This is a genomic window from Paenibacillus sp. FSL R7-0652 (genome assembly GCF_038595045.1).
GTDB lineage: Bacteria > Bacillota > Bacilli > Paenibacillales > Paenibacillaceae > Paenibacillus.
In genome coordinates this window covers 2,893,160-2,950,830 of record NZ_CP152001.1, presented here as the reverse complement: position 1 = coordinate 2,950,830, position 57,671 = coordinate 2,893,160, and the positions used below count along the sequence as shown (strand labels likewise).

At 47.8% G+C, this 57,671-nt stretch carries 43 protein-coding genes (1 of these 43 cut by a window edge); 10 read left to right on the top strand and 33 right to left on the bottom strand.

Annotated features, from left to right (window positions below; genetic code table 11):
- Positions 1-145: 145 nt before the first annotated feature.
- The 13 genes from MKY97_RS13430 to MKY97_RS13370 all read right to left on the bottom strand — a co-directional run bounded on the left by MKY97_RS13430 (position 146) and on the right by MKY97_RS13370 (position 20,355).
- Positions 146-2,245: a S9 family peptidase gene (locus tag MKY97_RS13430; protein ID WP_342555901.1), complete on the bottom strand. Its 2,100-nt coding sequence runs from the start codon at positions 2,243-2,245 to the stop codon at positions 146-148.
- Positions 2,246-2,265: 20 nt separating this feature from the next.
- Positions 2,266-3,195, bottom strand: a complete 930-nt coding sequence (locus tag MKY97_RS13425) for an ABC transporter permease (protein WP_342555900.1) — start codon at positions 3,193-3,195, stop codon at positions 2,266-2,268.
- 15 nt (positions 3,196-3,210) lie between these two features.
- The gene (locus MKY97_RS13420) at positions 3,211-4,128 is read right to left on the bottom strand and encodes an ABC transporter permease (RefSeq protein WP_342555899.1); all 918 of its coding nucleotides are present in this window, start codon (positions 4,126-4,128) and stop codon (positions 3,211-3,213) included.
- A gap of 104 nt (positions 4,129-4,232) precedes the next feature.
- Positions 4,233-5,804 carry an ABC transporter substrate-binding protein gene (locus tag MKY97_RS13415; RefSeq protein ID WP_342555898.1) on the bottom strand — a complete coding sequence of 524 codons (1,572 nt, stop codon included), beginning with the start codon at positions 5,802-5,804 and terminating at the stop codon, positions 4,233-4,235.
- Positions 5,801-7,012 (bottom strand): M20 family metallopeptidase, encoded by a 1,212-nt coding sequence (locus MKY97_RS13410; RefSeq protein ID WP_342555897.1) that lies wholly within the window; start codon positions 7,010-7,012, stop codon positions 5,801-5,803. The genes MKY97_RS13415 and MKY97_RS13410 overlap by 4 nt, the downstream gene beginning before the upstream one ends.
- Positions 7,012-7,761 (bottom strand): FadR/GntR family transcriptional regulator, encoded by a 750-nt coding sequence (locus MKY97_RS13405; RefSeq protein ID WP_342555896.1) that lies wholly within the window; start codon positions 7,759-7,761, stop codon positions 7,012-7,014. The genes MKY97_RS13410 and MKY97_RS13405 overlap by 1 nt, the downstream gene beginning before the upstream one ends.
- A gap of 236 nt (positions 7,762-7,997) precedes the next feature.
- Positions 7,998-8,708 carry a glycosyltransferase gene (locus MKY97_RS13400; RefSeq protein ID WP_342555895.1) on the bottom strand — a complete coding sequence of 237 codons (711 nt, stop codon included), beginning with the start codon at positions 8,706-8,708 and terminating at the stop codon, positions 7,998-8,000.
- A 151-nt stretch (positions 8,709-8,859) separates the two neighbouring features.
- Complete coding sequence (locus tag MKY97_RS13395; RefSeq protein ID WP_342555894.1) at positions 8,860-9,957, bottom strand: Gfo/Idh/MocA family oxidoreductase; 1,098 nt, start codon at positions 9,955-9,957, stop codon at positions 8,860-8,862.
- A gap of 15 nt (positions 9,958-9,972) precedes the next feature.
- Positions 9,973-10,896, bottom strand: coding sequence for an AraC family transcriptional regulator (locus MKY97_RS13390; protein ID WP_342555893.1), 924 nt, complete (start codon positions 10,894-10,896; stop codon positions 9,973-9,975).
- A gap of 13 nt (positions 10,897-10,909) precedes the next feature.
- Complete coding sequence (locus MKY97_RS13385) at positions 10,910-11,917, bottom strand: Gfo/Idh/MocA family oxidoreductase (protein WP_342555892.1); 1,008 nt, start codon at positions 11,915-11,917, stop codon at positions 10,910-10,912.
- Positions 11,918-12,115: 198 nt separating this feature from the next.
- The gene (locus MKY97_RS13380; RefSeq protein WP_342555891.1) at positions 12,116-17,434 is read right to left on the bottom strand and encodes a S8 family serine peptidase; all 5,319 of its coding nucleotides are present in this window, start codon (positions 17,432-17,434) and stop codon (positions 12,116-12,118) included.
- Between the two features lie 800 nt (positions 17,435-18,234).
- Positions 18,235-18,708, bottom strand: coding sequence for an IS200/IS605 family transposase (gene tnpA / locus MKY97_RS13375; protein WP_138227108.1), 474 nt, complete (start codon positions 18,706-18,708; stop codon positions 18,235-18,237).
- A 189-nt stretch (positions 18,709-18,897) separates the two neighbouring features.
- A complete protein-coding gene (locus tag MKY97_RS13370) occupies positions 18,898-20,355 on the bottom strand; it encodes an alpha-L-fucosidase (RefSeq protein ID WP_342555890.1) in 1,458 nt (485 codons plus the stop codon).
- A 122-nt stretch (positions 20,356-20,477) separates the two neighbouring features.
- Here MKY97_RS13370 and MKY97_RS13365 point away from each other — a divergent pair, with 122 nt between their 5' ends.
- Complete coding sequence (locus tag MKY97_RS13365) at positions 20,478-21,308, top strand: AraC family transcriptional regulator (RefSeq protein ID WP_342555889.1); 831 nt, start codon at positions 20,478-20,480, stop codon at positions 21,306-21,308.
- Positions 21,309-21,407: 99 nt separating this feature from the next.
- A complete protein-coding gene (locus MKY97_RS13360; RefSeq protein ID WP_342555888.1) occupies positions 21,408-21,545 on the top strand; it encodes a hypothetical protein in 138 nt (45 codons plus the stop codon).
- A gap of 154 nt (positions 21,546-21,699) precedes the next feature.
- On the opposite strand, the gene MKY97_RS13355 is transcribed toward MKY97_RS13360, so the two are convergent.
- Complete coding sequence (locus MKY97_RS13355; RefSeq protein WP_342555887.1) at positions 21,700-21,993, bottom strand: DUF3817 domain-containing protein; 294 nt, start codon at positions 21,991-21,993, stop codon at positions 21,700-21,702.
- A 227-nt stretch (positions 21,994-22,220) separates the two neighbouring features.
- Complete coding sequence (locus MKY97_RS13350) at positions 22,221-23,189, bottom strand: LacI family DNA-binding transcriptional regulator (protein ID WP_342555886.1); 969 nt, start codon at positions 23,187-23,189, stop codon at positions 22,221-22,223.
- Between the two features lie 162 nt (positions 23,190-23,351).
- Here MKY97_RS13350 and MKY97_RS13345 point away from each other — a divergent pair, with 162 nt between their 5' ends.
- The gene (locus MKY97_RS13345; protein WP_342555885.1) at positions 23,352-24,785 is read left to right on the top strand and encodes a glycoside hydrolase family 1 protein; all 1,434 of its coding nucleotides are present in this window, start codon (positions 23,352-23,354) and stop codon (positions 24,783-24,785) included.
- A 116-nt stretch (positions 24,786-24,901) separates the two neighbouring features.
- On the opposite strand, the gene MKY97_RS13340 is transcribed toward MKY97_RS13345, so the two are convergent.
- The 3 genes from MKY97_RS13340 to MKY97_RS13330 form a co-directional block, all read right to left on the bottom strand.
- Complete coding sequence (locus MKY97_RS13340) at positions 24,902-25,462, bottom strand: sugar O-acetyltransferase (protein WP_342555884.1); 561 nt, start codon at positions 25,460-25,462, stop codon at positions 24,902-24,904.
- 198 nt (positions 25,463-25,660) lie between these two features.
- A complete protein-coding gene (locus tag MKY97_RS13335; RefSeq protein ID WP_342555883.1) occupies positions 25,661-26,824 on the bottom strand; it encodes an MFS transporter in 1,164 nt (387 codons plus the stop codon).
- Positions 26,825-26,964: 140 nt separating this feature from the next.
- Positions 26,965-27,717, bottom strand: coding sequence for a helix-turn-helix domain-containing protein (locus MKY97_RS13330; RefSeq protein WP_342555882.1), 753 nt, complete (start codon positions 27,715-27,717; stop codon positions 26,965-26,967).
- A gap of 194 nt (positions 27,718-27,911) precedes the next feature.
- Here MKY97_RS13330 and MKY97_RS13325 point away from each other — a divergent pair, with 194 nt between their 5' ends.
- From MKY97_RS13325 to MKY97_RS13315, 3 genes are all read left to right on the top strand, one after another.
- Positions 27,912-28,040 (top strand): DUF4023 family protein, encoded by a 129-nt coding sequence (locus MKY97_RS13325; RefSeq protein WP_342555881.1) that lies wholly within the window; start codon positions 27,912-27,914, stop codon positions 28,038-28,040.
- Positions 28,041-28,300: 260 nt separating this feature from the next.
- Positions 28,301-28,966, top strand: a complete 666-nt coding sequence (locus tag MKY97_RS13320) for a TrkA family potassium uptake protein (RefSeq protein ID WP_342555880.1) — start codon at positions 28,301-28,303, stop codon at positions 28,964-28,966.
- Positions 28,950-30,347 carry a TrkH family potassium uptake protein gene (locus MKY97_RS13315; protein WP_342555879.1) on the top strand — a complete coding sequence of 466 codons (1,398 nt, stop codon included), beginning with the start codon at positions 28,950-28,952 and terminating at the stop codon, positions 30,345-30,347. Before MKY97_RS13320 ends, MKY97_RS13315 begins: the two co-directional genes overlap by 17 nt.
- An 89-nt stretch (positions 30,348-30,436) precedes the next feature.
- Here the strand turns inward: MKY97_RS13315 and MKY97_RS13310 are convergent, their stop codons facing one another.
- Entirely contained in the window at positions 30,437-30,994 is a 558-nt protein-coding gene (locus MKY97_RS13310; protein ID WP_342555878.1) for an XRE family transcriptional regulator, read from the bottom strand.
- A 132-nt stretch (positions 30,995-31,126) separates the two neighbouring features.
- Between MKY97_RS13310 and MKY97_RS13305 the strand changes: the two genes are divergently transcribed.
- Positions 31,127-31,714, top strand: coding sequence for a LysE family transporter (locus MKY97_RS13305; protein WP_342555877.1), 588 nt, complete (start codon positions 31,127-31,129; stop codon positions 31,712-31,714).
- Positions 31,715-31,780: 66 nt separating this feature from the next.
- On the opposite strand, the gene MKY97_RS13300 is transcribed toward MKY97_RS13305, so the two are convergent.
- The gene (locus tag MKY97_RS13300) at positions 31,781-32,758 is read right to left on the bottom strand and encodes an MBL fold metallo-hydrolase (protein WP_342555876.1); all 978 of its coding nucleotides are present in this window, start codon (positions 32,756-32,758) and stop codon (positions 31,781-31,783) included.
- A 210-nt stretch (positions 32,759-32,968) separates the two neighbouring features.
- Between MKY97_RS13300 and MKY97_RS13295 the strand changes: the two genes are divergently transcribed.
- Positions 32,969-33,949, top strand: a complete 981-nt coding sequence (locus MKY97_RS13295) for an alpha/beta hydrolase (protein ID WP_342555875.1) — start codon at positions 32,969-32,971, stop codon at positions 33,947-33,949.
- A 111-nt stretch (positions 33,950-34,060) separates the two neighbouring features.
- Here the strand turns inward: MKY97_RS13295 and MKY97_RS13290 are convergent, their stop codons facing one another.
- From MKY97_RS13290 to MKY97_RS13280, 3 genes are all read right to left on the bottom strand, one after another.
- The gene (locus tag MKY97_RS13290) at positions 34,061-35,542 is read right to left on the bottom strand and encodes a DHA2 family efflux MFS transporter permease subunit (RefSeq protein ID WP_342556322.1); all 1,482 of its coding nucleotides are present in this window, start codon (positions 35,540-35,542) and stop codon (positions 34,061-34,063) included.
- Between the two features lie 71 nt (positions 35,543-35,613).
- Positions 35,614-36,201, bottom strand: a complete 588-nt coding sequence (locus tag MKY97_RS13285; protein ID WP_342555874.1) for a TetR/AcrR family transcriptional regulator — start codon at positions 36,199-36,201, stop codon at positions 35,614-35,616.
- Positions 36,202-36,406: 205 nt separating this feature from the next.
- Positions 36,407-37,333 (bottom strand): NAD(P)/FAD-dependent oxidoreductase, encoded by a 927-nt coding sequence (locus MKY97_RS13280; protein ID WP_342555873.1) that lies wholly within the window; start codon positions 37,331-37,333, stop codon positions 36,407-36,409.
- A 428-nt stretch (positions 37,334-37,761) separates the two neighbouring features.
- On the opposite strand from MKY97_RS13280, the gene cyoE reads away from it, so the two are divergent.
- Positions 37,762-38,691 (top strand): heme o synthase, encoded by a 930-nt coding sequence (cyoE, locus tag MKY97_RS13275; RefSeq protein WP_342555872.1) that lies wholly within the window; start codon positions 37,762-37,764, stop codon positions 38,689-38,691.
- A 121-nt stretch (positions 38,692-38,812) separates the two neighbouring features.
- On the opposite strand, the gene MKY97_RS13270 is transcribed toward cyoE, so the two are convergent.
- From MKY97_RS13270 to MKY97_RS13260, 3 genes are all read right to left on the bottom strand, one after another.
- The gene (locus tag MKY97_RS13270) at positions 38,813-40,582 is read right to left on the bottom strand and encodes an ABC transporter ATP-binding protein (RefSeq protein WP_342555871.1); all 1,770 of its coding nucleotides are present in this window, start codon (positions 40,580-40,582) and stop codon (positions 38,813-38,815) included.
- Positions 40,579-42,324: an ABC transporter ATP-binding protein gene (locus tag MKY97_RS13265; protein WP_342555870.1), complete on the bottom strand. Its 1,746-nt coding sequence runs from the start codon at positions 42,322-42,324 to the stop codon at positions 40,579-40,581. The genes MKY97_RS13270 and MKY97_RS13265 overlap by 4 nt, the downstream gene beginning before the upstream one ends.
- A 613-nt stretch (positions 42,325-42,937) precedes the next feature.
- Positions 42,938-44,176, bottom strand: a complete 1,239-nt coding sequence (locus tag MKY97_RS13260; protein ID WP_342555869.1) for an MFS transporter — start codon at positions 44,174-44,176, stop codon at positions 42,938-42,940.
- A 160-nt stretch (positions 44,177-44,336) separates the two neighbouring features.
- Between MKY97_RS13260 and MKY97_RS13255 the strand changes: the two genes are divergently transcribed.
- A complete protein-coding gene (locus MKY97_RS13255; RefSeq protein WP_342555868.1) occupies positions 44,337-46,112 on the top strand; it encodes an ABC transporter substrate-binding protein in 1,776 nt (591 codons plus the stop codon).
- 130 nt (positions 46,113-46,242) lie between these two features.
- Here the strand turns inward: MKY97_RS13255 and MKY97_RS13250 are convergent, their stop codons facing one another.
- The 7 genes from MKY97_RS13250 to MKY97_RS13220 form a co-directional block, all read right to left on the bottom strand.
- Positions 46,243-48,639: a polyprenyl synthetase family protein gene (locus MKY97_RS13250; RefSeq protein WP_342555867.1), complete on the bottom strand. Its 2,397-nt coding sequence runs from the start codon at positions 48,637-48,639 to the stop codon at positions 46,243-46,245.
- A 130-nt stretch (positions 48,640-48,769) separates the two neighbouring features.
- Complete coding sequence (locus MKY97_RS13245) at positions 48,770-49,567, bottom strand: sulfite exporter TauE/SafE family protein (protein ID WP_342555866.1); 798 nt, start codon at positions 49,565-49,567, stop codon at positions 48,770-48,772.
- 874 nt (positions 49,568-50,441) lie between these two features.
- Positions 50,442-50,765, bottom strand: coding sequence for a cupin domain-containing protein (locus tag MKY97_RS13240; protein ID WP_342555865.1), 324 nt, complete (start codon positions 50,763-50,765; stop codon positions 50,442-50,444).
- Positions 50,766-50,852: 87 nt separating this feature from the next.
- Positions 50,853-54,080: a polysaccharide lyase family 8 super-sandwich domain-containing protein gene (locus MKY97_RS13235; protein ID WP_342555864.1), complete on the bottom strand. Its 3,228-nt coding sequence runs from the start codon at positions 54,078-54,080 to the stop codon at positions 50,853-50,855.
- Between the two features lie 79 nt (positions 54,081-54,159).
- Positions 54,160-55,356 (bottom strand): glycoside hydrolase family 88 protein, encoded by a 1,197-nt coding sequence (locus tag MKY97_RS13230; RefSeq protein ID WP_342555863.1) that lies wholly within the window; start codon positions 55,354-55,356, stop codon positions 54,160-54,162.
- A gap of 67 nt (positions 55,357-55,423) precedes the next feature.
- The gene (locus MKY97_RS13225; protein ID WP_342555862.1) at positions 55,424-57,556 is read right to left on the bottom strand and encodes a heparinase II/III family protein; all 2,133 of its coding nucleotides are present in this window, start codon (positions 57,554-57,556) and stop codon (positions 55,424-55,426) included.
- A gap of 18 nt (positions 57,557-57,574) precedes the next feature.
- Positions 57,575-57,671, bottom strand: the 3' end of a protein-coding gene (locus tag MKY97_RS13220) for a carbohydrate ABC transporter permease (protein WP_342555861.1). Its footprint extends 686 nt past the window's final position; only the last 97 of its 783 coding nucleotides appear in the window; its start codon lies beyond the right edge, outside the window; the stop codon is at positions 57,575-57,577.

The window sequence follows — 57,671 nt, the reverse complement described above, 5'->3', positions numbered from 1 at the left end:
TATCACCTTGAAATGAAATTCAACTTTTTCAGTATAAAACAAAAAAACCGCAAATTTTTGCGGTTTCCGGCTTTCATTTATGTGTGAAGAAGGATGTTTCATGATAAGTACCGTGTCCACTACAACGTCTTCATCTCAATGTAGTCTACAGATAATGATTAAACCAAGCAATCACCTGTTCAAAACAGTCAACGCGAAGCGAAGGTTTGCCGCTTTTTAACAAAGAATGATTTGAACCCGGATAACGAATCAGCTTGGTGGTTTTGCCGTAACGCTTCAAGGTTGTATACAGCTCCTCTGCCTGAGCAATAGGCGTACGGTAATCCTCTTCCCCATGCATAATCAGCAGTGGCGTTTCGATGTTATGAGCATGAGCGAGCGGGGAACGGGACCACAGATAAGCAGCATGCTCCGCAGGATTGCCTCCAATTACGCCTTCTACATAGGAAATTCCAATATCGCTTGTGCCATACATGGACAGCCAATTAGAGATGCATCGCTGTGTCACAGCGGCTTTAAAACGGTTGGAATGAGCAGCGATCCAGTTGGTCATAACACCTCCGTAACTCCCACCTGCAGCGCCCAAACGGAATTCATCCAATATTTCGTAAGATGACAAGACATGATCCACAGCTTCCATCAAATCCCGATAATCACCACCGGCGAAATCACCCCTACAGGCTCTGGCGAACTCCTGTCCATAGCCCATACTGCCGCGAGGATTAACCCATAAGACAGCATATCCTTCGGCGAGAAGGGTCTGCATTTCATGACTGAACGCTCCCGTATACATCGCGTGAGGGCCGCCATGAATCTGCAAAATCAAAGGAAGCTTCTTCTTGAGTCCGATTTCTCCTCTTCGGTTTACGGATGCTGCTTCATCTGAATTCACAGCTGCAGTCGATTCCATTTCTGCCAAGTCAGGCACTGCCAGCCACCCTTGGATTAACCAGCCGTCTGATGATGGGAATTCGATCCGCACGGGAGGATTTACGATCCGTTTAGCCATAAACTCATCATTGCGGCGGGTGAGTCTGGTCATGGTACCGCTCCCCATCTCTACAGTGTACAGCTCTCCGGGATGTGTATCCGTTAAGACTGCAGCCACCAGCGTTTTCTCATCAGCAGCAATTGTATATTGATATACATCCTTCTCTCCCGGAGGCGTGATCGTTTCGCAGCTGCCATCTGGCTGAATCCGGTATACATCCACACTGCCTTGACAGGTGCCCAGTACATAAAACCCCTGCTTTGGAAACGAGCGGCTGATGATCGGCGAAGGGGAAGCAGCTGCCGACTTCATATCTCCCAGTGCAGCATTACCGATCTGCATGTCTAAATCGGGTGCGACCAGCCTGGGTACACCTCGCTGCACCGGAATGGTAAACAGTTGATGATGACTTCCACTCCCATATTTGCGATCACTGGCGATCAAAATAAGCTGTTTACCATCCGGTGTGAAGGAGAACTGGGTAATCTGCAGACTGGAATCTGTTATTTTATAAGGCGCTGCTTCCTCCCCCGCTTCTACAGTAATCATGAAGACGTCCGTATGGTGAAGCAGGTCCGGGTCAGCTTCCTCTTCTTGTACTTGTTTCGAGATAAATGCAAGCTTCTGGCTGTCCGGTGACCAGACCGGTGTAGTGATGTTCCACAATCCCGATGTCAACTGTGTGATGTGTCCGCTTATCATCTCGTACACAAACAAGTGACTGTATTGACCATCCCACCACCCTGCGCCTTCGGCCTTTGGCGTGGTTCGCTCATAAACGCTTCCGCGCAATGCAGATGAGAGCTGGACAGCCGGTTCAGCGTTTTCGTCTTTCGGGTTCTCGTCGTCTCTGGGTTGAACTTGAACCAAATGAACTTTACTGGTAAAAGCGATATATTTCCCATCTGGTGACCAGATGTAACTCGATATTTTACGTTCAGGAGATATAAGCATAACCGGTTCTGATCCCTCCGGATCAAGAGACCACAATCCTTTCCCCCCCTGAGTCGAGCGGAGAAAAGTCAGCCTGCTGCCATCAGGTGACCATGCAGGCGATGAATCATGCATTCCGTGAGTCAATGCTACATCTTCTGTTCCATCCAGTGAAATCCCCCGAATCTGTGTGCTGTATTCGTTCTTCGCCTGATCAATGGTTTGTTCGACGTATGCAACCTGCCCGCTTGCGCTAATTACAGGCTGACTGATCCAGCGGTAGTGATACAGATCCTCCGGTGTAATCGGGCTTTTATTCATAGCCATATCTCCCTTCTGTTTTATTTATGAGTTGACTCTGTACGCGGATCAAGGACATCCCGCAACCAATCACCGAGGAAAATGACACCCAGCACGGTAAACGTAATCGCAAGACCCGGGAATGCTGCAACCCACCAGCTTGTTGCCACGTACTGCCGACCATCACTTAACATGCCGCCCCACGATACATCCGGCGGTTTAATCCCCAGCCCGAGGAAGCTGAGCGAAGCTTCCATGATGATCGTTGTACCCACATTCATGCCGCAGATGACAATAAACGAGGAGAGAATATTAGGCAAAATATGCTTTATAATCAAACGTCCGTTCTTGGCCCCAATGGATCGGGCTGCAAATACGAAATCACGCTCTTTAATGCTGAGCACTTCACTTCTCACGACTCGTGTGAATGGAACCCAGTTCGTTACACCGATAACCAAGATCAGTGTTGTCATCCCCGGACCAACAATTGCCATCACAACAAGCATAAACAGAATTGTCGGGATGGCCATGAAGGCATCACCCACACGCATAATCAGAGCATCCAGCCATTTTCCATAGAATCCGGATATCAAACCCAAGATCGCTCCGAGGATTCCGGAGACAATCACAGCGCCCATACCCACAATCAAAGATACGCGAGCGCCATACACGATTCGGCTCCACATATCTCTGCCCAGGTTGTCGGTTCCCAGCCAGTATTCGGCTGTTCCGCCTTCAAGCCATACAGGTGGTTTGAGACGGTTCAGCGGACTAACTGCTGCCGGGTCATGACTGGTAAGCAGAGGTGCGGCTATGGCAATCAGGACAACAACCAATACAAGCACCGCACCGAATGATCCGGTCCTGCTGATGATGAGCTGATGCCAGATGGAGCGAATTCCGTTGGATATAGGCTGGTTATGATTGTTCTGTGCTGTACCCGGAACTGAAACTTCATTATTGTCTCTCATCAATCGCACCTCCCTCTAGTCATATTTGATACGCGGGTCCAGCAGCCTGTACGACACATCGGTCATAATATTGACAATCACGACGATAAAAGCGATGACAAACACGGCAGCTTGTACAATAGCCATGTCATGGGTATTTACTGCCACAACAAGCAGCTGTCCCAAACCAGGCCAGGAGAATACCGTTTCCGTAATCAGAGTGCCCCCGATCAAACTGGTAAACTGCAGGCTCATAATGGTCACAACCGGAATTAAGCCGTTGCGGAACGCATGTTTTGCAATCACCGTCATTCGTCCGAGTCCTTTGCTGCGTGCAGTCCGAATGTAGTCCTGATTCAAAATTTCCAGCATGCTGGATCGAATCAGCCTTGTCATCTGAGCCGCCAATCCAACTCCCAGCGTAAAAGCGGGCAGAATCAGATGAGACAAGCCGCCGCGACCCGAAACCGGCAAAACTCCCAGCATGACAGAAAACAGCAGAATCAGCATAATACCCATCCAGAAGTTGGGCATCGCTTTCCCGATGACCGAAATGCCCGAAATCAGAAGATCGGTGAACGTGTTTCTTTTTACGGCCGAGATTACCCCCAAAGGCACAGCCATTAATACGGCAAAAAACATGGCGGCGGCAGCCAATTCAAAGCTGGCTGGCAATCGCTCCAGCACAAGTTCGAGCGCAGGCTGCCCATAACGGAAGGATTGGCCGAAATCCCCTTGGACTGCACTGCCAAGAAACTTCACATACTGCGTATATAAAGGCTGATCCAGCCCCAATGCCTGGGTTAACACAGCCCGATCTTCCGCCGTTGCGGTTTCAGGCAGCATTAACGCAACCGGATCACCGGTTACCCGGACCAGTATAAATACGATTAAAGACACGATAAACAACACCGGAATAACCTGAAGTAACGATTTGACTATGTATTTGCCCACTTCCGGCTCACCTCCCCTTTTCAAAAAAGAACGGCAGGAACTTGTTCATCCAGTCCCTGCCGTTCACGGCTTACTCATGCAATGACAGGTGTTATAGCCTGATCTTACTTTGCAGCAGGTGTAATCTCGTCAGCATAGAACATCTCATCACTGCGCGGTGCAAAGTTCACTTTGTCATTGGTTCCATACACGCCTTCCATTTGATACAAATATACAGCGGGACGCTCTTCTGCGAAAATCTGCTGTACTTGCTGATATTCCTTCTCACGAGATTCCGGGTTCATGTTCACAAGAGCAGATTGAAGCAGCTTTTCCACTTCCGGATTGTTGTAATCGGATTCGCCTTTGGCTTCTTCCACCATGTAACGGTTGTAGTTATTGGAAGCGTCAAACAGCGAGTTCCCGATGCCAATCATGAACATTTCCTTGAATGATTTGGAACTATAGCGCTCACTGAAGGCACTTGGCTCAAGTACATCCAGATTGATTTTGAATCCGGCCTGTTCCAGCATGGCAGCAGTAACTTCAGCTTGCTCCTTGTACTGGGAAGAAACGGAGATTGTCATCTCGGCTTTTCCTTCCTCGTAGCCTGCTTCTTTCAGAAGCTGTTTGGCTTTGTCCAAATCATACAGCGATGTTTTGTACAGTGAGGGTTCAGCACCGAAGTTGCCTGGTGTTACGGATGTACGTGTAACAATGCCTGCTCCGCCAGCAATGCTGTCGACAATACCTTGTTTGTCAATGGCGAGATCAATCGCCTCACGTACCTTGGGATCAGCTGTGATACTGCCTTCGGTTTGACGGAAAATCAGTTGAAGAACACGCTGAATCGGCGCTTTCACAATTTTTTTATCCGCTTCCCCTTCGATTCGTGCAATGTCTGTCGACGGAATCGATGCAGCCACATCAACGCCGCCAGCAAGCAGCTCAGATACACGTGTGGAGGCTTCAGGGATCACTCGGAACACCACTTCATTCCACTTCGGCTCACCGCCGAAATAATTTTCATTTTTCACAAGCACGACACGGTCGTCTTTGGTCCATTTGCTGAACTTGTACGCTCCTGTACCTACAGGCTCTTTCAGGAACGTGTCCATTCCTTTGTCCTCAATATATTTTGCAGGCAGCATGCCGGCGCCCATTTTGGACAGGCGGTTAAGCAGCAGCGGGTCCGGTCCATCGGTAACGATGTCTACCGTATGCTCATCCACCGCTTTAACTTCAACGATGTTTTTGAAATAACTGTTTTGTTTCAGCGTATTATCCTTGGCGACACGCTCCAGCGTGTATTTCACATCAGCGGATGTGAATGGATCACCATTGTGGAATGTTACGCCTTCACGCAGTTTGAATCTCCATGTTGTATCATTGACCTGTTCCCAGGATTCGGCAAGTGCAGGTACTTTTTTCTGCTGACTATCGTTTTTCACCAAATAATCAAACACGTTTACAAGCACAGCTTCACTGGCTGTATTGTTATTGTTGTGCGGATCAAAGCTTTCGATATCGGTTGCCGCAGCAATCGTTAATGTGCTGCTGGCAGATGACCCTTCGGTCCCGCTTCCCTCAGCTGTCGTATTGTTCGCCGTATCCTTGCCGCCTCCGCCGCATGCACTCAATACCATAACGATTGCCAGCAATGTAATCCACAAACCTGTCCATTGTCTCTTTTTCATTGTGCTTCTTCCCCCTTGGAAGTTGTATTCCTTGCCAAAAATTCAAGTGCTATTGCGGACAGCAGGCCTACACCATAAGGCATAACCGTCTCGTCAAGATCAAACTTCGGATGATGAAGCGGGTAACGTGTGCGCTCCTCTTCACTGCCGGACCCTAACCGGAAAAACACTCCTGGAACATGTTCGCAGTAAAACGCAAAGTCTTCACCGCCAGTTGACGGTTTGATGTAACTCCACCCCTTCTGCGCATTAACCTCTTCACAGACTTCGGTCAGCAGATCAACCATGCCAAGATCATTCACAACAACTGGATAACCGTCGCCATAGATCACTTCACATTCGGCTCCAAACGAACTGCATATGCCGCCTACCACTTGTTGAATCATAGCCGGCATGCGTTCACGCACTGCTGGAGATAACGTACGAACCGTTCCGATCATCTCCACTTCTGGCGCAATGGCAGTCCCCATGTAACCTCCGGTAATTTTGCCAATGGTGACGACGACAGGTTCGAGCGGGTCAACCATACGGCTGGCTACGTTCTGCAGTGCGGTGATGACTTGGGCTGATACGGCAATGGCATCGATGCCTTCATGCGGACGGGCCGCGTGACCTCCCTGACCAACAATCTTGATAACAAGCGGATCAGCTGATGCAAAGGCAACCCCCTGGCTCACCCCCACTGTTCCCGTATCCTGACTTGGTGTCATGTGGAGGCCAGCAATCGCATCCACCTTAGGATTCTCAAGCACCCCATCCTGAATCATGGATCTTGCACCGGCAAGTCCCTCTTCCGCAGGCTGAAAAATAAATTTGATATTTCCTGATTTGGGCCTTCCAAGACTCGTGAGCAGCTCGGCTGCCCCCATCAGAATCGAGGTATGTGCATCATGACCACAGAGATGAGCCTTGCCGCTTACTGTCGAACGATACTCAACTGTCTTTTGATCTTCAATAGGCAGAGCATCCATATCAGCTCGAAGGGCGAAGGTCGGGCCATCTGTCTCTCCGCGAAGCAGACCCGTTACTCCGGTTTTTCCAACATGACGTGTGACCTCCAGTCCAAGCTGCTCCAGGTGCTCAGCAACAATCGCAGAGGTGCGATGTTCTTCGTAACCAATCTCGGGATGGCGGTGTAAATCTCTGCGCCAGGCACTTAATTTGGTCTGCAGCGGCTGTGCCAGCCGGATGAATTCGGATTGTTTCATTAGGTGTCATTCCTTTCCTGTTCCTTCGATTCAGACACAAGCCGGGCATAGATCGCATCAGCCGAAAACTCGATATGCCTTTTCATCGTATCCCGGGATCTGATGCTGTCACGTGACTTCAGTGCTTCAAGAATCTCCATATGTACCTCATAGTTTACCGAGCGGATTCGCTCGTCGTATGGCATTAAATCCAGTGCCGGATTAATCTTGGTTCGAATCTGTCTGACCGCTGTTTCGCAGTATGGATTACCAGATGCTTTAGCAATGGTCAGATGAAATTTTACATCCAGTGCCCTGAACCATTCCCTTGTGCAATCGGGTTCGACGCTTTGCTCCACATAGTTCTGCAGCTGTTCCAGTTCGCCTGCGGTGATCCGCTCAGCAGCCAGAAAAGCTGCCTCTGGCTCAATAATCGTTCGGTATTCAAACACCTTGAGCATCTGAGCCCAGCCCTTTTTGATCTCTTCCCGCGTACGTTTATGAGAATTGACCGTTAGCGGCAGCACAAATGTTCCGCCTTTTGCGCCTACTCTTTTCTCGATCAGTCCCTTGTCTTCCAGCGCGGAGAGCGCCTCGCGAACCGTAATGCGGCTCACATCAAACATCTCGGCCAAATCCCGTTCAGCGGGTAACTGCTCCTCACTCATCAGCTCTTTTAAAATAATAGCTTCCTCCAGCTGCTCCCGAATAAATTCGCTAACCTTTTTAGTCGATACTTTTTCGAAACGAAAGGAGAATGGATTAGACATCTGAACACTCCGATCTGTTTATGGTCTAGACCTTATACCATTAATATAATTCCGACTAAACTTATATGCAATACTTTTTTTTGATAAAATTCAACATTTATTTTTAATGATGAACTCAGCGTACACCTTCCCATATCAAGGAACATTGGAAAATAAAGAAAAAGACGCTCTGTCTCTGGCCAGAACCTCTTTTGATCAGAATAGCTTTTTTATCTTCTATCGTTCTTTAGCCGCAATCATTTTTTATCTGCAAAAGGTCTGAAATGACCAGTCACAGCGAGACGCTCGCTTCCTTCGAGATAGAACTGATCCTCTGCTCTCCAGGTATGGCTCGCTTTATTCTGTCTGCGTAGATATACATAGTTGTAAGGTGAGGTCGCATACGTCTTGTATCCTCTCTTCCTGCACTGTCTGAGAAACGTTACATCCTCTCCGACAGATCGATCGGTGAAGCGGACTCGTTTTAAAACCTTTTTTCTAAATAACAGCGTACCTCCCTGCACAAATTCTACTGGTTTGTTGTTCTCGCCAGGCGATCTCATTAATAAACTTCGAGAAGCTTCCAGATAGACCAGACAAGAGTGTTTGCCCACAATATCACTTTCGGTTCGGCGGAGTGCACCTACTTGTTCTTGCAGATAGTAAGGAGAGTAATAATCGTCATCATCCATCTTCGCAATGAGTGAACAGCGAGCCCGCGTGATCCCGGCATTCAGACACTGCCCAAGCGATATGCGCTCCGGCACCCGGTATACGTGGACATGCTTGTATTTCTGTATCTTTTTCTGTACCAAACGCATGTTCATGCGGTCCAAATTCAGAATAAGGATGAGTTCTTTACTTTTGTAGCGTTGACGCCGGTAATTCTGCAGAATGTTATTAAGAAATTGCGGCCGATTGGTGCAAACAATAATGGATACTCCCGGATACGTATGGACTCTGGCCATAACCCCCCCCCTTTCAGCTCATTTTCTGTCATCCTATGTGCCTGATTCATATCAGGTATAGACTGCTCCCTCTGGTTACTGAAAAATAACGCAAAAAACCTCTGTCCTCAAGAAGGACAAAGGTCTACTCTAAACCACATAGAAAAATACGTTAATCTTTCCCGTTATTATCGAAGTAAACGGCCTTGCCCGTACGCGCAGACTCATAGATCGCCTCTAAAATCTGCGATACTACCAGCGCCTGCTTTGGTGTTACCACTGGCTCCACATCGTTATCGATCGCTTCGATCCACTTGCGCATCTCGACATCCGGGGCTTGTTCCGACTGTCCTTCGTAGAAGTCCACGCCGCCTGAACTGAGTTCTATTTCATTGGTATACAGACGGCTGAATTTCTCGCCATTGATTCGAAGCCCGTTTTTCATATCCGCGCCTGCCTCGGTGCCGCTCAGACTGCACTTGGCCTCATCCACATCAAGCGAGTTCAGTGCCCAGCTGGATTCAAGCATGATGGTTGCCCCGTTTTCCATTACAATCATACCAAAAGCCGAATCTTCAACCGTGAATTTCTGAGGGTCCCACGGCCCCCACGCATTTGCAGCATTTTCTCTCTGTGAAAGTTCGTGATGCGTGGTGCCAAGAACAACTTTGGGCTGGTAATTATTCATCATCCACAATGTCAGATCGAGTGCATGTGTTCCGATATCAATCAGCGGTCCGCCGCCTTGTTTCTCTTCATCCAGAAATACACCCCAAGTCGGCACGGCTCTTCTGCGAATGGCATGGGCTTTGGCAAAATAAATCGAACCAAGCTCTCCTGCTTCGCACAGCTGCTTCAGAACCATGCTGTCCTGACGGAAGCGGTTATTGTAGCCAATGGTCAATTTCTTACCCGTACGTTCTGCAGTCTCCAGCATAAGCTGGGCTTCAGCCGCCGTCTTCGCCATCGGTTTCTCACACATAACATGTTTTCCTGCCTCAAGTGCCGCAATCGAAATCTCCGCATGGGAGATGTTCGGTGTCAGCACATGCACGATATCCAGTGATTCGTCCTTCAGCAGCTCCAGGTAATCCGTGTATACCTCTGCATCAGCTGATCCATACTGCTTCTTCGCCTCTGCAGCGCGCTCTTCTTCAATATCACAGAAAGCAGCCAGTTCAACATTCACCAGTTTACTCAGACTTGGCAGATGTTTGCCGTTTGCGATCCCGCCGCAGCCAATAATGCCAATACGATACACTTTGCTCATATATGTCACTCGCTCTCACTTTAGTATAGGTTGTTTCATTTTGCGAAAGGCCGACGGAGTCATCCCGAGGCGCTTGCGAAACACGGCATGTAAATAGTTAGCATTGTTAAAACCGGAGGCCAGCGCGATCTGTTCGATCGACACCGAACTCTCCTGCAGATTACGGCACACTGCACGCAGGCGAATGTCCTCCAGCACACGGCTGAACGGCATATCCGGCTTCACCTGATAGAAAATACGCTGCAGCTGACGGCTGCTGATATGCAGTTTCTCGGCCACATGCTCCAGCGTTACAGCAGAAGCGTGGTTGGCCTCCATATACTGGACGGCATAATCATACCTGTACAGCGTCATATCCCGTACCGGTACTTCTGCACGGATACCGCCGGTATCATAAGCTCGAACCGTTTTAAGCAGAATGCTGACGACCAGCTGTTTAATTGAAGTATAATATCCGACCATTTTGTGGTCACAAGCCTCATACGCTTCGAGAAAACAAAGCATGGCCCGGTGGTAATCCTGAACCGGGATGTGTGGTAGAGTGCGCAGCTTTTCCATCGTCTCCTCCGATTCCGCCGCCTCCCATGGATCGACATGTTCTCGTGGTCTATGAACAATGTCGACATGAAGACATAGTTCATCCATGGCTTGATCGGCAGCTGCCTCCTGATAATGAACAACACCAGGTCCTGTCAGATAGAGCATGCCTTCAGAGAGTGCATGAGACTGATCATCGATAATCACCCTGCCTCTGCCTCTGGGAATCAGATGGAACTCATACTCCGCATGGTTATGGAAATCCACAATCCTCCCTGCGGGGAACGTCGTCAGATGAAAACGCAGCACCCGAATTTCGTAGTGTCCCCATACCACAGTGATATCAAGCCGCTCCAGAAGATCCTGCCTATCGAGCATTTTCTCATACGGATACAGACTCAAGATGTCTTCCTCCTTACGCCTTTTGCAGTTCGGTCAGCGCAATCCGCCGTCCTTCCTTGGCTGATCGGTTCGCTGCTTCCATCAGACGGGTCAATTCCGCAGCCATGTCCAAGTTGGCCTGGTCTTCCGTATTATTTTGGATATGTGATACCCATTGATTGAATGCGCTTACTACATTTTCAGCAGGCGCAAGCTCTGTCCAATCGGTATACTGTCCCTCCGCTGCTTTCGTGCGGATCAACAATGTGGATTCTGGCGTGCCGTACAGCAGCGTTCCCTCTGTTCCATGCACTTCTATTGTAAAAGGCGAGTGACTGTTCACAAATCCAGCCTCCACCACCCCGATCGCTCCTGATGCGGTGGAGAGAGCTGCCACTGCGTTATCCTCAACTTCCCTGCCCGTGACATAACCGAAGCTGGCGCTCACATCGGTAATTTCCTCGTTCAGGAACAATCGGGTCAAATACATCGGGTGGCATCCCAGATCAATTAACGCCCCGCCCTGACAGTCATGGAGACTATAGAAATGCTGCGGCAGCCAGTCTGCAATCGCTCCATCATGGGATAATCGCGCTCTGACGTATGTAATTTGCCCGAGTAATCCTTGCTGAAGCACATCTTGAATTGCGGCCGTGTATCCAGCATAGAGACGTGGAAGAGAAACGGTCATTTTGACCCCGCTCGCCTGAACTTCTTTCAGAATCGCATTGGATGCTGCTTGGGTGGCAGCGATGACTTTTTCGGTAAAAATATGCTTGCCTGCTCTGGCCGCAGCCGTAATGACCTCCTGATGAAGACGTGTAGGTGCATCTACAATGACAGCATCGATGTCGTCTTGAGCAAGCATTTCTTCAAGCGAAGCATAGAAAGGAACGTTCAAACGGTCCGCAGCTTCCTGCCCGCGCTCCGTATTTTCATCCCATACGGCAGCAATCTCCGTATCGTCATGTTCCTGTGCCTCAGTGATGTAATCCCATGCGTGAACATGCCACAAGCTGATTTTGCCAATTCGAATAGTCACGGATGTCTTCCCTCCATAGTATATAATATTCTGACATTTATCTATAAGGTATCACATGATCTATCTATTTATAATCGAAACTCACGACAATTGATGTATAAAATGACGACACAATAAGAAAACCGGCAGGCCTTTTCAGGCGTGCCGGCAAACCAATTTGCTGATACATACTGCAGCCTTGATCCATTGCTGGACCGATTAAGATTCCAAACCTTCAGAAGGGCTGGCATCCCCTGCTGTTTCATCCGGTTTTGCGCCCGTGTCTGCCTCTCCATCCTTGTCTGATGCAGGCTGTCCTTCAACTTGTTCCTGTTCGTTTTCTTGTCCGGCACTTACAAACAATCGTCCGGCAGCTTGAGCCTCGGCTTTGTTCCCTGCAGCATCCTGTGCTCGGATTACAATAACTCCGCCTTCAAGCACAAGTGAAGCAGGCGTGGTGTACGTGCCTGTATAAAGACCCGGCTCCGTTTCCACCAGAGGGATCTCACCTTCACTGCCGCTGTTCAGATTCAGAGGCAGCTGAATGCGGAAAGAGGCTTGCAATCCAGGTTTGCTCTTAACTGAAACCGTGACACTCTCGCCTGATGTAATGTGTACATCTTCCGCAGGAGTAATATCGGTCAATTCCGGTGCTCCCGTTTCCACGTAAACTTTACGTGTAACTGTTGTTTGGTTTCCGGCAAGATCACCTGCTGTTATTGTAATGATGTTCTCACCCTCGTTAACCAGCACACGATGACTGAACTTTCTGTCCCGGTCCACTTGAACGGTCACGCCGTTCACAGTGACCTTATCAAGGAACTGTTCGACCACATTACCCGTTACATGTACCACTTCCGTGTTAATCCGGCTTCCTTCCGCCGGGCTGACAATGTTCAACTGCGGTTTGGTCTGATCAAGAATAATGATCACCGGAAGCGAACGATCTGTCGTTTTGCCATCAATAATCGCTTCTGCCGTAATCACATTAACACCTGCGCGCAGCTTCACGTCGTGCGAGAATGTTCCATTGTTTACGGTTGTTGTCCCGGCAGCGTCCTTGCCATTGTAAAACTTGATCTGTGCTCCGGAAGCAGGAGAAGTACCGGATATCGCATAGGTTGACTGATTGGTATACGTATTTGCCGGCGTTGTAAGCACCGGAGCATTCACCGGATATTTAACGACTGCTCGAATCATGTAATTCCCTTCTTCAGCAGGTGATGCGCTCCACGCCCCACTTACACGCTGCCAACTTCGCGCTGCATAAGTACCGTTCTCATCCGTCGCCAGACCAGGAGCACTCGTTCCCGCCGCGGTCTGGATATACACGATGTAGAAATCACCTGTGACGATAACCGGTTCAGGGAACTCGACTGAAGTCCACTGATCGTTCCGCAGGGCGGTACCCTCGAACGGCCCAGCGAGCATTTTGCCTGGTGCGCCCCCAGCGCCTGATGCATCATAAACTGCGTATTTGAATGCCGTTCCTCCAGGAACAGGCCATTCCGTATTCCAGAATCGGAAAGAGGCACCTGTTACTTGCGCTGTTTCCAGCTCCGGAGTCATTCGAACGGCCCATGCGTTGTCCGCAGCATTAAATGATCTTGCGTTCTCGGCTGAGCCGTCATCATAAGCAATTTCACCCGGGAAACCGATGAAGGGTTTCAAAGCGATGCTGCTCTCCACCGTACCATTACCAGGCACAGTCACCGTAACTTTTGTGCTGTAATAGTCCGCTGCACGAACGGACAATGTGTAGGTGCCTTCAAGCACCTGCAGCGTAAAGCTTCCATCGCTTCCTGTCCGAACCTCTGCAACTTTGGCATCTTCGACAACGAGCACCGAAGCATCGGCCAGAGGCTGGCCTGTGCGTTCATCTTTCACAACCCCTTTAATCTGCCCATAAGGGATTGTTTCGAGATTGAAGTTTGCTTTTGCCCCGCTTCCATCCGAGATCGTTACCGATTTCGTCTGCGGATAATAGCCATAAGCCTCCGCTTTTAACGTGTACTCTCCTGCAATATGCGTGAAACTGTACTTGCCTGTGGACGAATCTGTTTTCACAGAACGCCCGGTTTCAAGCACCGTAACGGTTGCACTTGCTGGCAGACTCTGCGGCTGCACCGAACTTGTTCCCGGCTTTTCAGCTGCAGGCTCTTGTGGTTTGATTTTGTTAAACTCTGCCTTGTCAGTACGTGTAATTTTGTACCAAGGATTATCATAAGACGGTTTAGGTTTGTCACCCGTCAGCACTACAGCGTTATCCTCCGTCTCGGTCTCGGCCGTTACGCCAAGCACACGGAAATCATCAATGAACCAGCCTGTTCTCACCACACTGTTATCCGAGGTTAACCGGAAGCGGAACTGAACTTCATTCCCCGTCAGCGCGTTCAGCCCATAGAAGACCGGGGTCCACTGTTTCCCGTTTGTGTTGTGCGAGAACTTGCCAAGCTCCGTCCAGGTGGTTCCTCCGTCTTTGGTTGCTTCAACATAGCCGAAGTCGTATCCGCCCTCAATCTCGTACCAATGATTAAACGTAAGGGTTGCTTCGGATACATCCGTCAAATCAATTACTGGAGATATCAAAGAATAATTGGAACCATTTTCATATGTGTTGTCAAGATCGGTTGCCCACACATTAGGCGGTGACACTGCACTCATCGGACCGGTTTTCGGAATGCCCCGCTCCCACTCGTCCTTGGTCCCGGCATGTGTCCAGCCGTTATCATCATTTCCATCAAATTGATCGATATAGATGTCTTCCGGCACCTCAACCTTAATGGAAACTTCATTGGATTTCTCACTTTCATTACCGCTGTAATCAAGAGCTGCGACCGTGTAATAATACGTCGTGTTCGTTTCAGTAGTTGTGTCCGTAAACGATGTGCTTCTTACTGTACCGATGGGCTCATCATATGAATCTGCAGTTTCAGAACGATATACGGCATATGACTCCAGGTCTTCATCATCGGACCCCGTCCAGTTCAGCGTTACGTTACCCAGAATATCTGCCGCTGCCGTCAGCGCGGAAGGAGCTTCCGGAGCGATATCGTCCAGTTCCAGCACTGCAAAATCATCAATGTACCAGCCCGCTTTTTGCACAGTGGCATCACTGTTCAGATTAAACTGGATGAACACCTGCTGCCCGGCATAATCACGCAGGTCCACGTACTGTGTCTTCCATTCACCGCTTGCGCCTGTGTAGCTGAGCAGTTCCTCAAATACATAGTCGCTATCTTCAGAAGCAATGTATACCTTGCCAAAATCGAGATTATTCTCAAGATCGTACCAGTGTTTGAATGTTAACAGCGCCCCTTCGGGACTTTCAGTCAGATCGATTGGCGGAGCAAGCAAGTAGGCATTGCTGTTAGGCAGATACGTGCCCTGCAGATTGGTCGCAATTACTTTTTCACCGGAGTAAGCAGCCTTCGGTCCGCTTACAGGTGCCCCCCAAACCCAGGTGCTTCCGGTGCCGCCAGTCGTAAATCCGAGCTGATCTGCTTCAAAATCCTGCAAATATCCAGGTTTGACACCGTTTGAAACGGCAACGCTGTAGACCTTGCTATCAAATCCGTTATTGCCGTAATCATTCACACGAATGTAATACTCCACGCCTTCTGGCTCAATCAAGAAAGCCGGAATCGTCGCAGTATAAGTCCCTGCTTTAGTATCTCCTTCAATCCGATTCATTGGCAGATAGACGTACTGCTTTGTGCCTTTGGTTCTGGCAAAAGCTTCAACGGAAACCACCGCCACATTATCCGTCACATGTGCCGTCAAAGGAATATCCAGACCCGTAAAAGCTGTATTTACTGGCGTGTGCTCCAGCACCGGCTCTTCCAGATCATCTCCGGCCGTGACAACTCTTCCGGAGACTGTGCCAATGCCTTCGAGAACAGACCCCACCGCATCCAGCGCGTTAATGATCCCGTGACCGTAACCGTTGTTCGGGGAAACCGGATAACTGCTATCGGTTCGCGGTGTCGCCGTATCCATGATGATCTGTTCCAGCTGATCCACGTTAAGAGAGTGGTTCGCTTGAAGCAGCAGGGCAGCGAGCGCCGTCGTATGCGGACCTGCCATGGATGTGCCGTTCCATCCACCTTCATATGTACCTCCAGGCACGGCTGATCGAATGTTCACACCAGGGGCGGATACTTCCGGTTTGATCTCATTATACGGAGAAGGTCCCAACAATGAGAATGAACCCAAATTACCGTTAATATCGGTTGCTCCTGTAGCAAAGCTCTCAGGATAGTTGGCCGGGTTCGCAACGGAACCGGGACCGCCCGGATTCCCCAAGCGTACATTCCCTGCAGAGAATTCAGGGAAAATCTGAGCATCACGCCAAGCCTGAACCATCGGTCTAAACCATTCGTCGAGCCCTGCTCCTCCGCCCCATGAATTGTTTACAACGTCCGGTGCGAGCTCAGGATGCAGATTTCCCTCGGCATCCACGGGAGCAAGGAGCCATTGTCCTCCATCGAGAATAATCGCATCCGTTGTTTCCGGATTAAAGATACGCACTCCGATCCATTTCGCACCTGGTGCGACACCAATACGATTCGTTCCGTCCGCTTCGGAACCCACCATCGTTCCCATCGTGTGGGTGCCGTGTCCGTCTGCATCCGCAGGAAGAGCTGCTCCGCTGTGCGGATCGTACCAACTCAGCTCAGGATCAACAACACTGCCTGAAGCGTCCAGACCACGCCATTTACTGCGAAGTGCAGGATGCGTGTAGTCCACGCCGCTGTCCAGATTGGCAACCACGATGCCTGTGCCATCAATGCCTCGCTCCCAGACTGCGGGTGCATTGATATAGTCTATATTCCATTCCACATTTTCAGTCTGTTTCTTCACCTTGGAATCTGCTTCTTTGGCTGCAGCTCCTTGTGACGCTGAATCGTTCACTGCTGGTTGCTCTTTGACTGCTGGCTCTTTGGCAGATGACTGGACGGCTTCCTTCGCTGGCGAGACACCCGCTGCCTGCTTGCTTACTTCCGCCTTATCCAGATATCGCGTTTCATTCGGCAGAATTTTCTCTACCTCTGGCAGCAGCGCAATCTGCTCCATCACTTCTTTGGTACTGGTTACTGCAAGGGAGTTCACGATAAAATAACTTTTATATTCTTTGACCTTACCCAAGTCAATTTCCTTTTCAAGATAATTTTCAATCGAATACTGCGTTCTTGATGCTGTTTCTCGTAGTGAACTCACCACAGAGTTCCGTACAGACAGTTTCGATGCCGAAGGCGTTTCCTTAGCAATCGATGCCTTCTGCATCGCTTGTTTGGAGACCGCTGCGGTGTCTACCTGTTCCTTCATTTTGACCAGATAGGTGACATATTCGCTGCCTTCAAACGCTTTGGTCAGTTTGGTACTCACTTTGGACGTTGAAACCTCAGCCAAGCTGGACTTCATATCGATTTTTGATGAGGATGAGTTCTGCGCAGAAACCGGATGAACGATTGAAAATGCAAGGAGAAGCGATAGTCCCATGGAGACGGGCTTGCGTAACTGCTTTAATTTAATCAAACTTTTCCACTCCTTTTACCCTGCTTTATAGTTTGGTTTGGTACACATGCCCTTCTCAGTGAATAAAACCATTCGCTATTGCTGCCCTGATGAAATTAGAATGAGGTGTTTCGCTCCCTTTTCATTTCACATCGGCCTCACCTCCTTTACAGGTTTGGTTAGAGAATACAGATACAGCACCATCAGGAATTGTCCAATGGTCAAAATGGGTGCGCAAAATGATATAAAATCGAAATTACTTGGCTGATGTCGTCATGGATTGGAGTGGGGGTCAATAAAAGAGCAGCTGGAATGTCTGTAAGCATTCATGTGGAGGATATTCAGGAGCGTTAGCAGAACGCTTGCCATAAAGTGGTCAGTAAATCCGGATCGTCCTTACGGGTTGAATCGCAGAGTAGATGTTAAATTACATATAAAAGTTAAATATAGGGTTTAATTGGATTTTATTGGTATAGTATAGATTCAAAGCAGGATACGCACAAGAGTTTTATTTCAAAAAAATAGAAAATAAGTCTATATCATGCTTTTATATGCCTATCGTCTCTAACCTCCAGGTGTGAAATTTTCGCATTCGCGCATTTCGCGCGTAACACAAGCCAAAATATAAGGTCCTTATACCCCCTTCCATCAGATGTCATCCTTATTTAATAAAATGTAGAATCAGGACCACCCGTCCAACGGGTGGTTTGCTCTTGGGGTATAACCCCCTGTTGCCAAACTGCGCCTAAAGACGCTAGCCTGACAGCAGGGCTGTTCAGGCTCAGTGTAATTTGTCTCTTTCACTTACCAGTAAACTGGTTTTACTTCTTTTTGCTTCGATTACTGCTGAATGGATCTTCGTATTCTTTTACACTCAGCTTATCTACCGCCTGATCATGTGCTTCTTGCTCACGAATATACTTTCTTACGGTTGCTTCATTTAGACCCACTGTGCTCACATAGTACCCTTCGGCCCAAAATTTTCGATTTCCGTATTTATACTTAAGCTGGGCATGTTTTTCGAAGATCATGAGCGAACTTTTTCCCTTTAGATATCCCATAAACGTGGAGACCGCAATTTTTGGAGGGATGGCTACTAACATATGGACATGATCGGGCATCATGTGACCTTCTATGATTTCGACTCCTTTGTACTTGCACAAACGTTTAAAGATTTCGATTAAATCTCTTCTCACTTGATTATAGATTTCTTTCCGTCTATACTTCGGGGTGAACACAATGTGGTACTTACACATCCACTTTGTGTGAGCTAGGCTGTAGCTCTTGGTTGCCATGAATGACCATTCCTTTCTTTTTGAGCCTGAACATCTCAATTGTATTGGAATGGTCATAATGGTCAAACCCTTCATCCCTCCACCCGCATAGCGGGTGGTTTTTTGTTTCGCGCGTTTCACGCACTCAACTGGCTAAAGCCATAACAAAAAGAACCAGCGAAAAATCGCTGGTCCTCATCAAGCTAACACTCAATCCAGTTCGAGTTTAAATACAACAGGTGTGCTGCTTTTCATCCCCGCTGCAGTAATCGTCAAAGCCTCTTCGCTTCTCTCCCAGTGCGGCTGGTCCTCATATCCCAGAATCCGGACGTTCTTAATGATACCGTGAAAATGTGGAGATCCTTCTCTCAACGCCTTGATATGAACGCTCCCATTGTCAGGGAAAACCATGACCGCGGCGTACAAACTGCTGTCTTTTACCGTAAACCGGATGTCCTCACTTGTAAAAACCTTCGCTTCTCCATCTGTGAACTGCCCTTCTTTTACCTCCGTAGGTCCTTCACCAAATATGCGCCAGAACGAGGTATCGTAGATTGCCTCTCCGTTGACCTGCAGCCACTCGCCGATGCGCAGCAGAATATCCCGATCCTCGTCTGGAACCGTTCCGTCGGCTCTCGGCCCGATATTCAGCAGCAGGCTGCCATTCTTACTGACGATATCCACAAGATCCCGGATAATCTCTTCCGCTGTTTTATAATCGTTATTTTCCGTATAACACCAGGAATTTTTCGCAACGGCTGTATCTGTCTGCCAAAAATAAGGCTTCAGCTCCGCGAATTGTCCACGCTCTACATCGGGAACCGCTGCACCGAACATAAATGCATCATGCTTGTAATTGATGGCAACCGGGAAGCCCCATTCCACCCCTTTGTTGTAATAGTAGGCTGCGAACTTTTTGAGATACGGTTTGAATGCAGCGTTATGAATCCACCAGTCGAAATAGAAGACGCTTGGCTGATACTCATCCACCAGCTCACAGCATCGGATGAGCCAGTCTTCCAGGTATTCGGCAGTCGGCGGCGAACCGTACAGGTCTTGATGGTCCGGCTCCGGCATGGCAGGCCAGTAGAAATCCCCGCACTGCATCGGCTCTTGAATATCCGACTCGAACTCTTTCCCGTGAGACATGAAGAACCAATGCTCGGCACGATGAGACGATACGCAGAAGGTTAATCCCCGCTTCTCATATGCGGCTTTCATCTCTCCGAGCAGATCACGTTTGGGTCCCATTTCATATGTGTTATAGTGGGAGATAGAGCTCTTGTACATCTGGAAACCATCATGATGCTCAGCAACAGGCATAACGTATCTCGCACCTGCCTGTTTGAATAGATCCGCCCATTCATCTGCATCAAAGTTCTCTGCCGTAAACATGGGGATGAAGTCCTTGTAACCAAATTCATTCTGATTTCCATATACTTTCAGGTGATGTTCATACGCCTTGGAGCCTTGAATGTACATATTACGTGAGTACCACTCACTATCATAAGCCGGAACGGAATAAACGCCCCAATGGATGAAAATGCCGAATTTCGCCTTTTGATACCATTCGGGAACATTGAATTCACGAAGGGAAGCCCAGTTATCTTTGAATTTCCCGGCGGCAATATTGGCATCGATCTGCTGTAAATATTCACTCTTGTTCATATGCTGTTCCATCCTCCCCTTATTGGCTGCATCTGCATCTGATTGTAGTGCAGTACTGCAGCTGTGCACATGCAGAACATTAACTATTAGATGGACGATAATAACCTTCAGGAGGATATGCTATGGATCATCAAACGCTGCTTACCAACTATTTGTCCAACCTGCAGGTGGATCTGTACATGGTCAACTTCAACCGCTGCGGTTCGGATTGGCGGGATCTGGACTACACCCCGGATTACAGCAAATTGTACTGGATCTGCGAGGGAGAAGGCTGGCTAAAAATCGGTGACCAGGAATACTACCCGAAGCCGGGGCAGCTTTTTTTGATGCCGGAGGGGGTGCAGCAGTCCTATTCCTCCATCAGTGACACGCCTTTTCTGAAGTACTGGTGTCACTTTTCCGCCAAAGTCGGGGGCGTTAATTTATTTCAGATCCTCCGGTTTCCCCATTTTATTAACGCGGCGCAGCCAGAACTCATCGAGGAAATCTTCAAAAGTGTGCTTGCCTATGCCAACTCCGGTGAAGTTTATGCCCATATGATGGCAAAGAGTAAACTGACAGAGCTGCTGTCTTGTTACATTATGAATCTGGAATTGAACCAAATTACATACTTGAATGTACCCGTTGTCGAAAAACTGTCTACCCTGCTGACTTATATCGATGTACATATCGAAGAGAACATGTCCGTCCAGGATCTGGCTCAGATGCTGCATATGCATCCCAATTATTTTATTCGTTTTTTCAAACAGCAGATGGGGATGCCGCCCATTCATTACATTACCAGCAGAAAAATTGATAAGGCCAAAGAAATGCTCAGCTGCACCTCACTCACAATGACCCAAATTGCTGACAATCTCGGATTCAGCGATTCGTATTATTTTTCAAGACAGTTCAAGAAACATACCGGGCTGAATCCGACCGAATATCGTAAGCAAACGACGGTAACCACCTAAATTTCAAAATATAGTTCAAATCCAAAAAAATATTCCCACAAGTTTAATTTTTGAAAAAAAATGGATGTGCGGCTCATTTCCGAAAAAGGAGGTTCGTATATGACGAAGAAGACAATCCTGCTCCCTGCCGCCCTGTTTGTTGTCTACTCATTCGCTGCTTTCGCCTTGGCAGCACCATCAGACAATGGGTACAGCGTGTTATCTGATCCACAAACAGGAACCGTTAAACCAAAATAACGATTCATCGTTCCATGCTGGACATCTGGTTATACATAACTGATGCAATTCAAAATATGCAAACGCCTATACAAAAACAACCTCCTGATTTCTGTTCAGGAGGTTGTTCGTTCGCGTTACCTTGCAATATGCGCCATGCATTATGAGCGCTATGTTACTGCCAATCTCTTTTTCTAAGATAAGACTCAAACACAAATGTTCCAAAAGGAAGCAGCCCTGCCAGCAGACCCATAACCCAAAGCGATATCTTCCACTTTTTGACCAATCCCAGATGCACCATTGCAATGAGATATAGAGGAAATAAAATGCCATGAATCATGCCTAGTATAGCTACAGCTAAAGAGATATCCGCAAAATATTTGAGCGGCATTGCAATAAATACGAGCAGCAGAAGTGATATCCCCTCCCAAATACCTGCAATTCTGAAGCGACCTGTGACCGTGTTCATTCCGTATACTCTCACCTTTCCCCAAAATCATTTGTGAAATATGTAACTTATAGCATGACGCTTTACAACGCTGTTTTCGATTCTCACACAACGTACGTAAGCTCCTTTTCAGTATTATAAAACATCAATCCGATCCGGATTTACTTTAAATTTGAATAATTATTGAATAGAATAGATTTGATTCACTCCTTGCGAACACGAACTCCATTCAGCAGCTCTCGCTCCGCTCAAGTCGTTGCTCGTTCCATCAAACGGTATGCTAATGATGCGGCCTTATGTTCCTCGTGTCCGAGTACTCTCCACAAATGATAAAAAGCCTGTTTCGCCTGCTCCGCAATTGGATTATGGATGGTTGTTAAATCGAGCACACGCGACAACTCAATGTCATCAAATCCCACAATGGCAAGCTGATCTGGAACCTGTATGTTCCGTCTGCGCGCCTCACTCAAAATGCCTATTGCGGCATAGTCGTTGGAACAAAGCACCGCCTGCGGCAGCTCGCCCTCTTCGACCATTCGGCACAGGGCTGCTTCCCCGTCCGATGAAGTGAATACGGAATATTGATATGCTTCACGCCACACAGGAAGTCCTTTCGAAATCATAAATGTCTCATAAGCTTCACGGCGGCTTTGTGTATTGAGGCTGCTGCTGCGGCCAAAAACGTTAGCAATGCGTGTGTAACCTTTCGATACCAGATGTTCCAGTGCCAGCCTGTATCCCTGGGCCTGATCCATCGCAACTGAAGGAATTTCATCGTTCCCCATGCGCTGCCAGGACACCATAGGTCCGTACTGCATATATGCTTTTAATTCGCCTGGATCATTAACGCACGTAACGATCAGCAGACCATCCACTCGTTTACTCCGCAAATCCTCAAACGCGTGCAGCTCAATTTGTTTATCACCGCGTGACATATAGACAATGGTCTGAAATCCGTAGTCCATCGCGGTATCCATAAATTGGTTGATAAAGGTCAAACTAAGCTCATCAATCATCGCGGTGACGATGCCGATCTGTTTGGTCTGCCCCGTGGACAACGAAACTGCGTTGCGATTCGGAATATAGTCCAGCTCGTTCATGATTTCGGTAATAATCCGTCTTGCTTCATCACTAACATGCGGCGAACGGTTGATCACCCGGGATACAGTGGCCCGTGAATAACCGGAACGTTTCATAATTTCATCAAATTTGGACATCCCGATGCTCCTTTCCTGCGAACAAACGCCACATTTATTATGCCTTATCTTCTCTGCAAAAGTAAAACTTGACGTGTAACCCGTTACAACGTTTAAGCTTTTGGGGAGACAATAAAGTGAACGCTGACGTTCACAATGAATTGACTGAATGGAGCGATATATATGAACCAATCTTTGAACTATATGTACTCATTCCCTGAAAACTTTCTGTGGGGCGGCGCTATTGCGGCGAACCAGGCTGAAGGTGCATACAATCAAGGCGGCAAAGGGTTGTCCACCCAAGACATCGCACCCAAAGGTGTGCTGGGGCCTATTACAGAAGAACCTACCGCTGACAACATGAAACTGATCGGTATCGATCTGTATCATCGCTACAAGGAAGATGTGAAGCTGTTTGCGGAGATGGGCTTCAAAGTATTCCGTACATCTATTGCATGGTCACGCATCTTCCCCAAAGGGGACGAACTTGAGCCGAATGAAGAAGGCCTGCAATTTTACGATGATCTATTTGATGAATGCCGCAAATACGGTATTGAGCCGCTGGTCACGTTATCCCATTATGAAACACCGCTGCATCTTGCCAAAGAATACGACGGCTGGGTGAACCGGAAAATGATCGGCTTCTATGAACGCTATGCGACAACCGTCTTTAATCGGTACAAAAACAAAGTTAAATACTGGCTCACATTCAACGAGATCAACTCGATTCTTGAATTCCCGTTCATGAGCGGAGGTATCTTCACTCCTAAAGAGAAACTGAGCAAACAGGATCTGTACCAAGCCATCCATCATGAACTGGTGGCAAGTGCATCAGCCGTGAAATTGTGTCATGAGATCATGCCTGATGCTCAGATCGGATGTATGATTTTAAGCATGCCGACGTACCCGTTAACTCCGAACCCGGATGATGTCATCAAAGTGATGGAGTATGAACACAGCAACTACTTCTTCGGTGATATGCATGTACGCGGTCGTTACCCTGGATATATGAAACGTTACTTCCGCGAGAACGGAATTGAGATTCATATGGAAGACGGCGATCAGGAAATGCTGCTTAATACCGTAGATTTCATCTCCTTCAGTTATTACATGAGCACATGTCAGACGGCTGATCCAGCCAAACAAGTCGCTGGTGAAGGAAATCTGATCGGGGGTGTGCCTAACCCGTATTTGGCCGCAAGTGAGTGGGGCTGGCAGATTGACCCGCAAGGACTGCGTTATGTGCTGAATATGTTCTACGACCGCTACCAAAAACCGCTCTTTATCGTTGAGAATGGACTTGGGGCAGTAGACGAGTTAATTACAGGTCCTGACGGCGAGAAAACCGTTGAAGATGACTATCGCATCCAGTATTTGAATGACCATCTGGTTCAGGTTGGTGAAGCGTTGGAAGATGGAGTAGACATTATGGGATACACGTCTTGGGGCTGTATCGATGTCGTAAGTGCCTCCTCTGCGCAGCTGAAAAAACGGTACGGATTCATCTATGTAGACCGTCATGACGATGGTTCAGGAACGTTAGAGCGTTACCGCAAAAAATCGTTCCACTGGTACAAGGAGATTATTAGTACCAACGGCAGAAGCCTGAAACGCTAAGTTTCAACGCATGAAATTGAGATCTTCCTTACGGCAGAAGCGTCAAAAAAGCTGCGACAGTGCAGCTTTTTTGACGCTTCTGCCGAGGAAGGTCTTTTTTCAGTCCATACACGACTTTAATCTTCTATCTTCCTGATTATTTTTGCGGGATTCCCGCCTACGATCATGTTATCCGGCACATCCTTCGTCACCACCGCCCCGGATGCAATCACAACATTATCCCCAATCGTAACGCCCGGATTGATGACTGCCCTGCCGCCGATCCAAACATTGTTACCGATCGTTACAGCTTTGCCGTATTCCGCCCCGGTATTGCGTTCATGTGGTTTGAGTGGATGCGATGCTGTATAGATATGTACATCAGGTCCTAACAAGCAGTTTTCACCGATTCGAACTTCGCATACGTCGAGGATTGTACAGTTGAAATTAGCATAAAAATGATTGCCTACGTGGATGTTATACCCATAATCGACATGGATATTCGGTTCCATGCTCAGATGTTCTCCTGTCGTTCCAAATAATTCCTTAAGCAGTGTGACGCGTGTTTCATGTTCAGTCTCCGTTGTTTGATTATACAACCGTGTCATCTTCCTAGCATGTTCCCTGTCCTGAGACAGTTCCCCATCATTAGCCATATAGAGTTCGCCAAGCAGCATCTTCTGTTTCTCTGATTTCATTGTTATGCAATTCTCCTTTGTGCTGTAAAGAACATATTATTATACTTTTTAAAACTATTTTAATTATATAGACTGACTTCGAAAAATCAATACTCCAAGCGGGAATGCTCACCGATGCTGCTTATCAAAATGCAAAAATGCATCAAAAAACCTCTGCATTTCCCCAATAGCGGGAGCTGCAGAGGTTTATTCAGAATCTCATGCTGCCGCATGAACATGCTTTTCTTTGAGATTAACGGCAAGAACCGCGAAACCAAGTCCCCCAAACACTAGAATCGAGCCAACCCAGCCCGTATTCATAATCGATGAATGGTCAATGACAACCCCGCCGATATAAGTTCCCAGTGCGATACCCGCGTGGGTCACACCTGAGTTGGTACTAATCAGAATCTCGGATGTCTCAGGTGAGGTCCTGATAATCAGACTGTTCTGCACCGGTGTAACGGTCCAGCTAAGTGCTCCCCATAAACTGAGCAGCAGGAGAAACGCGATTAAAGGCAGTCCCGTGCTGAAAGGAATAACAGCCATACTGATCATGAACGGAACCAGCACGATCATAATGGCTTTGGCAGGATGAAGACGATCAGATAACATTCCGCCAATGCCCCCGCCGGCAACTGCCGCAAGCCCGAACATCATATATATCAAAGTGACTGCTGCCGCACTAGCCCCAATCGTCTCCTGCAGAAAAGGCGTAAAATAGGCATACAAGGTTAAATGCCCTGCAAGGACAAGCAGTGTTGTTGTATGAATCGCCAGCATCTTCGGATTCCAAAGTGCCTTCAACTGGTTTTTCAGACTCACGGCTGGAGAAGGCTGTACACGATCCATCGCCAAACCGATAGCCACCATTACCAGTACCGTCAGGATCGCGATCAGCATAAACACCTCACGCCATCCCAGCGCATTACCTATAAAGATACCGATGGGCACTCCGAGAATAAGTGAAGCACTTCCTCCCATCGTAATGATACCCACAGCACGCCCTTTGTACTCCGAAGATACGATGCGGGATGCCAGTGTCAGAGACAGCACAAAAATAAGTGAACCTGCTGCAGCTCCCAGCATGCGTCCTGCCATTAACATGTAAAAGTTCACACTAAAAGCAGAGATCAGATTACTGATAAAAAATACAAACAGCGTAACCATATATACTTTTTTACGCTCGAATCGGGCCGTTACATTTAACAGTATCGGCGCAGACACCGCATATACCAGCGAAAAGATGGAGATGAGATACCCGGCTTTCGCCAAAGACAAATGAAGATCGGCTGCTATAAGGTCCAGAATGCCGCCCAGAATCAGTTCAACGGTTCCCACAACAAAGGCCGCAATCGCCAAAACATATACTTTTTTATTCATGATTTCAAATCCCCCTTACAAGTTACAACTACGATAGTAACCCATAAGTGATAAAAGTTCAATGCATAGTTTAACTCTTATTTCCGTCCTATTTTCAAATTTTATAAAAACAAAAAAACTATTCTCTGAAAGAATAGTTTTTAATAAATCAACCGAGTGAGCAGTCGTGCGACTTCTTCATCCTGCAGCAGCTGCTCTCCATATTTTTTGGTAATCTGGGTCAAAGCTACATCATGATAAAAATAGTCTGTCATCGCTTTCACAACCGGTTTGGACATCGTCTTGATCGCTTTCCACGATTCATTCTCCACGCCAGCGAACAGCAAATAGGCATGGTCTACAATCAGCAGCTGCGAAGGTTCGGGAGCATCCAGCAGTGGAATAAGTGAATATTTGCGAGTCAGCGAACTTTCCAGACCCCCAACTGCCAGCACTTCAACATACACACCCTGCTTCTCCTTCTGCTCCAGCAGCTCACGGTATCTTTCCATCCTTTCGTTCCAGGCGAGAAAAAGAATCGACGAATCCGCCTCCTCAATCAGCTGTTCAATATTAGAAGCGATTGAAGACTCATCCTTTAGGGTCCAGATGTGCTCATCGGTAAAGGTGCGTTTCATTTTGTATTGTTTCAAAGCCTCAAGATCGTTCTCGAAATCAAGCTTGATTTTGTGAATCACGGTCTGGAGATCAACGGCCATATACAGTTTTTTCTTGCCCTCCATCGTGGTTAGCACGATTCCTTTATCAATTAATCGATTGAGCACTTCATAAATTTTGGCCTTGGGTACATTGGAGGCACCTACAATCGTCGTCGCATCCAGCGGCTCATCCTGCGCAAGTACAGCCTCGTAAACCTGACTTTCATATTGGGTAAAACCGAATTTTTGCAGCATGTTTCGTCCAAAACACCCTTCTCTCTTATTGTATTGAACTTTAGGTGCAAAAATAGTTCAACTTGTATCCAGTTTAAATATATGTGCTGTGCCTGTCCAGCGAGCCTGTGATTCTAATAAAAACGCATGCTGGCGGGTATATTAAGCTTGATTTACAATAACCTATTCCCCGTTTGGAAAGGAGCATGGCCCAAGTGGAAAGCACAAAGGATTTTGTGAAAAAAGTTAACGAAAATGCCGAAAAGACACGTCATAACAAGAACAACGGTAAAGGTACGCCCGGTGACAAGCTTCCGAATAAGCAGCATTCCACAAACAAGTGAATTGAGGAGAACTTGTAAAAATGGTGCCTTCTCTTGAAGAGCACCGTTTTTACAATATCGTTTTATTTTGCTTTGAAACAGTCCTTGTTATGGAGGGCTTTCCATTTTAATTATTTTTTAGATAGATTTTTATGATCAAACCTATTTACTTCCCAGTTCTGCTGTTCTTCATCTGAAACTTATTATACAATGAAACGTAATATTTACCTGGTCATTTATGTAAATAATTCTATTAATCCTGATAACAAATGAGGGAAATCATGAAAAAACAGTTTATGGTTCTTGGACTCGGACGTTTCGGTTCAAGTTTAACACGCACACTAATCGAAAACGGACACGAGGTGCTTGCGGTAGACAAGAATGAGACTCTTGTGCAAGAAATATCATCGATTGCTACCCATGTGGTACAGGCGGATTGTACTGATAAATCAGTCCTCCAAGAACTTGGAGCCAGCAATTTTTCACATGCCATAGTAGCCATTGGTGAAGACCTTCAAGCCAGTATATTAGCAACACTCTTACTTAAGGAACTTAACGTTCCCAAAGTTACAGCAAAAGCTAAAAACGAAAACCACGGCAGTGTACTCGCCAAGATCGGGGCAGATCAGGTTGTGTACCCGGAACGGGATATGGCAACCAGATTGGGGAATCAGCTCAGTTCTGACAATATGATCGATTCCATTGAATTATCACCTGATTACAATTTAGTAGAGTTTAAATCCCCGTTGAGTATGCACCAGCAAACGCTGCTCGAACTCAACATTAGAGCAAACTTCGGTTGTACAATCATTGCAATCAAAACGGGAAACGCGATCAATATCTCACCGCTGGCTGAGGATCGAGTGCACTCAGGAGACACACTTTTGTTGATTGGCAGTAACGAAAACATTCGAAATCTGGAGAGTGATTATGAACGGAATACATAAAAGAAACGCACAATCTACACTTTTATCCAAACTTGAATGGGTTGTAAATATTCTGAAAAATAAGACAAGTCCTCCTCAGCTTATTATGATGATTTTTTTCGCTTTAATCTGGGTGGGTGCTGTACTGCTTGCTTTACCGATCTCCTCGAAGAGCGGACACTCCATTGGAATGCTAGATGCCTTATTCACTGCAACTTCGGCGATATGTGTTAATGGATTGGTTGTGCTTGATACAGGAAGTGTATTTTCTACGTTTGGGCAGGTCATTATTATGATTTTAATACAAGTGGGCGGGTTGGGCTTTATGACTTTCGGTGTTATGGTCGCCATCATACTCGGTAAACGAATTGGCTTAAAGCAGCGGCTCCTTATACAACAAGCAGCGAACGCTTCATCTGCTCAAGGTTTGGTCAAACTCTCATTGTATATCGTTCTGATTGCCTTTGCTTTTGAAGCTCTTGCCACCATAATATTAACACTGCGCTGGCATAGTGAACTGGGATTCGGGCAGGGTCTTTATTATGCCCTGTTTCATTCAGTATCTGCATTCAACAATGCAGGGTTCTCCTTGTGGTCAGATAGTCTTTCACCGTTTGTAGGTGATCCGGTCGTCAATCTAACGGTTATCCTCCTCTTCATTATTGGAGGATTGGGTTACATGGTGGTTGTGGACATCTTCCGAAAACGATCATGGCGTAAGCTGTCCCTACACTCCAAAATTGTGTTGGTTGGCAGCTCCTTGTTATATATTATCGGGTTCATCATTATTTTTTTGCTGGAGAACTGGAATCCCGCTACGTTTGCGGACTTGTCGTGGGGTGAACGCGTCTGGGCTGCGTTGTTTCAAGGCACCGCACCACGCAGCTCCGGATTTAATACCATAGAGATCGGAAGCATGCTTGCAACTTCGCAGTTCTTTATCATTATCCTGATGTTTATCGGCGCTTCCTCTGGCGGAACAGGTGGCGGAATTAAAATCAACACCTTCGTCGTGCTTGTTCTGGCAACGATCCAAACCTTTCGGGGTGGTGGGCAAGTCCATGCATTTGAGCGGAAAATCGCAGAAGAAACCGTTATGCGGGCTCTCGCAGTTGTTATGAGTTCATTGGCGTTTGTATTAGGCATATCGATCATACTATCGATAACGGAAGGCATATTAGAGAATCATTTTCTTGATGTTCTGTTTGAAGCCACCTCAGCGTTTAGTACAACTGGACTTTCAATGGGCTTAACAAGCGAACTGAGTGCGCCAGGCAAATTGATTGTTATTTTCACAATGTTTGCTGGCCGATTAGGACCGTTAACGCTGGCATTCGCGTTAGCACAGAAAAAACATAAGTCCAAAATTGGTTATGCTGAAGATCATGTACTTATTGGTTAAAACTTCAAAAAAATCAGCTGCCGCCAGCATGGACTGCTATTTATGCAGACCAATGCTGGCGTTTGAATAATATACACATGTGAGTCAAGCTACACGTGTGAATAATATATCACCAAGCTGAATTTGTTACTGCCTGCTCCCGAATGATAATAAGCATGCGGTTGATCCGCCTTAAAACGAATTGAATCTCCCTGCCTCAACGTATATGAGGCTCCCCCTGCCTTAATGGCAAGTTCACCTTCAACAACCGTTATAAATTCCTCAGACCCTTCAATATGGGGTTCAGCATGCAGGGATGACTGCTCATCCATCTCCATCATGTACATCTCGAAGTGACGCCCCTCTTCAAAAGAAAAATGTGGATAAATACGAATGCGTCCCCCATCCTCCAGCAGCACTTTGGTGTTCTCCCTCAGATGAATAGTCGTGTCTGACTTCGGTTCATGAATCAATGCGGTGAACGATATTTTTAAACCGTTCGCAATTTTCCATACGGTTGCAATAGACGGATTGGATTCTCCGCGTTCAATCTGGCCCAGCATCGTTTTACTAATCCCCGACATGTCCGCAACCTTGTCCAAACTAAGTTTTTTTTGTTCCCTTAACTGCTTCAGGTTCCGGGCCAGAATCAAATTAATATTTTCCATCCAAAATACACCTCGCTCCTTTACATCCCTCTTGTGCGTTATACAGTACATGTTGTACAATCATAACAACCATACGTTATAGCGATCATTTTGTTCATTATAACACACATCATGCACATATATGGAGGACACATGAACATTCTTTCTTTAGTGGCTTATGCAGTGATTGCTTCTTTCACACCTGGACCCAACAATATTATCTCCATGACGCATGCAGGCAAGCAGGGATTCAGAAGCACGTTCCCTTTTATCAGCGGTGTTGCGGCCGGCTGTCTTCTAATCATGATGATGTCCGGTTACTTCAATCTTGTTCTCTACGAGTACATTCCGGTCATCACTCCAGCCTTAAACGTATTGGGATGTATTTATATGCTGTACCTGGCTTTTAAAATCATGAGAAGCACGTCTCACGCGAGCGAGGCTGAGGAAAATCCGAAGCATACCTATTCCTTTTGGTTCGGATTCACGCTGCAGCTGATTAATCCCAAGGTCATCCTGTATGGTCTTACTGCCATGTCGGTGTTCGTCCTGCCTCACACGCAGTCCCATCAACTGCTTCTGCTGTACTCGCTGCTGCTCACCTTGATCGGGATCAGTGCGAATCTGACCTGGGCATTTGGCGGAAGTCTATTTCAACCGTTCCTGCTGAAGTACGAACGCCCGTTTAATATCATCATGGGTATTTTGTTAATCTGCACCGCTATTTCTATGATCAAATAAAACAAAAGCGTCCACACTCCGCCGAGTCGAACGCTTGGATCTCAGCAGCATTACGGTTTTCACAAGTTATTCCTTCTCGCTTCTCCACCATGGCCGGAATGTATATTCCTCGTCTTTCAGCTTAACTGTCTCGCCTATCATGGGAGTAATGACCGGGACGTTCATAGTACGCGCGGCCCGGGTTACTCGCTCTGCCGGTTCGTTCCAGGCATGATAAGCGAGCGTAAATGCCCCCCAATGAATGGGGATTAATGCATATCCACCTACATCCAGATGGGCCTGTACTGTCTCCTCAGGCATCATATGAATGTTGGACCAACGTTCGTCATATTGGCCGCATTCCATCAAAGTCAGATCAAAGGGACCATACCTGCTTCCTATCTCCTTGAAATGCGGACCATATCCGCTGTCACCGCTAAAAAACACTTTCGTTTCCCGGCCTGCAATAACCCATGAGCACCATAACGTGGAATTTCGATCCAATAGACCTCTGCCTGAAAAATGACGTGCAGGCGTACAGGCGAGTGTTAATCCCGCGAAAGAAAATTCATCGCCCCACCGATGCTCCGTGATCTGAGCGGCAGGTATCCCCCATTGGATTAATCGTTTACGTACACCTAGGGGCACGATGAAACGATTGGTTTTATGTTTTAATTTACGAATGGATGAAACATCAAGGTGATCATAATGGTCATGGGATATCACGATGGCATGCAGATCAGGGAGTTCTTCGGGCTGTACAGGCAGCTCTTTGCTGAACCGTTTCGTTCCAGCCCAGGATACAGGTGAAGGTCGATCGCCAAACATCGGATCAAAGAGCAGCCTGTGACCTTCAATTTCAAGCAAAAAAGCGGAGTGCCCGAACCACGTCACCTGTGGTTGATCAGACGCCTCCAACACTGAAGCCGTCTGATATCGCTTCATTGGTATGTTCTCTGACGGTCTTCGCTCCGCATGTCTGCGCATGGAATCCCTCAATATACTTGTCAAAGACTTTATGTCCATTCCGGCGGACGTTGGAATCTGATTTTCGTATTTCGTCATCGTTCACCCTTCTATTCTTCGCGTGCTATCTTTCTCAAGGCGAAGTTAATCTTTCTATTTTCATATTAATTCATCGTTTATCGATATTCAATTTTGCTGTAAATCAGAGGGCCTGCCGAGTCGTTAAGCTGGAATTAAGATCTCGTTTACACTCATATAAGACTGGGCATTTATGATATAGAAAAACAAATAGAGAGTGTGTGAGCATCCATGAGCAAAAAATGGCGCAAAAGACTTGTTAAATTTCTGATATTCGATCTGTCACTGATTATTATTCTGTTAAGTTCCGGTCTGATCTATCAGCAGATCAGTTCTTCACAAGATGAAAAAACATTTACACCTCCGGGCAAACTGTATGAAGTACATGGAGATAAAATGCACCTGTATACAGGGGGAGAAGGCGATGTGACAGTCGTTCTTGCCTCAGGCTGGGGAACAGCTGATCCTTATGTAGACTATTATCCTTTATATGAAAAGCTTGCCCCTTATACGAAATTCGCTGTATACGACCGCTTCGGCTATGGATACAGTGACAGAACCGATAAAAAACGGGATGTGGACACGGTCGCTGACGAACTGCATGAACTGCTTCAGGTATCTGGGCAAAAACCGCCTTACGTGCTCGTCGCTCACTCCCTTGGCTCATTAGAGACACTGCGGTTCGCACAGAAATATCCTGATCTGGTCAAAGGGATTGTGATGATTGATGGTGGAAGTCCTGAGTACTACGAGAAGGACGAGGATAACCTGGCGGACACCATTGCTGGTTTCGGGAATCAATTCCGCATCAAAACCGGACTTTTCCGGCTCAGTATGCAGGTCCCGGCAGTTGTTGATGCTTCTAATGCCAATCGCAATGCGTTAAAGCTGGTACCAGAGGATTTGAGAAAAGTAGATAAAACAGCCCTGCTTCTGAACTATGGCAATGCTAATACGATTGATGAGTTGCGTGAAATGCAAGCCAATGCCAAGGTAGTTGTTGATCACAAACAGCCTTTACCATTCCCGCTTACGATTGTGACCGCCGATTACTTTGGTAAGGCCGAGCCGGATTGGACAAAAACACAGAGTGAATTCCAATCCTGGTCAACTTTATCCAAACAAGTTACCGTCAAAGATACGGAGCATTACATTCATCAATACCACCCGGATATTGCAGCAGATGAAATCTTGAAGATCGTTAAGAAATAACCGATCTGCCGACACAACGGCATTGACTCGAAACGAGATGATTTATGAAACGAAGCAAAAGAGCGATGTACCCTTCAACAAAGGGTCATCGCTCTTCTTCCATTCTTCGTTTTAGTGCATCGAGCTTTTCTGTTTCTCGGCCGATCCAACCTTCACTCTTTTCACAAATAATGCAATGACGAAACCAACGAGGGCCAGAACAAGTGCAAAGACAAACGCATTCTGTACACCTGATGTGAACCCCGCGAGGATATTCTCAGGGTTTTGCGGATTATCTACGCTTTTCAGGAATCGAGTCTGTCCGGCACTCAGAATACTAACAGCAACAGCTGTACCAATGGCACCCGACACCTGCTGAAGTGTATTCATAATTGCCGTACCATGAGGGTAGTACTCACGCGGCAGTTGATTCAATCCGTTCGTCTGTGCAGGCATCATCACCATTGAAATTCCGATCATCATGAAGACATGAAGCATAATAATCTGGATCAGAGGTGTCGTCGCTTCGATGCCTGTGTATAGGAACAGCACAACTGCTACGACCGCCATTCCGATGATCACGAGCCACTTCGGTCCAAACTTGTCGAATAATCGGCCCATGACTGGAGACAAAAATCCATTGAGCAGGCTTCCCGGCAGCAGAACCAGTCCTGCGGTAAGTGCCGTAACCGCCATCCCCTGCTGCAGATACATAGGCAGAATGAGCATGGAGGATAGAATCATCATCATACAAATAAAGACGAGCAGCAGACCAATCGTAAACATCGGATATTTGAACGCTCTAAGATCCATTACAGGTTGTTTCATCCTTAACTGACGGATACTGAACAATAGCAGTGCGACGATACCGATGACAAGCGTGGCAATCACGATCGGGCTCGTCCAGCCTCCGCCAGACTCACCATGCCCACCTGCGCTGCTGAAGCCATACACGATCCCGCCAAAGCCGAGTGTAGACAAAACTATCGACAGCACATCGATTTTAGGCTTGGTCAGCTTGGAGATGTTCGGCAGGAACAGCAGTCCGCACACCAGGGAGATCAGGAAAAAGGGCAGCGAAATCCAGAAAATCCAGTGCCAGCTTAAGTTTGCCAGAATCAGACCGGAAATACTCGGACCGCTCGCTGGTGCAAACATAATGACAAGACCAATCAAACCCATTGCCGCTCCCCGCTTTTCAATGGGGAAGATGACCAAAATGGTGTTAAACATCAGCGGCAGCAGCAGTGCTGTGCCGACTGCTTGCAGCACACGCGCTGTCAACAAAATTTCAAAGCCCGGTGCAAGTGCAGCAACCAATGTTCCTGCAATAGAAAATATTAATGATGTGGTAAATAACTGTCTGGTCGTAAACCACTGCAGCAGCAGGCCTGAAACAGGCACCAGAACACCAAGTACAAGCAGATATCCTGTAGTTAACCATTGAATGGTTGTTGGTCCGACCTCAAGCAGACCCATTAGCGGTGTCAGAGCGACATTTAGCGCCGTTTCACCAAATAAACCTATAAACCCGCTCAGCAGCATGGCGAACAAAATCGGGAAAACCTTGTACTGCTGTGTTTCTTGCTGATCTTTTGCTGTATCAGCCTTCATGGAAGCCTCCACGATCCCATCCTCCTCAAACGTATCCTGCGATTTCTTTTTTCTCTCTCTCTTGGTACAACCTATTGATTCTGCTGGACATTCTTCGCTACAACTGACAAATAATCGGCAGCCGTCAGCAGGGGCTGTTTATCCTGATTGGTCAGAGTAATGATCAATGCGCCTTCCATCAGAGAAATAACCAGCAGCGCTGTCTCCCGAGCCTTCTCTTCACTCATACCATCCAGCATAAGATGCCTGGCTATGATTTCCTGCCATCCTGCAAACACGTTCTGTGATGCCGTACGCAGCTGTTGACTGATACAGGAAGTCTCCACCGCAGCCCAGAAACTGAATGGCAGAAATCCCGTGTAATCTGAGGCTTCGGCTTCATATGCCATATCATAAATGAATTGCCGGATTCCTTCTGCAGTCGTCTCATGGGCCGTGAAGGTTTCCTCAAACTTTTGCATAATGTGTGCATTAGCTGATTGAATGCATTCGAGAGCCAGTTCTTCTTTTCCCTGTGGAAAATAATGATATAACGAACCTTTCGGCGTGTTACTCTCCTTAATGATCTGATTCAGACCGGTCGCATGATACCCTTGTGAAAAAAACAGTCTCGCCGCTGTGCCAACGATAAGATCTCTGGCATTGGACTTTTCACTCAAAGAAAGCCACTTCCTTCAATAAATTATAACAATCGGTCTATATAATTAAAATCGCTCATAGGCATCATGTCAATGCTTTTATTTTAAATTTTACGAAAAAATGACACTTCCGAACAAAGTACGGCCAATAGTAAAACCGCCAGCTCGTCGATATTTCCCTCCAACTTAGGCTGACGGTTATGCTTTGTATGTTTACTTCATATGCTTACGTCCTATCTCCATTCCACACTTCAAAATTCAACTCATTGTTAATACTTACGGCAGTTAATGCTCCTAATGAGGCTGCCGTGATCGCTTGATACAATTCAGATGCCGCATCACCGGCACTAAACACACCAGGTACAGATGTTTTTCCTTGCGGATCTACAACGATGGTCCCCGTCTCCGTCACATTGCATCCCAGCATTTTGGGCAAATCGGAGCCTGTCTGGAGTTTGGGCTGAAAGAAGATTCCCGTGCAAGGAATTCGGGTTCCATCCGTAAGTTCAACTGCGCTGACCATCCCCTCTTCAGATATAATGTTTTGTATCGGGCCTTCATATACTTGGATGCCGTGACGTGTCATCTCCTGCAGTTCTTCTTCTTGTAACGAATCGTTTCCATTAATGCAAAGCGTGTACTGACTTGTCCAACCAGAGATTACTTTGGCCATATGTAATGCATGGGCTGCACTGATAATGATAACAAGCTGCTGATCCCGTAGTTCCCAGCCATCACAATAGGGACATACAAAAGCACTTTTCCCATAAACTTCGGATAAACCCGTAATATCCAATGGCAGGTCTCTTTTACCTACGGCAAATAAAATCTTTTTGGCCTCATACTGCCTTCCCTCGGCTGTTACAATAACAAACTCACCGTCATGTCCTGTTATGTCCGTCACTGTATCTGATGCAAACTGCACCGTAGGATACGCAGAGATTTCTTCTTTCGCAATCCTGCGGAATTCGCGAGGGCTCACTCCATCCCTGGTTAGAAAACCATGTGTTTCCTGCGTAACCCAGTTCCGGGGTTTCTGATTATCGATGACCATCACATGTTTTCTGGCTCTGCCAAGCACCAGCGAAGCATTAAGCCCCGCTGGCCCTCCCCCTATAATAACGACATCCAATTGATGCTGCTCTTTATGCATACATAACACCCTTTCCAGATATTTAATATCTCTAAATGTGAAAAAATTTTCTCTTCCCTATATAGTAAGAAACATTAGAGAAGTGAACCTGTGAGATATCTAATAGCATCCGATTTAACATTTAATGGAGTACACTTATAATGTCGAATTATAACATCTATTAAGGATATCTTATATCTACAATACTGTTAAAGAATGAAATATGCAATATTTTTATTTCATTTCTACAATGAAAGCATGACAATCTCATGAAAAATAACCTTGTAGCACAGAAGTGTCGTTTTAACAATTAAAAAAGTTCTTGTTTTTAAATTGTTCACAATCAAATGACATTATTATAAATACTCGAATGTTATCTAAATCACAGCGTGAATTGAATGATATAATAGGCTCATATTATATTAAGTATATATATAGGAAGTGAGCACTTGAAAACATTGAATAATGAATCACAACCCAATATCAGCCTGGAGTACAGCTCGATTCCAAAAGTATTTTTCGATACGATCAAAATTGGAATCATCAAGTCCAACTTGATCGCCATGTTCGCAGGTTTAAGTCTAGCTTTATATGTGTTTGAGGCATCGGTTACCGCTAATATCATTCCGATTTTGCTTTCGTTCCTCGGCTCTTCTTTTATTATTGGAGCTGCCGGCGTGTTCAACAATCTGTATGATCGGGACATTGATGCGATTATGGAACGTACGAAGAAACGCCCTACAGTTACAGGTCGTGTGGACACCAAGGCAGGTCTGATTCTCGGGATCACGATTACGTTGATTGGTGCTGTCATGCTGTACATTGCATCGCCGTCAGCTGCTGTTTTTGGCCTGCTTGGCCTGCTGCTCTATGTGTTCCCTTACACTATGTGGACCAAACGCACAACGATCTATAACACCGAGGTAGGCAGCCTGTCGGGTGCTGTTCCACCGCTGATTGGATGGGCAGCCATCTCACCGGAACTGGGCCATTTCGAAATCTGGGCATTGGTTGTAACGATGCTCTTATGGCAGATGCCCCACTTCTACGGTATCGCCATTCGTCGCTTTGACGAATACAAGGCGGCGGGCGTGCCTATGCTGCCTGTTGTTAAAGGGATTGGGCGCACATATGTACAGACCAACGTTTATCTGGTACTGCTGCTGCTTTCCAGCTTCCTCTTCTGGCCGATGAGTCCATTTATCGCTATTGTTGCCTTTTTGGTAAGTCTGGCTTGGCTCATTCTTAGTGTGGCTACTTTTGATAAAAAAGAAACAAAAAAATGGTCACAGCGCATGTTCATTTTTTCCATTAACCACATCACCATCATCTTCCTGGTCATCATTGCGTATTCATTGATTGCCCAAATGATGAGATAATCGTCTTTAAACTCAGTATGGAACAAAGCCCTGAAGAAAACTCGTCACGAGTTTTCTTCAGGGCTTTTTGGTCCGCTGAAATCCTTATTTTCTTTCTCGTCTTTATCCCATACAAATCATGTTATCCTACTTTCACAGGCATCTGCTCACCCTGCCATAACAGCTGCATCTCTTCATTCGTTTCCAGCAGATCCGCGAGTCTGCCTTCAGCTTCAATGCGCCCATCTTTCATGACAATAATGTGGTCTGCTTTGGTGAGCGCAGCCTTGCGGTGAGATACGGCAATACAGGTGACATCCTGCTCCTGAAACAGTCCGTCCCACACCTGCTGCTCTGTCTCCACATCGAGTGCGCTGGACAGATCATCAAAGATAAACAAATCAGCCTCGGTCATCAGCATTCGCGCGGTAGCCGACCGCTGGATCTGGCCGCCGGATAACATCACGCCTCTTGGGCCTACAGGCGTCTCAAGTCCTTGATCCAGCTGCTTGATGTCCTGATCCAGAACAGCAAGTCGAATTGCTTTTTCCAGCGCCTGATCTGCACGTATTTTCCTGCCCTGAACGATATTCTCTCGCAGCGTATCACTGAACAACCTTGGAACCTGCGGAGTATATGCGGCTCTAGGCGGCATAAGAAATGCTGCCGGATTCACCTTCTCTCCGTTCCAGAGAATTTCCCCCTGCTGCTTCGGCAGCAGTCCCAGAAGTGTACGAACAAGCGTTGATTTACCAGAGCCAATCCTGCCTGTAATGACAAGAAATTGGCCTCGCTTCAGTTTGAAACTTACATCATGTATGCCGTTAGAAGATTGCCCATACTGATAGCTGAGCCCTTTTACTTCCAGCTCATGCAGTTTCTCCTTCGAATCTCTATCCTCATGAGTCGGTTCCGGTGGATCTTCATATAGATAGATTTCCCTTTTCTCCATAATCTGATCCTCTTCACCGGGACGGAACAGCGTACGCATCCGGTCATAGGATACCTTGAGCCTTTTATGCTGAAACACCATATATCCGAATAGTGAAATGCTGAACCCGATATTGACGAGATAACTGGTAAACAAGGCGAAATCGCCAACAGTAAAGTGACCCGCCTTCATTTCGGCGGCGCACATCAACAGAATAAGTCCGGTGCATATACTCAATACATTCTGATTGAGCGACTTCATCCATTGTTTGAACATATTATCCCGCAGCGCTGCCTGCCTGCGTTCCTCATTCAGCCGATTAAAACGCGCAGAGACATGTTCCACCGCCTGCCCAAGCTTCAGTGCCTGCACAGCCCCGAATGTCTCTGCAATAAAACTGGTAATTCTTCCTGTCGCTTCACGATTAACCTGTGCATACTTTCGTGCACGATTACCCGACAAGTTATTCAGCAGTGTCACGATCAACAGCGGTAAAACGGCAACTAGCGTAATCTGCCAGTTAATGTTCGCCATAATAACAATCGATACCACCGCGAAAACCAGACGCCCCCAAAAATCAACCCAGGATTCTATATATTCGACCACTTCATCCACGTCATCCCGAAAACGGCTCATCGCTTCACCGGGTGAAGCGGGTAGATTACGCCCCGGCCAGCGCATGATACCAGCCAGCATATTGGTTCGCAAAATCGTTTGAATATGATACATGTACGTGACCCAGGCATGAAAAGCAGCAAAGAATGTACCGACCCGCGTCAGACGAAACAGCGCAATCACAATCAGCGGCACGGCAAGCCACATATAATCAGCATTTCCAGTCGCTGTCCGGTCAAAAAACCACTGCATCCCAAGCCCCATTGCCAGAGGGAGCGAATGAAATACACACCATAACACGCCGTTAATCAGAAACAGGTAGGGCTTAAAGCGAAATAACCGCCCTATAAATCCGGTTATATTCATGCCAATTCCTCCTCTCGTCCGGTAATCAGAAGTCGTGCATAATGGGAGGACGGATCACGTGCGAGTTCTTCTCTTGCTCCAAATTCCAGCAGTTTGCCCCCGCCCAAAACCATAATTTTATCTACCTTCTCCAGTGTGGCCAGCCGGTGTGCGATAATAATGCCTGTGGATCGCTTCATTAATTCATCAATGGCAGATTGAAGCATGCTTTCGGTTGCGGCATCAAGCCGCGAAGAAGGCTCATCCAGAATCACCAGACTGGGCTCTGTCAGAAACACACGGGTTAGTGCAAACAGCTGGGCTTCCCCCGCAGATAACGAAGCACCGCCGGCAGTCAGATGTGTATCCAGCCCTTCAGGCTGTGTTTCGATCCACTGATGCAGGCCCAGCCGTTCAGTCGTTTGATGGATCATCGCATCCGACACCTCCGGATTGAACAAGGTTAGATTATCACGCAGTGTACCATCAAACAGCTGCACATCCTGCGTAACCATACCCACTCTGCGATAGAGAGCCTGCATCGAAAGCTTCGTGATATCTGTGCCGCCTATGCGGATGGTACCGCGATCCAGATTGTACAGACGCAGGAGCACACGGCTAAGACTGGATTTACCGCTCCCCGTACGTCCGATGATCCCGAGACGTTCCCCCGGTTTCACCGCAAACGTGATGTCCTGCAGCACAGGTTTATCCTGATTGTAACTGAAGTGCACCTGATTAAACTCAAGTCCGAGCGGACCATCAGGCAGTTCCTCCTCTGTACCGTCCTGAATCTCGCTTTGTAAAGACAGCAGTTCACGGGAACGAAGCATACCGGATTTAGCCTTTTGAAATTCCTGCACCTGATCGCCAAGCAGTTCAATCGGTTCATTCAGCATCTGGCTGTATTGATAGATCAAAAACAAGGTTCCGATGCTGATCATGCCCTCAATATAGTAGTGCACACCAAGCAGCAGAACAACCGTCACGGAAATAATAAACATGACAACCGTGGTGTTCCAAGGAATCACTCGAAGCATCCACGCCTTCCGCCCTTTTTGAAAAACCTTACGCATCGTGCGATAGAAGCGGTTCATCACATAAGGTACATGTCCATTCGCCTGCACATCCTCAATTCCCGCAATTCGCTCCTCAATCAAGCTGAACAAAGATGCGCTGGCGGCTCGCTCATTTTTGGAAGACTCGACCCCAAGGTTGCGTATAATCACCATAAACAGAATGGATAACAGCGTAAATACCGTCATGACTAGAGCAATCGGGACATTAATCGAAAACATAAATCCCAGAATACCCGCCAGCAGGACAAAACTCCCGATCACCTGCACGATAAACATGGCGAAAAAATTGGAGATGCTGGTCACATCGCCATCTACCCGTTCGATCATCTCTCCCGGGGTTTTAACATTATGAAAACGCATATCCAGCCGCAGACAATGCTTCAGCAGATCTCCGCGCATCCGGTTCGTCGCGCGCCAGGCCACATCATTGCCAAGGTAACTGACAGCTATCGTAATAAGCTGATTGGTTACAGCCACCAGCAGGAAAAGCCCCGCCAGCCGCATCAAATCCATAAGTACACCGCCGCCTGCTGCTGTATCTATGAATCGTTGAATGATCTGTGGATTGAGAAGCTGCAGTCCTGTCGATGTCAGCAGCATAATCAGCAGCACAGCCAGCTTTCCTTTCACCGGCTTTAAATATCGCAGAAGCCAAGACATGGAGTGTTTCTCTATTTTGGACATCAGCCCCGCTCCTTTAACTTTTCGTTGGTTTTCTTTTTAAAGCAGCCCGGAAACCAGGCTACTGTATGTGTGAATGACTTGTCATCCGAGTTTATATGTTCGCTATGATGAATCGTGCAGCAGTTTGATGTAATTAAAAAAACCTCCAGATGAAACGTTTGCATTACGATGGTTAATCATGGTTCATTCTCCTTTTCTGTTTAAAATCATGTCATCAACACCAGCTAATCATTCCAACAGATTCGACTTCCCTTGCTCCTTTCCATGTGAACAGATGAACGGAATGAAAAAAAGCCATAGATGAATGAAGTTCATCTACAGCTTGATCGGATTGAAAAGCCAGCCAGAGAAAAATAATCCAGCTTCTTCTCTGATTCGCAGTATGAATGAGCGTCCAGACGGGGTTGCAGTAAGCTGGACTGTTCAAACGTGGTCAATACGCTACCAGAATAATGTCACTATGCTCATGCATATTCAATTATTGTTTTCGGTACCTGCATTGGCTGACCAATCATTTTTATCCCACCCGTTTCACATATTTGTTGTTTATTGTATTCGCTCATTCTTTATACGTCAACATAATTATTAACTGAATTGTTATTTACTTCATCCATCAGGCCCCAACATGAAGCGGATCGGCGGACTGTTTTTCCCGAAGGACGAGGCGTTTGTGTGCAGTATACAAGAAGGGAACGCCGAGTGCCGTTGTCAATGCAATCGGGATAAACACAGACGGTCCATTCGCTGCGCCAAACTGACTTAACAGAAGCCCACCAATCACCGGAGCTGCTACATTCCCGATATTATTAAAGCCGATGGTACCAAAGTACGTGCCTTTCCATTCGGGTTTTGCGATCCGGTCAATCAGCATATCCATCATGGTAAACAGCAGTACTTCGCCTACGGTAAACACAATGACACTGACCATCATCAGCAGGATGCCTTGGGCCAAACCAAACAGCAGCAGACTCGCAGCAACGAGCAGATTTCCCAGAATAAGCGGCACCAGGGGCGGTGCGTTGCGGAAGGCACGAACCAGCGGATATTGAATCACAAGTACCGTAACCGCATTAAGCGAAAGCATATACGAGAACATCTGACTTCCATTTTCAAAAATGGGACTTCTCGCCAAATACTGCGCCAATGTAGAGCTAAAGTGTCCGTAACCCAGCACACAAAAGGTGGTACCAATCAATACGGGCAGGAATACCGGGTCTCGTCCGGTTGTCATGAACGCTTCTCGCAGCCGAGGTGCAGCCGTTTCAACACGTCCCGGCAGATTCGCGTGCTGCAGTCTGAACTGCACATACAAAATCAGGCCGTAAGCGATATAAACAAGCCCTGAAATGACAAAAGGGAATGTCGATTCGGATGATCCCAGCTGAAAACCGATGATCGGTCCGAACACAACCCCGAGATTAATAGCAGCATATCTCAGATTAAAAACCAGCAGCTTGTTCTGTGGTGAAGTAATATCCGACAAAAGAGCCCTTGAGGTTGGCTCGAATACAGCTCGGCATAAACCATTTAACGTATTCGCGACAAAGAAAACCCACAGATGCTCTGCTGCTGCGAAAATAAAAAATACGGCAGCCCAGCTGAACACCGAAACCATCATCACGATTTTCCGGCCAATCCGGTCCGATATATACCCCCCGTAAAAGCTGACCAGCACTCCTGCGAGCGAGCTTACAGCAACGGTGACCCCGGTTTGAGTCGGAGTCGCTTCAAGCACACGCGTCAGATAGATCGACAGAAACGGGATGCTCATCGAGGTCACGAGGCGTCCGAACATCGTTCCGATAATAATAGTCCATGCCAACGGGTGAATCTGTTTTAGATAATGGTTCATCTTTCATTTCTCCTATCATGCTGCTTTTCTCTATCTATCGCGCTGTATCAAAAATGGATGAATTCCGTCATCCTGATATGTATAATTGTATGGATAAAAGGGGGAAGTAAAAGTGTAATAATTCATTGTCCCTTTTCACCTTTTTAGAGGAGAGCCGCATATGGATACAATACACACCCATTTTCTAAGACTGGCAGACACGCCGCATCTCTCGTTTAAGTTGAATGAACCTGCGCGCGTCACGATCGACCACCTTTCTTCTATTCTCTGCTGCACCCCGCGGAATGTGAAATTCATTCTGCGCAAGCTGGAGGAACAGCACTTTATCCATTGGAAAGCTGGGCGGGGACGCGGACATCACTCGGAGCTGACGCTGCTGCGAAGTCTGAACGATGCCATGGAATTTCACTTCACGGACCTATTATCCAAAGGCAAAGTAAAAGAAGCCATCGAACTGATCGGAAGCGTCAGAATCGATGACGTGCTGCGGGAAAAACTCATGCTCTCTCTTCATCAGCAGATGGGATTCCGCAGTTACAACGAAACAGCTTCGGGCCAAGATACCCTCCGCATGCTGCGCTCTCGTCAGCTTGGTAATCTGGACCCGGCTTCCGTGTATACCGCCTTTGAAACGTATTTGCTGGGACAAGTATGCAGTACGCTGATTACCTATGATGCGCACGCGAATACCTTCCTGCCCTCACTCGCACATACATGGGAATGCAGCAGCGATCATCGGGAATGGATATTTTATTTACGTAAAGGAGTTCGGTTCCATGACGGCCGCATCATGACCTCGCACGATGTCCAGGCTTCTTTGAACCGGCTGTTTGCCACGAACTGTCCATCTCTTTGGCTGTACCGGGATATCGAGCGCACAGAAGTGAGTAGTGATTACTGCATCAAGTTTGTCCTGTATCGCGCCAACCGTTTCTTTCTGCATTTATTCAGCTGTATTCGGATGACGATCCTGCCCGCAGATCATGACTCCCATTCGATGTTAGTCGGCACAGGACCATTTCAGATCACGGAGATGAGCGAAGACGTCATTAAACTCGCCGCGTTTGATGCCTACTACGGCATCCGTCCTCATCTGGATCAGGTTCATATCTGGTTTCTGCCCGAGACAGCTTCGAATGACGGTTATTATCATCTGCCCGGCACGGATCGACTCAGCCTCTCTGGAAGCAGCCATGAACTTTCGCATTATATTGATTATCCTGCACTTGGATGTCAGTATATGCTTTTTAATTTTCATGTCCCCGGCTGTCATCATACACCGTCTTTTCGTGAGGCTGTGCGCATCATTTATGATCCGGTCACACTGGTGCATGATCTGGGTGAGAACCGGATTACACCTGCCAGCAGTTTTCTGCCATGGAAAAGCGCCGTTCAGAACTGGAAGGCTGCTGCGCTGGATGAGGCTCGCACACTGCTTGAACAATCCGGTTATCAAGGGGAACCGTTCCGGCTGTCTTACAAAAAGAACAAAGACTCCGATGTGGCGGAATGGCTGCAGCAGCGTGCACGTAAGATCGGGCTGCAGATTGAACTGGAACCTTTTGATGACTATCTGGATGTGGTGAAGACCTCAGATGCACCTTTGATTTTGAGAGAAGAAATTCTAGAAGACGACTGGCAGTATGGCATGATTCATTTTTTTAAAAACGAAACCAACTGTCTGCATGATTACCTGACACCCGAACTTCAATCTGTATTAGACGACTTGCTGGACCCTTTCCCGCAGCTTGCTCATAACGGGCGTACTGAACTTCTGGAACAGGCCGAGAGTGTCCTTCGCCAAAATCGCTGGCTGCTGCATGGATGTCATATGAACAAAAAGGCCGAGCTGCATCAGAGCATCTACGGCATGCAGACTTCAGAGTTTGGCTTTCTGGATATCTCGAAGCTGTGGATCAAAAATACATCATTTTAGTGCAGCCTCGAACATCACATCATGATGTACAAACCGAAACGCGAAAGAACCCTCGCTCGTCTTCAAGCGGAGCGGAGGGTTCTTCATATTTATAAGTTCGGCTTTATAAGTTCAGCAGCAAACGGAAGTATTAACGCTCACGGCCAACCAGATAATCCAGCAGATGTTTCAAAAAAGGAATCGGTCTCGGCATCTGACGTAATGCATCTGAAGCAAGGCAGTAATGCTCCCACATCGCTTTGGCTGCATCTTTCTCCCCCAGAACGGATACAAAAGTCGAATTGTTATTTCGTTCGTCCTGACCGGCAGGTTTGCCAAGGGTACGGTCATCTCCTGCATAATCCAGCAGGTCATCCCTGATTTGAAAAGCAATGCCTGCATGATAAGCGAATGTCTTCAGCGTACCGATCTCCTCTTCCTTCACTTCTGCCAAAATAGCCGGCATGACCAGTGCTGCCTCGAAGGCAATGCCCGTTTTGTAAAAACATATCTCATTCAGTTCCTCCAGCGACAGCTTTTTTCCTTTGGAACCAAGATCCAAAGCCTGCCCCATGCACATGTCCTCTGCTTTTACAGCCGAATACTGCATCAGCTTCAGCACCGTCTGCGAATCAAAGCGATGCAGTGAAGACTGCTCCCGGATCGCTCGCTGAATCAGGAACAGTCCGGTTAACTCTGCTGTCGCGCTGTTGTGCAGCTGATGAAGCGTAGAACGTCCTCGCCTTGTTGAAGCATTATCCTGTGTAGGCAGGTCATCAAAAATAAGCGAGGCTGTATGCATATACTCCATGGATCGCAGCAGCGGCATAATGGCTGACTCCGCGAGACCATACTCTTGTACGCCCATTACCCAAGTCAGGATTGGACGCAGACGTTTGCCATCCCCCTGCAGGCTGTAATTCGCAGCGTCTGTAAGCGTGCCCTTCATCTTGGGTCCTTCGCCAGGTTTGCTGATCTGCAGCTCGACATTAATCTGTTCGCGAACAGTCCGAATCGTCTGCTGGAAAGATTCCTTTTCCTTTTTATCATTGCCGAGCTGCACGACAACCTGATCCCGCAGCAGTTTGTCTAGAAAATCTACGTCATCCGCTTTCCGCACCATCTGCTGCACGATACGATTAAGTTCAGGCTGCCCTGATGCAAATATGCTCATGACTTCGTCATACTTCGCTTGTCCAAGCCGTTCTCTACAGCGCTTCAGTCCGTTAATAGCACGATCCAGGATAACCTCCCGCGCCTTGGAGTTTGAACCGTAAACGTCATGGATCAGATACGAGATGACCGCCCAATATAACTCGTAAGGGTTAATCAGGTCAGGACGCAAGTCTCGATATTTCAGATAATAGGTGTAGGGTGTCACAGCCTCGTCCTGCATATCGTCAAACATATCTGCAAAATCATCTGCCAGCTGATTATAGATGCCGTAATAAAACGTGCGCAGATCAAACCCTTCATCTTCCGGAGCACTGAGAACGGAACGAACGATTAACCGGGATGATGCCGACTTGATAATGATCGGAATGTACAGCTGCTCATTCGTGTAATGAGCATTCGAACATTTTTTGTCACGATCCATCTCCTGGGAATGAAAGAACACATAGGATTGTTCAAAAAAAGTGCGCTGCATCTCTTCACGCTGATAATCCCGAATATACTCAAAGGCTTCTCGAAGCTCGGAATGAACATACCGGATGACTTCAAGCTGCGGCCCCTTCCACTCTCCAAGATCAGGCACGATGCCTGTAAGAAGTGCTTTTCGGATCATAGCTGCATATTGTTCCTTCTCTTGAGCGGTCAGCGCTTGAGAGTCCAGAAGATCGTCGACAAAAGGATAAGTCAAGCCGTAGGAATAGCCAAGCCGGATCGCAGCATCCAGTCTCTCTATTCGTTCTTGACGCGGGGTCTCATCCGTCAATTCGTCATATACGTGCAGCACGACACCCAAAATGATTTTGATCAGTTTTCGCTGAGCCTGCGCGGCATCGAGTTCTTCAGGAAGGTTTGCTGCCGTTTGCTTTAATTTGTGCATCACCCAGATGACAGCCTCTTCGATCTGTTCTCGCTGCCCCCAGCGGTATAACGCGGCCGGACTGATGTAATCGGGCTGACGCTGGTCTTCACCCGCAGCACGTGTAAAGTACTTTTTGGTGTCCTCGACTATACGCCGAACGCTGTCTATGGTTTTCGGGGTATCCAGAGCCTGCCCCAGATCCCGCATGTAAATATATGAGATGCTTCGGTCCAGATAATCATCCAGCTTGCCCGTCATATTCATCCAGTGCATATACTGCTGCATATCCTTGGAATCCGGTTTTCTTTTGCCAGCGAGCCATGACAGCCAGCCAAACCGATGAATGTGGTTTTTCCGCCATATGCTGAAATCTTCTTGAAGTGCATCTATATGTGTGTTGTTTATCAGCTGCTTAGATAGAGTTGTAAAATACTGAGATGCTTTTTGCTCGGCGAGACGGTATGCCAAGTCAGCATTAACTTCAGATGCAGTCTGGTCCATAAGTATGTTGTTCATCGGTTGGATCCCTCAACTTCGGTTAAAAGTTAAACATGTTCCGGTCATGTTCATATCCTATATACGGAGGTTCAGCCTTTTGGTTACGTTAATTGTTTCCCGAATCGGATTGATTGACAAGATGAATAACCTAAAACATCGAGCTCCAGACTTTCACGGCTGTTACAGCAACCAGGAGAAGCAGTGCGTATCGAAGAAACCGGACATTGATCATGGAACTTACTCTGGAGCCAAGGGACGCACCGATCAAACTTCCGAGCACCGTATAAATAATCGGCTCGACAGGAATGTGTCCAACAAAAATTTTACCGATAACACCACCAATCGCAGAGATGAACACAATCGCAAGCGAGGAGGCAATGGTTGTCCGGACAGGAATCTTCAGAATGGTAAGCATCACAGGAATGAGTACAAAAGCGCCTCCAGCCCCGACGATGCCCGACACAATGCCAACGGCAAGCGAGGTGCTTGAAGCAATTATTTTATTAAACGTTAGCGGTTCGGTTGTATCCAGCCGCCCCCTGCTTGGAATAAGCATGAGTACAATAGCAAGCACAGCAAGAATGCCGTATACCAGATGAATCATCCGTTCATCCAGCAGGCCCGAGATCAAACCGCCAATCAAACTGCCCACTAAAATGCTGCTTCCCATATACAGCACCAGTCCGGGGTCAATGACAGCACCTCCCGCCTTCCCGGCTTTCGCCCTGCTGCGGAATGCAAGAACCCCTGCAAGGGACGCAAAAAATACCTGAAACATACTGATAGCAGACACTTGATGAGCTGTAAAAGGCTGCAGCCCGGCCATTTCCGGGACATACAGCAGGAGCGGGAAATTAATAATAGCCCCGCCAATGCCGAGCAGCCCGGAGAAGAACGAACCGATTAGACCCAGTATAAACATGATGAAAAACAGGAGTAGATCCATCGGTTATACGCTTCCTTTCAGAGAATAATGAGACGAATAAAAATGTACTAATTGCTTCATGAAATGATCATAAAACCACATAAAAAGCGTATACAGAGGACATGATTTCGGTTATAATACTTTAAAACCAAGTAAATTAATCAGAAATGAGTGATTAAGCATGTTCAACGTGTTGAAGACGCTTTTTGTGAATACATGTCCTCGCTGTAACGAAAAATTACAAGCACATCACGATGCATTATGCTCCATCAAAACCTGCACTCATTGTCAATATAAAGAAGAAAGCTATGGTTCCCTTGGGGTTCGCATTGTGTACGACACCACAAATGGATAAAAAGAGACACATAGTGACATTGTATCACGAACCGGGAAATTTCGGGACGATTCGACATTTTCAGAGGCTTGTGATGTATTTCTTTTCTTGTATGTAATTAAGATTCAATACCGTTATATGGTCCACGCCGGGCACTCCTCCGTTCTGTACCACTCACTTGCAGACGTTTCTGAGGTTATCTCCTCTGGGCATTCGTTCTAGCAAGCGCTTCATCCTAGAGATGACACCCATGCTGGGGTACTAGAAAAAACGCCATCACAAGACGTGATGACGTTTTTCTTCATGGAGCCCAGGGGGATCGAACCCCCGACCTCATCGCTGTGAGCGATGCGCTCTGGCGAGATGGTCAGGGGTACTGCCCTAAGAATTCATTAACATTTTCAAGATCAAACCAACTGCATTCACTCATTTATTCACGAAAGGCATATTTTCAATAGAATAAGTAAGAACTACATCTCAAGGGAAGTATATTAGGTATAGCCCGAATTTTTTTCTTCATCTTAACTGCACCTAAAAGGATCTAAAGCCATGCCTCATGGATTAGCATATCCTCAAGAGGTCCTCCCGAAGCGGTGTAAAGGTATCGAGCAACGCTCCTTCTTCAAGAGCAATGGTACCGTGGACCACCCCACCCGGTATGTTGAGAGCTTCGCCCTGGCGGAGCCAATGCTTCTCTCCATTAATCCGAAACTCAAAGCTCCCTTTCAGACAATACGTCATTTGCTCGTGGGGATGGGAATGCTCATAACCCTGCGAGCCTTTTTCAAAATGTACTTCCATCATCATTAGCGATTGACCTGGTTTGAAAATACGACGCTTCACTCCAGGCTCGGCCTGTTCCCAAACCGTGTCATCCTTCGCCATATATTATACCTCCCCTTCTATTCATACGTTTCGTTTAACTGCTTTTCTTAAGACTTGGTCAGTTCTATGCCTTTTGACGCGTTCTACTTATTGTATGATTGCCAAAACGGGACAGGCAGAAGCCAACATCTGTTCCTTGGAGCCATAAACCACGTCTCCGTTGTTTCCTGTACTGGAAGGATTGTATACCGTGAGCGACAGCGAGTCGCCGGCTGTGATCGCAGCATTTACCTGCGCAGTCACATTAATCTCCACCGGAACACCCACAGCCATTCCGGTCCAATCGCCAATTACCGTGCCTGTAGAAGGCTTGTTATTCCAGACAATATCCGTCTCTGTCCAATTCCCGGTGGCTACAGCTATAGCATTTACATTACTGGCCGCCCCAACGTAGGTCGGCACCAGCCTGATCTTGGCCTCCGAGACTGGGGAGCTGAAAGCGGACACATCAAACTGTAAATACGATGTGCGCGTATATCCGCTGGAGCTGTTCTTGACCACCAGGGAATTCACTGTACCGTAATTGGTAGCAGCATACGTACCGTCGCGTACGTAAGCATCCGCAGCCGGCAGAGCACTTAACAGATGGACAGCTGCCGAAGGCTCGCCCTCTCCCACTGTATTATACGCGGCAACCACATAATAATAGGTTGTGCCATTCAACAGTTCTGTAACTGTACCTGTTGTGGCTGTTCCTACATCCAGCGTGGAGGAATAGACTCCCGGTGTAGTGCCATATTTAATGTGATATCCGCTCGCTCCGCTGACAGGTGCCCAGCTCAGAGTCGCCTGACCCTTCCCGCCAGACAGGGCGCTAATCACTGGCGCCGCCAGATCCCCGGCATTTCCGGGCGTAAGGCCAAACCTCACATGCAGAGAACCTCCCTTTTGGCCATTCACATTAACCGAGAGCTTAATCGTTGGGCTTAATTGAGTGACGGTAATCCCCGGATCGGCCGAGAGTACACCCGAAGCGCTGCTGTTGATCTCCAGCTGAATGCTTCCGGTATTGGCCTGGGTAGGATCGGATACCGTCACCTCCGCCTCTGCCTCAGACAGCTTTAACATCACAGAAGCTTTGCTGTCACTGGTAATACCGCCGACGGTTTTGCTAACCGAATTCCAGAAGTTCACCGCTGTCAGATTCAGATGGTTCTCTTTCACTGCTTGTGCCTCTGTTGAATTCTCAAGCACTGTGTAATCCGGATTGGCCGCGTAATCCGCCGTCTGCGATGTGCTTAGATTAGGAAGCAGGGCGTACTGATAGCCCGTGTCCCCGGATGCTGTCCCGTGGTCGAACCATATCGTCTGGAACCGGTTCGTCAGCGTATCAGTAGCCAGAGAGCTGGAGTGGATATCCGTCCACTTGCCGGTGCGCGTCTCGCGCAGCGTCTTCACCGTCGGTGCTTCGGGGAAATAGTACCCCATATCCGATCCGCTGGCCGTATTGCCTGTAAGGTGCATCCAATTCACACTGGTATTCGTCTGTGTTCCTTGCGTAAGGGAGGTGGATTGCGCCGTTCCATTCACCTCGAAGGCATTGCTTCCTGTCCCATTCAGCTTGCGGTTATCGACAATCGTCTCGATCTTTCTGCCCGAAGTGCTTGTAATTCCTGCTCCAAGGGCGACAATCTCATCGTCGAACATGAACCAGGACTTCTTGCCGGTCAGCGTTCCACCGTATGGATCGAGCTGCATGCCAGCAATGCCATACGTTCCATCACTTGCGCCGCCTACCCAATTCACCCTGGTCGTAGCACTCTGTCCGACCGCATTGGCGAGTGTTCCCGTATCCACCGTCGTGCCTGCCAGCCTGTACGGATTGACCGTTGGCCAGTAGTTATCATCGTACTGACTGAGATCCTGATTGTAGATATAGGTCATGCCGTCGCCCATATGCCAGCCATGCAGATTATCCCCGTTGATCGATTCGTACCGGGCAATCCGGCTGGAGGACATCGCAAGCCCAAAGCCAATACCCGGACGAAGGTGTATGAACCGATCGGACTCAGGGAAAGCAATATTTCCGATGAGTTCTCCCCGGGCGGCAGTCGAAGTATCACTCATCAGTTCCTTGGCCAGCTTGATGTAGAAAATCGAGTTACCTCCGCTGATAAAGCTTCGGTACGTATCCTTCTCAATCCATTCCTTAACCATACTCCGATAATCGTTAGCATTGGATGCAGGCACGAAGGAGCTTAAGAGTAGGATCGATTGCATTGCAGCAAAACCATAGTAGTGATCATCTGCGGTGGAATAGGCGATGGTTCGCCCACGCAGCATGGACATCAGCGAGCCGTTGTAGATCCCCGGTTCATAGGTGTCATATACCCACTCATACAGATTGTCGCTTTCCGGGTCTGTTATTTCCCAAATGGAGCCATTCAGCAGGTAGACGAAATTGACAATGTACTGTAAGTATGTCGTCCCATAATTGCCGAAGTAAGGATGCTTGGTATGCTGAATGAACGAGCCGTCAGTATGCATGCCGTCTCCTGTACTCACATAGGAAAATACGTTATTCACTCCACTTGTGGAGGTTGAGAGTGTGGTAGCGTCGCTGAGTCCATCTCTGCCAAGCGCGACCGCCGCGCTATCTTTGATCAGAATGCCACGAAGTGTAACCACCCAGCTTTTCTCCACACGATTTGCCCCGGTAGCGGTAGCGCTGTTTTGGGGAGCCCGGTTTGGATCAGGGGTGAATTTGTTGATTGCATTCATATAGTTGGTAATTCGCGCTTCGGTTAAGTCGTCATACATCAGCACGACAGCATCCAGCAGTCCCCTTGGACCGGACAGCTCCCAGTGATACCAGTTATTGTAGATGGTTAGATCGGGGTTGTAACGGTTCGCGTACATCCAGTCCAAGGCTCCAATGATATCGTCGCGCAGCGCGGTGTTCTCATAGAGCGGATTGTAGGCCGGTGAATCGGGATCACTGCTTCCGACTGTCGCATAGGCCAGCGCCATTGACCGGATCCGGTTATATTGATAGACGATTTCCGCAGAGACTGTTGTGCTGGTCAGATCCGTCCATAGACAACCGCAGCTCGTCTGGTTCGAGCCCGTTTGGAGCGTATCCCAGAAGCCGGTCCCTTCGTCATTTTGTACCACGCTAACAGTGAGTCCAATTTGGTTGGCAATGTCGGGATCCTCAATGTCTGCAAACGAATCGCCTGTGAGCACAGTCTTCCACTTTTCTCTGAGCGTATCGAATTCATCAGCGGCCATCACTCGGGGTAAAGCGCTTCCTATGGTACCGAACAGCGAAAAAATAAGAACAAACAAGCTTATATATGAAATCGTTCTTCTCACCTCACATCAGCCTCCCGGTTTCGAATTCTAACTAGCTGTACGTTTAGACTGCCACGGCCTGGCATAGCTTGCTTCCAGATTACAGAACCGCAGCATTGTCCGCCTGTGGACGCTCATACCAGTAACCCGGTATACCATTCCAGATCCGCATCAACGCTTCCAGATAATAATAGTCGCCCCATATCATATAGCCGTCGAGTCCCAGATCACCTCTTACATAATAGGAGCCGTGGTCGATCAGTCCTTCCGCCTCCGGATGTCCAATGGTCGAAAATGCTCCCGTCAGAGCTTCCATCGTCCGGTATAAAGCGGCTTGCAACTGTGGCCGCAGCTCGTCATCCGGTTCCAGTAGGGACAGCAGCTCCAGCAAGCCGCATGCCGCAATGGCCGAGGCGGAGCTGTCCCGGATGGTATCCTTGTCAACGGGGACGTCGAAATCCCAATAGACCACTCCATCTTCGGGGATGCGCTCGATAAAATAGCGGGCCATTCGCTTCGACGTTTCCAGATAATCCGGATCGCCGGTATAGCGATAGGAAAGAGCGAAACCATAGATACCCCATGCCTGACCCCGCGTCCATGTCGAGCCGTCCCGGAAGCCCTGATGGGTCCCCCCACGAATGGCCCCTCCGTCGTGTGGGTCAAAATAGAACGTATGATACGACGAATCATCCCCTCTTACGAGAAAACGGCGAGCCTTTTCCGCATGTGCCTTTGCAATAACCGCATATCTGTCATTCCCCGTCATGGACCCCGCCCAATACAGCAAGGGTAGGTTCATCAGACAATCGATGATGATCCGTCCTCCATTCTCCGGATCACCCTCCGGTCCCCAGGCCTGAATGACTCCCGCAGTCTCTCTCCATCTGCCAAGCAGATGATCGGCCGCACGCAGCGTGAGTGACTTGAAAGCCTCATTACCTGTAACTACCCAACCGGCAAAGGCGGAAGGACCATACAGGAATCCAATATCATGATGATCCAGCAGCACCTTCGCCTCAAGCCGTGCTGCAAAGTCGTTCACCTGCAGCTCGGCTTGCTGCCTGAAGTAAGGATCACCGTCATACTCATAACAGAGCCATACAAGTCCGGTGTAGAAACCTTCGATCCAGTCCTCATTCGAACCCCAGTCATACTCTTTATTCCTTCCCATTCCGATATGGGGAAAATCTCCGCCGTGCCGCTGCAAATTCGCCTTCACTTTGGCTACGGCGTCTTCGATAGCGCTTTTGATTCGCCGCTTGTCCGGCAGCGCCGGAATTGGTTCTGTGACCATGTAAAATCCATCCTTTCACGACATCGTCTTATAAGTCTGGAAATCAAGTAATGCATATCCTATTATCCTAATTCGTTAGCTCAACAACCGCTGCCTGGTCAGACCACAGCAGTCTCCATACCTGTTTCTTGCCCCTCGTGCCTAATCGAATCAGAAATTCTCCTGCGCCGCAGTCAGTTACCTCAAAGGACAACCTTTTCATCGTCCTTAAGCCCTCGTTTTCGGAAGATAGATTTAATTCGTCCTCCGTATGATATCTGAAAGCGCTCACAAATACGACCTCTCGAGCACCTCCGCTCTGCACCCGCTGGCAGAGCGTCTGGCGGCTGCCGCTCATTGGAATATCGGGCGTCCGGGCCAGAAATGGTTCGATCACCTCTGAGCACCAACTCGCCTGGAGCAGCTCTCCGTCTCCCACCTTCCAGCGATACGACGCTTCCGAATAGCGATCCCCGTGCTGCATATCATCCATCCATTCGGTTGACAATGCACAGAGCCTGCCAGGCCAGGATCGCCACTGCGCTCCGGACTCCTCCAGAGTCCCGCTGATATGGTACAGCAGGTCTATGTCCCGGCTTGCGGAAACGCTGACTTTCACAATATCCAGCAAGGTCTCTTCCGTGAGGATATTGATCCGCCGAATACAGGTGCCACGGTATGCGCCGGCATCCCATGTGCACATTTCTTTGGGAAGCAAGATGAAGTCCTTCATTCGGTAAGATACGGGTTCACCGATCCAACTAACCCGGCTCTCGATGAGGCTCCCCCAGGATTCCCGGAGGTATTGAACCCATTCTCCGTCAGCCGGAGGCTGATCCTGACCGTTCAACGCAACCGTATTATGCGCGTAAGTGTGTTTGAACCAGCCGTAGTGGGCAGGCACCCCGTAAGCCGTCGTTCCCGGATCAACAAACATCGGCACCCGGCCTGTGCCGAACGAGAGGCCAAGACGGTCCATATGGTCATGTTCCCCGCCGAACGTGCTGTGCTTGACCAGTACATGCCATCCTCTGCGGTTGACCAGTTTCGTCAACCCACTGGCTGCCGATGACCTGTCGGATACAAGCATTTGCGTCAGATCTCTCCCTCCCTTCGTTCTTATCAGCGACTGGCCGAACGCCAGTGCTTCGAACGAATCACGCCGGGTTTGGGCAAATGAAAGCCCAAGTGTCGTTTCATAACCATAGGCAAGCCGCAGTAGTTCGGCGTAACGCTCTGATCCATACCAGGCATATGCCACCTCGTAATAAGGAGCGAGATCCGCCAATTTTTTGTCAAAGCTGGCATCGTTGATATTGGGCAGTGTGCCGTCTGGGAGCAGATACCCCAGCGGAAAATCGAACAAACGCTTCATTGCAGGGTGCTTACACAGATCCCACTGGGTGCCTTCGACCAGAATGGCGTATTTCAGCAGCGAGTCGAAGGCGTAATAATGGTAGTGGAAATTCCCCTCATACCAAAGGCCGTCCTCCAGCACGCCGTAAGCCAATTGATCATATAAGCCAAAAGGATCGTACAAACTGCTGTTCAGAAGCACTTCATCTCCAAGCAGAAATCCCACAATGCCTATGGCCGAGGTAATCAGAATAGCATGATTGTGAATTTGCCGCTCCCTGTACATGGTGAGAAATTCGACGCATGGCCGCAGCAGTCTCTCCCGGATGGACTCACGATCTTCAGGCTCTAGCCTGTTATGAACGAAAGCATAGGCGTAGCTCAGATCGATGATCCAATGGGCCTCATCCAGTGTCTGTGCGAACAGCTTGCCCGGACCATTATAGGGGATGTTTCCGTGAATCTCGTAGCCCGTATAGTACCGGGCATACCGCAGCAGAACCTCCCTGACCTGGCTGAATGCGTCATCCTCTCCATGAATCAGACTGTGTAGTGCCACATCCCGCATCATCCTCCCGATCTTGGCATTCGCCAGCGTGACCCATGCACCATCATAAGGTTCGCCCTGCCATACTGTGCCGCAGGCCAGGCACTTATGGGCATCGGGAAGAGACCAATCAAAGCCAAGCTTCGTCCCGTCAAGGGGACAGTAGTAATAATGAGACCATTGCCCCCGTTCCCCAGCACTTATTTCATAACCGATCAGCCCTGTCTCCTTGACTCGTGCTCCAAGCTGTTCCATCGCGTCCCGGAAGGCGGGGTCCGCTGCGCTCTTGAGAAGCTGATTCAGCCGAATATGGTTCATCGTATTCTCCATCGGCCTCTAGCCCTTAATCGAGCCGGCCGTCATCTGCATGAACGACTTGTTTGCCACCACGTAAGCAACCAGCATAGGCAGCATAGACAGGACGGCCCCCGCC

Coding starts and splice junctions, on each gene's coding strand:
- MKY97_RS13365 (WP_342555889.1), top strand. CDS start 20,478: ATGGATCATCAAACGCTGCTTACCAACTATTTGTCCAACCTGCAGGTG.
- MKY97_RS13295 (WP_342555875.1), top strand. CDS start 32,969: ATGAGCAAAAAATGGCGCAAAAGACTTGTTAAATTTCTGATATTCGAT.
- MKY97_RS13350 (WP_342555886.1), bottom strand. CDS start 23,189: ATGTCCAAATTTGATGAAATTATGAAACGTTCCGGTTATTCACGGGCC.
- MKY97_RS13335 (WP_342555883.1), bottom strand. CDS start 26,824: ATGAATAAAAAAGTATATGTTTTGGCGATTGCGGCCTTTGTTGTGGGA.
- MKY97_RS13305 (WP_342555877.1), top strand. CDS start 31,127: ATGAACATTCTTTCTTTAGTGGCTTATGCAGTGATTGCTTCTTTCACA.
- MKY97_RS13355 (WP_342555887.1), bottom strand. CDS start 21,993: ATGAACACGGTCACAGGTCGCTTCAGAATTGCAGGTATTTGGGAGGGG.
- MKY97_RS13430 (WP_342555901.1), bottom strand. CDS start 2,245: ATGAATAAAAGCCCGATTACACCGGAGGATCTGTATCACTACCGCTGG.
- MKY97_RS13395 (WP_342555894.1), bottom strand. CDS start 9,957: ATGAGCAAAGTGTATCGTATTGGCATTATTGGCTGCGGCGGGATCGCA.
- MKY97_RS13400 (WP_342555895.1), bottom strand. CDS start 8,708: ATGGCCAGAGTCCATACGTATCCGGGAGTATCCATTATTGTTTGCACC.
- MKY97_RS13425 (WP_342555900.1), bottom strand. CDS start 3,195: ATGAGAGACAATAATGAAGTTTCAGTTCCGGGTACAGCACAGAACAAT.
- MKY97_RS13280 (WP_342555873.1), bottom strand. CDS start 37,333: ATGCATAAAGAGCAGCATCAATTGGATGTCGTTATTATAGGGGGAGGG.
- MKY97_RS13265 (WP_342555870.1), bottom strand. CDS start 42,324: ATGTCCAAAATAGAGAAACACTCCATGTCTTGGCTTCTGCGATATTTA.
- MKY97_RS13320 (WP_342555880.1), top strand. CDS start 28,301: ATGAAAAAACAGTTTATGGTTCTTGGACTCGGACGTTTCGGTTCAAGT.
- MKY97_RS13250 (WP_342555867.1), bottom strand. CDS start 48,639: ATGAACAACATACTTATGGACCAGACTGCATCTGAAGTTAATGCTGAC.
- MKY97_RS13315 (WP_342555879.1), top strand. CDS start 28,950: ATGAACGGAATACATAAAAGAAACGCACAATCTACACTTTTATCCAAA.
- MKY97_RS13405 (WP_342555896.1), bottom strand. CDS start 7,761: ATGTCTAATCCATTCTCCTTTCGTTTCGAAAAAGTATCGACTAAAAAG.
- MKY97_RS13240 (WP_342555865.1), bottom strand. CDS start 50,765: ATGGCGAAGGATGACACGGTTTGGGAACAGGCCGAGCCTGGAGTGAAG.
- MKY97_RS13370 (WP_342555890.1), bottom strand. CDS start 20,355: ATGAACAAGAGTGAATATTTACAGCAGATCGATGCCAATATTGCCGCC.
- MKY97_RS13225 (WP_342555862.1), bottom strand. CDS start 57,556: ATGAACCATATTCGGCTGAATCAGCTTCTCAAGAGCGCAGCGGACCCC.
- MKY97_RS13310 (WP_342555878.1), bottom strand. CDS start 30,994: ATGGAAAATATTAATTTGATTCTGGCCCGGAACCTGAAGCAGTTAAGG.
- MKY97_RS13415 (WP_342555898.1), bottom strand. CDS start 5,804: ATGAAAAAGAGACAATGGACAGGTTTGTGGATTACATTGCTGGCAATC.
- MKY97_RS13270 (WP_342555871.1), bottom strand. CDS start 40,582: ATGAATATAACCGGATTTATAGGGCGGTTATTTCGCTTTAAGCCCTAC.
- MKY97_RS13290 (WP_342556322.1), bottom strand. CDS start 35,542: ATGAAGGCTGATACAGCAAAAGATCAGCAAGAAACACAGCAGTACAAG.
- tnpA (WP_138227108.1), bottom strand. CDS start 18,708: ATGGCAACCAAGAGCTACAGCCTAGCTCACACAAAGTGGATGTGTAAG.
- MKY97_RS13260 (WP_342555869.1), bottom strand. CDS start 44,176: ATGAACCATTATCTAAAACAGATTCACCCGTTGGCATGGACTATTATT.
- MKY97_RS13330 (WP_342555882.1), bottom strand. CDS start 27,717: ATGCTGCAAAAATTCGGTTTTACCCAATATGAAAGTCAGGTTTACGAG.
- MKY97_RS13345 (WP_342555885.1), top strand. CDS start 23,352: ATGAACCAATCTTTGAACTATATGTACTCATTCCCTGAAAACTTTCTG.
- MKY97_RS13300 (WP_342555876.1), bottom strand. CDS start 32,758: ATGACGAAATACGAAAATCAGATTCCAACGTCCGCCGGAATGGACATA.
- MKY97_RS13245 (WP_342555866.1), bottom strand. CDS start 49,567: ATGGATCTACTCCTGTTTTTCATCATGTTTATACTGGGTCTAATCGGT.
- MKY97_RS13255 (WP_342555868.1), top strand. CDS start 44,337: ATGGATACAATACACACCCATTTTCTAAGACTGGCAGACACGCCGCAT.
- MKY97_RS13410 (WP_342555897.1), bottom strand. CDS start 7,012: ATGAAACAATCCGAATTCATCCGGCTGGCACAGCCGCTGCAGACCAAA.
- MKY97_RS13230 (WP_342555863.1), bottom strand. CDS start 55,356: ATGGTCACAGAACCAATTCCGGCGCTGCCGGACAAGCGGCGAATCAAA.
- MKY97_RS13340 (WP_342555884.1), bottom strand. CDS start 25,462: ATGAAATCAGAGAAACAGAAGATGCTGCTTGGCGAACTCTATATGGCT.
- MKY97_RS13360 (WP_342555888.1), top strand. CDS start 21,408: ATGACGAAGAAGACAATCCTGCTCCCTGCCGCCCTGTTTGTTGTCTAC.